General features: G+C 54.9%; 57 protein-coding genes and 1 pseudogene (1 of these 58 running past the window's edge). 33 read left to right on the top strand and 25 right to left on the bottom strand.

The annotated features are described in order from the left end of the window. The 3 genes from ACOTX3_RS09850 to ACOTX3_RS09860 form a co-directional block, all read left to right on the top strand. Positions 1 to 562 (top strand): hypothetical protein (locus tag ACOTX3_RS09850; protein WP_421634975.1); only part of this gene is annotated, 562 nt, incomplete at its 5' end. A gap of 353 nt (positions 563 to 915) precedes the next feature. After that, positions 916 to 1,143 carry a hypothetical protein gene (locus ACOTX3_RS09855; protein WP_058678528.1) on the top strand — a complete coding sequence of 76 codons (228 nt, stop codon included), beginning with the start codon at positions 916 to 918 and terminating at the stop codon, positions 1,141 to 1,143. 3 nt (positions 1,144 to 1,146) lie between these two features. Further along, positions 1,147 to 1,593 (top strand): hypothetical protein, encoded by a 447-nt coding sequence (locus ACOTX3_RS09860; RefSeq protein WP_058678527.1) that lies wholly within the window; start codon positions 1,147 to 1,149, stop codon positions 1,591 to 1,593. A gap of 184 nt (positions 1,594 to 1,777) precedes the next feature. On the opposite strand, the gene ACOTX3_RS09865 is transcribed toward ACOTX3_RS09860, so the two are convergent. Further along, complete coding sequence (locus ACOTX3_RS09865) at positions 1,778 to 2,572, bottom strand: hypothetical protein (protein ID WP_058678526.1); 795 nt, start codon at positions 2,570 to 2,572, stop codon at positions 1,778 to 1,780. A 612-nt stretch (positions 2,573 to 3,184) separates the two neighbouring features. Between ACOTX3_RS09865 and ACOTX3_RS09870 the strand changes: the two genes are divergently transcribed. From ACOTX3_RS09870 to ACOTX3_RS09880, 3 genes are all read left to right on the top strand, one after another. Beyond that, positions 3,185 to 3,460: a metal/formaldehyde-sensitive transcriptional repressor gene (locus ACOTX3_RS09870; RefSeq protein WP_013096678.1), complete on the top strand. Its 276-nt coding sequence runs from the start codon at positions 3,185 to 3,187 to the stop codon at positions 3,458 to 3,460. Between the two features lie 31 nt (positions 3,461 to 3,491). Then, positions 3,492 to 4,610 carry an S-(hydroxymethyl)glutathione dehydrogenase/class III alcohol dehydrogenase gene (locus tag ACOTX3_RS09875; RefSeq protein ID WP_058678525.1) on the top strand — a complete coding sequence of 373 codons (1,119 nt, stop codon included), beginning with the start codon at positions 3,492 to 3,494 and terminating at the stop codon, positions 4,608 to 4,610. Positions 4,611 to 4,770: 160 nt separating this feature from the next. Further along, a complete protein-coding gene (locus ACOTX3_RS09880; protein WP_038419375.1) occupies positions 4,771 to 6,462 on the top strand; it encodes a methyl-accepting chemotaxis protein in 1,692 nt (563 codons plus the stop codon). Between the two features lie 81 nt (positions 6,463 to 6,543). On the opposite strand, the gene ACOTX3_RS09885 is transcribed toward ACOTX3_RS09880, so the two are convergent. The 4 genes from ACOTX3_RS09885 to ACOTX3_RS09900 all read right to left on the bottom strand — a co-directional run bounded on the left by ACOTX3_RS09885 (position 6,544) and on the right by ACOTX3_RS09900 (position 11,620). Continuing rightward, positions 6,544 to 8,928 carry a glucose/quinate/shikimate family membrane-bound PQQ-dependent dehydrogenase gene (locus ACOTX3_RS09885; protein WP_127869254.1) on the bottom strand — a complete coding sequence of 795 codons (2,385 nt, stop codon included), beginning with the start codon at positions 8,926 to 8,928 and terminating at the stop codon, positions 6,544 to 6,546. Positions 8,929 to 9,194: 266 nt separating this feature from the next. Then, entirely contained in the window at positions 9,195 to 10,118 is a 924-nt protein-coding gene (locus tag ACOTX3_RS09890) for a LysR substrate-binding domain-containing protein (protein ID WP_014831860.1), read from the bottom strand. Between the two features lie 165 nt (positions 10,119 to 10,283). Then, entirely contained in the window at positions 10,284 to 11,168 is an 885-nt protein-coding gene (locus ACOTX3_RS09895; protein WP_013096673.1) for an SDR family oxidoreductase, read from the bottom strand. Positions 11,169 to 11,230: 62 nt separating this feature from the next. Further along, a complete protein-coding gene (locus tag ACOTX3_RS09900) occupies positions 11,231 to 11,620 on the bottom strand; it encodes a YdeI family stress tolerance OB fold protein (RefSeq protein WP_127869255.1) in 390 nt (129 codons plus the stop codon). 138 nt (positions 11,621 to 11,758) lie between these two features. Between ACOTX3_RS09900 and ACOTX3_RS09905 the strand changes: the two genes are divergently transcribed. The 4 genes and pseudogenes from ACOTX3_RS09905 to ACOTX3_RS09920 all read left to right on the top strand — a co-directional run bounded on the left by ACOTX3_RS09905 (position 11,759) and on the right by ACOTX3_RS09920 (position 14,239). Continuing rightward, positions 11,759 to 12,262, top strand: coding sequence for a hypothetical protein (locus tag ACOTX3_RS09905; protein ID WP_058678523.1), 504 nt, complete (start codon positions 11,759 to 11,761; stop codon positions 12,260 to 12,262). 9 nt (positions 12,263 to 12,271) lie between these two features. Then, complete coding sequence (locus ACOTX3_RS09910) at positions 12,272 to 12,718, top strand: DUF421 domain-containing protein (protein ID WP_013096670.1); 447 nt, start codon at positions 12,272 to 12,274, stop codon at positions 12,716 to 12,718. An 11-nt stretch (positions 12,719 to 12,729) separates the two neighbouring features. Then, positions 12,730 to 13,236 carry a 2-oxo-tetronate isomerase gene (locus ACOTX3_RS09915; RefSeq protein WP_028027876.1) on the top strand — a complete coding sequence of 169 codons (507 nt, stop codon included), beginning with the start codon at positions 12,730 to 12,732 and terminating at the stop codon, positions 13,234 to 13,236. Positions 13,237 to 13,253: 17 nt separating this feature from the next. Further along, positions 13,254 to 14,239 (top strand): annotated as a pseudogene (locus ACOTX3_RS09920) (SDR family oxidoreductase). On the opposite strand, the gene ACOTX3_RS09925 reads toward ACOTX3_RS09920, so the two are convergent. From ACOTX3_RS09925 to ACOTX3_RS09960, 8 genes are all read right to left on the bottom strand, one after another. Then, entirely contained in the window at positions 14,240 to 15,865 is a 1,626-nt protein-coding gene (locus tag ACOTX3_RS09925) for an alpha-amylase family protein (protein ID WP_058678522.1), read from the bottom strand. Between the two features lie 8 nt (positions 15,866 to 15,873). Further along, positions 15,874 to 16,884 carry a cytochrome d ubiquinol oxidase subunit II gene (gene cydB, locus ACOTX3_RS09930; protein WP_127869256.1) on the bottom strand — a complete coding sequence of 337 codons (1,011 nt, stop codon included), beginning with the start codon at positions 16,882 to 16,884 and terminating at the stop codon, positions 15,874 to 15,876. Next, entirely contained in the window at positions 16,884 to 18,287 is a 1,404-nt protein-coding gene (locus ACOTX3_RS09935; RefSeq protein WP_013096665.1) for a cytochrome ubiquinol oxidase subunit I, read from the bottom strand. The genes cydB and ACOTX3_RS09935 overlap by 1 nt, the downstream gene beginning before the upstream one ends. A gap of 67 nt (positions 18,288 to 18,354) precedes the next feature. Continuing rightward, positions 18,355 to 19,227, bottom strand: a complete 873-nt coding sequence (locus ACOTX3_RS09940) for a manganese catalase family protein (RefSeq protein WP_058678521.1) — start codon at positions 19,225 to 19,227, stop codon at positions 18,355 to 18,357. A gap of 15 nt (positions 19,228 to 19,242) precedes the next feature. Then, positions 19,243 to 19,749 (bottom strand): ferritin-like domain-containing protein, encoded by a 507-nt coding sequence (locus ACOTX3_RS09945; RefSeq protein ID WP_013096663.1) that lies wholly within the window; start codon positions 19,747 to 19,749, stop codon positions 19,243 to 19,245. 25 nt (positions 19,750 to 19,774) lie between these two features. After that, positions 19,775 to 19,978 (bottom strand): hypothetical protein, encoded by a 204-nt coding sequence (locus ACOTX3_RS09950; protein ID WP_013096662.1) that lies wholly within the window; start codon positions 19,976 to 19,978, stop codon positions 19,775 to 19,777. Positions 19,979 to 20,001: 23 nt separating this feature from the next. Beyond that, entirely contained in the window at positions 20,002 to 20,496 is a 495-nt protein-coding gene (locus ACOTX3_RS09955) for a ferritin-like domain-containing protein (protein WP_014831873.1), read from the bottom strand. 89 nt (positions 20,497 to 20,585) lie between these two features. After that, positions 20,586 to 20,771: a general stress protein gene (locus ACOTX3_RS09960; protein ID WP_004150795.1), complete on the bottom strand. Its 186-nt coding sequence runs from the start codon at positions 20,769 to 20,771 to the stop codon at positions 20,586 to 20,588. Between the two features lie 527 nt (positions 20,772 to 21,298). Here ACOTX3_RS09960 and hglS point away from each other — a divergent pair. Together hglS and ACOTX3_RS09970 are read left to right on the top strand one after the other, a co-directional pair. Further along, complete coding sequence (gene hglS, locus ACOTX3_RS09965) at positions 21,299 to 22,642, top strand: 2-oxoadipate dioxygenase/decarboxylase HglS (RefSeq protein ID WP_058678520.1); 1,344 nt, start codon at positions 21,299 to 21,301, stop codon at positions 22,640 to 22,642. Between the two features lie 42 nt (positions 22,643 to 22,684). Beyond that, positions 22,685 to 24,190, top strand: a complete 1,506-nt coding sequence (locus ACOTX3_RS09970) for a carboxylesterase/lipase family protein (protein WP_421631608.1) — start codon at positions 22,685 to 22,687, stop codon at positions 24,188 to 24,190. On the opposite strand, the gene ACOTX3_RS09975 is transcribed toward ACOTX3_RS09970, so the two are convergent. Continuing rightward, on the bottom strand, positions 24,177 to 25,019 hold the full coding sequence (locus ACOTX3_RS09975; RefSeq protein ID WP_058678518.1) for a LysR family transcriptional regulator: 843 nt from the start codon (positions 25,017 to 25,019) through the stop codon (positions 24,177 to 24,179). The genes ACOTX3_RS09970 and ACOTX3_RS09975 overlap by 14 nt on opposite strands. Before the next feature lie 113 nt (positions 25,020 to 25,132). On the opposite strand from ACOTX3_RS09975, the gene ACOTX3_RS09980 reads away from it, so the two are divergent. The 3 genes from ACOTX3_RS09980 (at position 25,133) to ACOTX3_RS09990 (ending at position 28,985) form a co-directional block, all read left to right on the top strand. Further along, positions 25,133 to 26,302 (top strand): pyridoxal phosphate-dependent aminotransferase, encoded by a 1,170-nt coding sequence (locus ACOTX3_RS09980; protein ID WP_058678517.1) that lies wholly within the window; start codon positions 25,133 to 25,135, stop codon positions 26,300 to 26,302. A gap of 10 nt (positions 26,303 to 26,312) precedes the next feature. Next, entirely contained in the window at positions 26,313 to 27,086 is a 774-nt protein-coding gene (locus tag ACOTX3_RS09985; RefSeq protein ID WP_014831878.1) for an ABC transporter substrate-binding protein, read from the top strand. A 243-nt stretch (positions 27,087 to 27,329) separates the two neighbouring features. Then, on the top strand, positions 27,330 to 28,985 hold the full coding sequence (locus ACOTX3_RS09990) for a glucan biosynthesis protein D (RefSeq protein ID WP_013096654.1): 1,656 nt from the start codon (positions 27,330 to 27,332) through the stop codon (positions 28,983 to 28,985). 139 nt (positions 28,986 to 29,124) lie between these two features. Here ACOTX3_RS09990 and ydcK read toward each other — a convergent pair whose 3' ends face one another. Beyond that, on the bottom strand, positions 29,125 to 30,105 hold the full coding sequence (gene ydcK / locus ACOTX3_RS09995) for a YdcK family protein (RefSeq protein ID WP_127869257.1): 981 nt from the start codon (positions 30,103 to 30,105) through the stop codon (positions 29,125 to 29,127). A gap of 122 nt (positions 30,106 to 30,227) precedes the next feature. Between ydcK and tehA the strand changes: the two genes are divergently transcribed. Continuing rightward, positions 30,228 to 31,229: a dicarboxylate transporter/tellurite-resistance protein TehA gene (gene tehA, locus ACOTX3_RS10000; protein ID WP_013096651.1), complete on the top strand. Its 1,002-nt coding sequence runs from the start codon at positions 30,228 to 30,230 to the stop codon at positions 31,227 to 31,229. Beyond that, entirely contained in the window at positions 31,229 to 31,822 is a 594-nt protein-coding gene (tehB, locus tag ACOTX3_RS10005; RefSeq protein ID WP_038419393.1) for a tellurite resistance methyltransferase TehB, read from the top strand. The genes tehA and tehB overlap by 1 nt, the downstream gene beginning before the upstream one ends. Here tehB and pepT read toward each other — a convergent pair. Then, positions 31,819 to 33,048, bottom strand: a complete 1,230-nt coding sequence (gene pepT / locus ACOTX3_RS10010) for a peptidase T (RefSeq protein WP_058678516.1) — start codon at positions 33,046 to 33,048, stop codon at positions 31,819 to 31,821. The two genes, tehB and pepT, sit on opposite strands and share 4 nt — an antisense overlap. 110 nt (positions 33,049 to 33,158) lie before the next feature. Here pepT and ACOTX3_RS10015 point away from each other — a divergent pair, with 110 nt between their 5' ends. Both ACOTX3_RS10015 and ACOTX3_RS10020 read left to right on the top strand, forming a co-directional pair. Then, entirely contained in the window at positions 33,159 to 34,754 is a 1,596-nt protein-coding gene (locus tag ACOTX3_RS10015) for an ABC transporter substrate-binding protein (RefSeq protein WP_058678515.1), read from the top strand. 134 nt (positions 34,755 to 34,888) lie between these two features. Then, positions 34,889 to 35,563 carry a DUF3313 domain-containing protein gene (locus ACOTX3_RS10020; RefSeq protein WP_013096647.1) on the top strand — a complete coding sequence of 225 codons (675 nt, stop codon included), beginning with the start codon at positions 34,889 to 34,891 and terminating at the stop codon, positions 35,561 to 35,563. Between the two features lie 32 nt (positions 35,564 to 35,595). Here the strand turns inward: ACOTX3_RS10020 and ACOTX3_RS10025 are convergent, their stop codons facing one another. Beyond that, positions 35,596 to 36,492: a DMT family transporter gene (locus tag ACOTX3_RS10025; RefSeq protein WP_020688599.1), complete on the bottom strand. Its 897-nt coding sequence runs from the start codon at positions 36,490 to 36,492 to the stop codon at positions 35,596 to 35,598. A gap of 175 nt (positions 36,493 to 36,667) precedes the next feature. Here ACOTX3_RS10025 and ACOTX3_RS10030 point away from each other — a divergent pair, with 175 nt between their 5' ends. Beyond that, a complete protein-coding gene (locus tag ACOTX3_RS10030; protein ID WP_013096645.1) occupies positions 36,668 to 37,540 on the top strand; it encodes a helix-turn-helix domain-containing protein in 873 nt (290 codons plus the stop codon). Here ACOTX3_RS10030 and ACOTX3_RS10035 read toward each other — a convergent pair. Next, positions 37,520 to 38,881, bottom strand: coding sequence for a benzoate/H(+) symporter BenE family transporter (locus ACOTX3_RS10035; protein ID WP_308937182.1), 1,362 nt, complete (start codon positions 38,879 to 38,881; stop codon positions 37,520 to 37,522). The genes ACOTX3_RS10030 and ACOTX3_RS10035 overlap by 21 nt on opposite strands. On the opposite strand from ACOTX3_RS10035, the gene ACOTX3_RS10040 reads away from it, so the two are divergent. Together ACOTX3_RS10040 and ACOTX3_RS10045 are read left to right on the top strand one after the other, a co-directional pair. After that, a complete protein-coding gene (locus ACOTX3_RS10040) occupies positions 38,778 to 39,305 on the top strand; it encodes a helix-turn-helix domain-containing protein (protein ID WP_013096643.1) in 528 nt (175 codons plus the stop codon). The two genes, ACOTX3_RS10035 and ACOTX3_RS10040, sit on opposite strands and share 104 nt — an antisense overlap. 80 nt (positions 39,306 to 39,385) lie before the next feature. Next, positions 39,386 to 41,350 carry a peptidase U32 family protein gene (locus tag ACOTX3_RS10045; protein WP_038419401.1) on the top strand — a complete coding sequence of 655 codons (1,965 nt, stop codon included), beginning with the start codon at positions 39,386 to 39,388 and terminating at the stop codon, positions 41,348 to 41,350. Here ACOTX3_RS10045 and ACOTX3_RS10050 read toward each other — a convergent pair whose 3' ends face one another. Next, a complete protein-coding gene (locus ACOTX3_RS10050; protein ID WP_013096641.1) occupies positions 41,351 to 41,581 on the bottom strand; it encodes a DUF2554 family protein in 231 nt (76 codons plus the stop codon). It lies immediately after the preceding gene. Between the two features lie 250 nt (positions 41,582 to 41,831). Here ACOTX3_RS10050 and ACOTX3_RS10055 point away from each other — a divergent pair, with 250 nt between their 5' ends. Continuing rightward, a complete protein-coding gene (locus ACOTX3_RS10055) occupies positions 41,832 to 42,194 on the top strand; it encodes a hypothetical protein (protein WP_023619540.1) in 363 nt (120 codons plus the stop codon). A 157-nt stretch (positions 42,195 to 42,351) separates the two neighbouring features. Here the strand turns inward: ACOTX3_RS10055 and ftrA are convergent, their stop codons facing one another. Beyond that, positions 42,352 to 43,353 carry a transcriptional regulator FtrA gene (gene ftrA / locus ACOTX3_RS10060; protein ID WP_029883790.1) on the bottom strand — a complete coding sequence of 334 codons (1,002 nt, stop codon included), beginning with the start codon at positions 43,351 to 43,353 and terminating at the stop codon, positions 42,352 to 42,354. 73 nt (positions 43,354 to 43,426) lie between these two features. Here ftrA and ACOTX3_RS10065 point away from each other — a divergent pair, with 73 nt between their 5' ends. The 8 genes from ACOTX3_RS10065 (at position 43,427) to zinT (ending at position 51,441) form a co-directional block, all read left to right on the top strand. Next, a complete protein-coding gene (locus tag ACOTX3_RS10065; RefSeq protein WP_020688607.1) occupies positions 43,427 to 43,840 on the top strand; it encodes a rhodanese-like domain-containing protein in 414 nt (137 codons plus the stop codon). Between the two features lie 156 nt (positions 43,841 to 43,996). Then, positions 43,997 to 45,100 (top strand): cobalamin-independent methionine synthase II family protein, encoded by a 1,104-nt coding sequence (locus tag ACOTX3_RS10070; protein WP_013096637.1) that lies wholly within the window; start codon positions 43,997 to 43,999, stop codon positions 45,098 to 45,100. Between the two features lie 200 nt (positions 45,101 to 45,300). Then, entirely contained in the window at positions 45,301 to 46,572 is a 1,272-nt protein-coding gene (gene urtA, locus ACOTX3_RS10075; protein ID WP_013096636.1) for an urea ABC transporter substrate-binding protein, read from the top strand. A 24-nt stretch (positions 46,573 to 46,596) separates the two neighbouring features. Continuing rightward, complete coding sequence (gene urtB / locus ACOTX3_RS10080; protein WP_013096635.1) at positions 46,597 to 48,171, top strand: urea ABC transporter permease subunit UrtB; 1,575 nt, start codon at positions 46,597 to 46,599, stop codon at positions 48,169 to 48,171. Beyond that, positions 48,171 to 49,244, top strand: a complete 1,074-nt coding sequence (urtC, locus tag ACOTX3_RS10085; protein ID WP_058678513.1) for an urea ABC transporter permease subunit UrtC — start codon at positions 48,171 to 48,173, stop codon at positions 49,242 to 49,244. The genes urtB and urtC overlap by 1 nt, the downstream gene beginning before the upstream one ends. Continuing rightward, positions 49,244 to 50,041, top strand: a complete 798-nt coding sequence (gene urtD / locus ACOTX3_RS10090) for an urea ABC transporter ATP-binding protein UrtD (protein ID WP_013096633.1) — start codon at positions 49,244 to 49,246, stop codon at positions 50,039 to 50,041. The genes urtC and urtD overlap by 1 nt, the downstream gene beginning before the upstream one ends. 9 nt (positions 50,042 to 50,050) lie before the next feature. Next, a complete protein-coding gene (gene urtE, locus ACOTX3_RS10095) occupies positions 50,051 to 50,749 on the top strand; it encodes an urea ABC transporter ATP-binding subunit UrtE (protein WP_020688612.1) in 699 nt (232 codons plus the stop codon). 53 nt (positions 50,750 to 50,802) lie between these two features. After that, on the top strand, positions 50,803 to 51,441 hold the full coding sequence (gene zinT / locus ACOTX3_RS10100) for a metal-binding protein ZinT (protein WP_127869258.1): 639 nt from the start codon (positions 50,803 to 50,805) through the stop codon (positions 51,439 to 51,441). A 46-nt stretch (positions 51,442 to 51,487) separates the two neighbouring features. Here the strand turns inward: zinT and ydeE are convergent, their stop codons facing one another. After that, complete coding sequence (gene ydeE / locus ACOTX3_RS10105) at positions 51,488 to 52,705, bottom strand: efflux MFS transporter YdeE (protein ID WP_038419405.1); 1,218 nt, start codon at positions 52,703 to 52,705, stop codon at positions 51,488 to 51,490. Positions 52,706 to 52,899: 194 nt separating this feature from the next. Between ydeE and eamA the strand changes: the two genes are divergently transcribed. Further along, positions 52,900 to 53,799: an O-acetylserine/cysteine exporter gene (gene eamA / locus ACOTX3_RS10110; protein WP_013096629.1), complete on the top strand. Its 900-nt coding sequence runs from the start codon at positions 52,900 to 52,902 to the stop codon at positions 53,797 to 53,799. A gap of 37 nt (positions 53,800 to 53,836) precedes the next feature. On the opposite strand, the gene marB is transcribed toward eamA, so the two are convergent. Genes marB through marR form a run of 3 tightly spaced genes read right to left on the bottom strand, consistent with a single transcriptional unit; the run spans position 53,837 to position 54,923 of the window. After that, positions 53,837 to 54,055, bottom strand: a complete 219-nt coding sequence (marB, locus tag ACOTX3_RS10115) for a multiple antibiotic resistance protein MarB (RefSeq protein WP_013096628.1) — start codon at positions 54,053 to 54,055, stop codon at positions 53,837 to 53,839. A 32-nt stretch (positions 54,056 to 54,087) separates the two neighbouring features. Then, the gene (marA, locus tag ACOTX3_RS10120; protein ID WP_008502237.1) at positions 54,088 to 54,468 is read right to left on the bottom strand and encodes an MDR efflux pump AcrAB transcriptional activator MarA; all 381 of its coding nucleotides are present in this window, start codon (positions 54,466 to 54,468) and stop codon (positions 54,088 to 54,090) included. A 20-nt stretch (positions 54,469 to 54,488) separates the two neighbouring features. Continuing rightward, complete coding sequence (marR, locus tag ACOTX3_RS10125) at positions 54,489 to 54,923, bottom strand: multiple antibiotic resistance transcriptional regulator MarR (protein WP_013096627.1); 435 nt, start codon at positions 54,921 to 54,923, stop codon at positions 54,489 to 54,491. 256 nt (positions 54,924 to 55,179) lie between these two features. Between marR and ACOTX3_RS10130 the strand changes: the two genes are divergently transcribed. Then, positions 55,180 to 55,845, top strand: coding sequence for a MarC family NAAT transporter (locus tag ACOTX3_RS10130; RefSeq protein WP_013096626.1), 666 nt, complete (start codon positions 55,180 to 55,182; stop codon positions 55,843 to 55,845). Between the two features lie 82 nt (positions 55,846 to 55,927). On the opposite strand, the gene ACOTX3_RS10135 is transcribed toward ACOTX3_RS10130, so the two are convergent. Continuing rightward, positions 55,928 to 56,273 carry the final stretch of a sugar transporter gene (locus tag ACOTX3_RS10135; RefSeq protein WP_029883786.1) on the bottom strand. It continues 851 nt past the right edge of the window, so only the last 346 of its 1,197 coding nucleotides appear in the window; its start codon lies beyond the right edge, outside the window; it ends in the stop codon at positions 55,928 to 55,930.

Here is a 56,273-nt window from a genome sequence, read left to right on the forward strand (position 1 = left end):
TGATGATCTGTTCGTCGGAAAAACGCTTCTTCATGGGGATGTCCTCATGTGGCTTATGAAGACATTACTAACATCGGGGTGTACTAATCAACGGGGAGCAGGTCATCATAATGCATCCTACATAAATAATCCTTGGTGGGATTGTTGGTCCATTCATCATAATACGCTCCTTGATTCTTTCTTTGATGTTTACGAGGTAACTGGCGCTGCTGGCAAAATAATTCAGCATAAATTGCGGCGCGAGATATATGATCAAATAAAAAGAATGGAGACTTTTCCAAACTTTCAAGGGGCAAGAATACTAGGTTTTTGCTTGTTTGCTATGGGATTTAAAGCTAGCAAGGAACTTTCCGGCAAGAATACATATGCTTTACATAAAGTAATTCTCAATTGGGTAAGGATTAATTTCAAAACATTACATGAGCGCAATGCAAAGGTAAGTTCAGCATGTTTGTTTACATCTATTTCATACAATGTGGAAACTAATTCGCTTGTTCGTGTTCATGAAGCAAGAGGACTTAGTGATAAAGATCAATATGAGTATTTTGTATTAGATGATTAAACATAAATTATTAAGCTAAGCTGCCTAACGGCGGTTTTTTTATGCCTGTAATTTGGGAGGAATCATGCAGAACTACATCCAGCCAGGGACTGTGGTCCGGTAATTAATTTTTTACACGAGAACAGTATGGCGATACAGGGCGCATTAACGGCGTTCTTCATCGCTTTGCCGTTCTCTTTGTAAGTTGGAGTGGTCTTTTGTCATTGGAGCTACTGTTGACCGTTACAGTGATTCTAACCTGATGATGAGAAGCTTTAACGTTGTCAAAGCTTGCTTAAGCTTCATCGTAAATGTTTGTACTAGATTGGCCTTGAGCGGTACTGATATGATAACTACTTCACTAAGGAGTAGTTATGGATTGGCTGGGAATTCCTTTTCAATTAAACGGTAATGACGTGTTTTACCATGGCGATTTCGTTCTTAAGCAGATACCCAAGATCGTGGTTGAAAGCGATAGTGGCTGGATCATCTTTGCCAGCCTAGTGTCCGCACTTTTGGCTGGCGGTTTACCAGCAATTATGGCGTGGGAGGCATTAAGATCTACTGCAGAATCACTGCAAAAGCAAATGGCTCATCAATAGCAGATGACAAAGCTTGCTTTGAAAACAGAAATTGAATCCAAAAATCAGACTGATTATATCGAAGAGTTGGTTAATGTAGCTGCGGAATGTGTCGCTGCCGCTGAAACTGTGAAATTCATTATGCAGGATGCTACAAAGTCTTTTCGTAGAAATGATAGCCAAGAACGTCAAAATCATTTGTTGGATTTACAAAAAGAAAAAAGACATGTTTTCTCTGTAGCTTCTTGGAAGATGCTTTTGCATCTTGAAAAAAGAGGGGTTGACTATTTCTTGCTCAAGAAAGGGATGGTTTCGATTTATAAAGTTCTAAATGATTTCGAATCGACAGATATTGAAATCGATCATGATACTTTTAATAGTGGTCTCAATACAGTAAGAGATGCTATGAAAGAAATCATAGCTGGCGAGTTTAGAAAGGTTCAAGAGCTAACAAATTATAAAGAAATATGATTTTAAGTAATTCATAAACCGCCTTATGGCGGATTTAATTGTCACCCCTAAACCACCTCCTAGGGGTGACAATTAAAGTAAAATCCGCGTGAGCAAATTTTACTTTAAACTATTAATCAAGTTGGATTGATAGCTCAATCTCTGTTACAACTTCTTAACCATTAAGTTGTTAATATATAGTTTTTTATAACAAAGTTGATAGCGCAGAAATGAATGGCGCGAAAACAGTAATGTGCGCAGATACATTTTGCATGAAATCTTTGTAAGCTTCCTTGAAACCACCGCTCTGATGACTCGAAGCAAGAGCTTGTACGTTATCTATTAATGTTCTTTCAGTTTCTTCGTCCAGTTGATTCGATTTGATGGCCTCTATCATGTCAGCGAAAATTGTTGGTTCGTTATAATTTGTTGCCACTGAAGCTGTAGCGCCTGCAGAATTGATATTTATACTAGATCCAGAAATGCCGCTTACGTTAATGGATGATTCTTGTTTCATAATAGGGATGCCGTTTTCCATTTTATAGAGGTCACTTTGTTCGAGCATATTAACGGTTACACGAATTGCAGCGAGAATTTGCTCTTGTTTTTTAAAAAGTGCAATCATTTGATTTACAGACCACAGATCGACATTGCATTCTTCACAAACTGCTTTTGCAACATCCGGAACGTTCGGGTCATATCTACCAAAGGCCCATGAATTCTTCAAAACATTAATGATTGAAGTTAGGGTGGGGTATGAGCTGAAGTCACTATTGATATTACATAAAACTCCTGCTATGAACATAGCCATGCTGCGTCCATCGCTATAAAGGGCTTCGACTTTGCCTCTTTTTGTATGGGGAATTTTAGCAATATAACGGAAGTCTTCTTTATTTTTTAGATGGCTCCAATCTTTATCAAAGGAATGAAATTCTTCTCCAATAGAGACGAGTCTGGATATTTCTGCAGTTACTTGTGCGAGATCTTTTCTAATTTCCAAGCTATTACTCCTTGTGTTGTGATTTTATTCATGCTGGTTTTCAATCAATAGTAAATGTATTGTTGAGCTAGAGAATAATTCCGAGCGTGAAATATCACGTAGTAAAATCAATGTGTTGAACGAGAGTATACCGCGTAAGCCTTTGTTTTTAAATAATTAAATAATGAGAGATAAATCATTAAATTACAATGGGTTAACTCCTTTTTTTCTGCTCTCTTAAAGAACATAATTTTTCCGATAAGCAAGCTTGCGGGGGATTTTCATATTCGGAGATTCAGGACTAACCCATATAAGCATCTGAAAAGCCTGGGCGGTGACTGCCGAAAGGAACGTATAAACACTGATGATGACGGGATTTTGGGCGTGATTATGCACGCGGTTAACGACATGCGAACGATGGAATTTGATGATAATCCGGTGATGTGTGGGATAGGATCGAGGGTACATTTTTGGGGCGGTTTGGGGAAAATTTTGGGGCAGTAAAAAGTCCTTTAATGTCCGATAGTGCCTTTTGACTACGTCGGGTAAATGCATGATAACCATAGAAAACATAATGTTTACATAAGATTGCTAAAAAAGGTACCATACCCCCCTATAGTATCAGGAGGCCGTATGCCGCACTCACCCGAAGATAAAAAACGTATCCTCACTCGCGTTCGTCGCATTCGGGGCCAGGTTGATGCCCTTGAACGCGCGCTGGAGTCGGGCGACCCCTGTCTGGCCATCCTGCAGCAAATTGCCGCCGTGCGCGGTGCTGCCAATGGCCTGATGGGCGAAATGGTCGAAATTCACCTCAAAGATGAGCTGGTAACGGGGGAAACCACGCCGGATCAGCGAGCCGTGCGCATGGCAGAAGTCGGCCATTTGCTGCGCGCTTATCTAAAATAAACCCACACACCACACAATAAGGGAAGACACTATGAAATCTCGCGCAGCCGTCGCATTTGGCCCTGGCCAGCCGCTCAAAATCGTTGAAATCGACGTTGCACCGCCGAAGAAGGGCGAAGTGCTGATCAAAATTACCCATACCGGGGTGTGCCATACCGATGCCTTTACGCTGTCGGGCGACGATCCGGAAGGCGTTTTCCCAGCGGTGCTCGGCCATGAAGGGGGCGGTGTGGTGGTGGAAGTGGGCGAAGGCGTGACCAGCCTGAAGCCGGGCGACCACGTGATCCCGCTCTACACCGCAGAATGCGGCGAGTGTAAGTTCTGTAAATCCGGTAAGACCAACCTCTGCCAGGCGGTTCGCGCCACCCAGGGCAAGGGGCTGATGCCGGACGGTACCACCCGTTTCTCCTACAACGGCGAGCCGGTTCACCACTACATGGGCACCAGCACCTTCAGTGAATACACCGTTTGCGCGGAGATCTCACTGGCGAAGGTGAACCCGCAGGCGCCGCTGGATAAAGTCTGTCTGCTGGGCTGCGGCGTCACCACCGGGATTGGGGCAGTACACAACACGGCGAAAGTGAAAGAGGGCGACACCGTGGCGGTGTTCGGTCTTGGCGGGATTGGTCTGGCGGTGATTCAGGGCGCGGTCCAGGCGAAGGCCGGGCGGATCATCGCGGTCGACACCAACCCGGAGAAATTCAAACTGGCGGGTGAAATGGGCGCGACCGATTTCGTGAACCCGAAAGATCACGAAAAACCGATTCAGGAGGTCATTGTTGAGATGACCGACGGCGGCGTGGACTTTAGCTTCGAATGTATCGGCAACGTGAACGTGATGCGTTCCGCGCTTGAATGCTGCCACAAAGGCTGGGGCGAGAGCATTATCATCGGCGTGGCCGGTGCGGGCCAGGAGATCAAAACCCGTCCGTTCCAGCTGGTAACCGGGCGCGTATGGCGTGGCTCAGCGTTCGGCGGCGTGAAAGGGCGCACGCAGCTGCCGGGGATGGTTGAAGATGCGATGGCCGGGAAAATCCAGCTTGATCCATTCATTACCCACCGTTTACCGCTGGAGCAGATCAACGAGGCGTTCGATCTGATGCATGAAGGTAAATCCATTCGTACTGTTATTCATTTCGGCGACAAGTAACTCTTCTGCCAGCGGTTTTTCGCCGCTGGCGTTTCTTTAATAATCTTCTCTAAAGTGTGACCAGTGCGGCGTTTTTAGCCGTAATCTAAATCTCAGCCGTGCCGATGACTATTTAACAGGCGTGTTTTTACGCATCTTACCTACAAGAGAGTCGACGGTCATGGACAACACTACTTCGATGCCAGCGCAGCGCAAGCTGGGCTTCTTGCATCACATCAGGCTGGTTCCGCTGTTTTCCTCCATTCTCGGTGGCATTATTCTGCTATTTGCCTTGAGCGCAGGTCTGGCGGGGTATTTCCTTTTACAGGCCGACACCGATCAGCAGGATGTCACGTCTGAAATTCAGGTGCGTATGGGGCTGTCGAATAGCTCAAACCATCTGCGAACCGCGCGTATCAATATGATCCACGCCGGGGCGGCGAGCCGTATCGCGGAAATGGATGCGATGAAGCAAAACATCGCTGAGGCGGAAAAACGGATCAAACAGTCTCAGGAAGGGTTTAATGCCTACATCAATCGCGCGGTTCGTACGCCTGAGGATGAAGCGCTGGATGCCGATCTGAAAACACGCTATGACGCCTATATCGCAGGCCTGCAGCCGATGCTTAAGTTTGCTAAAAACGGCATGTTTGAAGCCATCATTAACCATGAAAACGAAAGCGCCCGCCCGCTGGATGACGCCTACAACGCCGTGCTGCTGAAGGCGATTAAGATCCGCACCGAGCGCGCGAACGCCCTGACGGTTAAGGCACACAGCCGCACCCAACTGGGCCTGATGTTTATGGTGGGCGCGTTTGCCCTGGCGCTGGTGCTGACGGCCATGACCTTTGTCGTGCTGCGACGCACGGTGATCACCCCGCTGCAGCGCGCCGCGAAACGCATTGAAAATATCGCCAAAGGCGATCTGACCATGCCGGACGATGTGGCCGGACGCAGCGAAATTGGCCGCCTGACGCGCGACCTGCAAACCATGCAGCACTCGCTGGAGAACACCGTCGGTACCGTGCGTCAGGGGGCGGAAGAGATCTATCGTGGCACCAGCGAAATCTCCGCAGGCAACACCGACCTCTCTTCCCGTACCGAGCAGCAGGCGGCTGCCATTGAGCAGACGGCAGCCAGCATGGAGCAGCTCACCGCAACGGTGAAACAGAACGCCGATAACGCGCACCATGCCAGCAAGCTGGCGGAAGATGCCTCCGGTAAAGCCAGCCGTGGCGGCCAGATGGTCTCCGGGGTGGTTAAAACCATGGGCAATATCTCTACCAGTTCGAAGAAGATCTCTGAAATTACCGCCGTGATTAACAGTATCGCCTTCCAGACCAATATTCTGGCGCTCAACGCGGCGGTAGAAGCGGCGCGTGCGGGTGAGCAGGGGCGCGGGTTTGCCGTAGTGGCAAGCGAAGTTCGTACTCTGGCAAGCCGCAGTGCGAATGCCGCCAAAGAGATCGAAAGCCTGATCAACGAATCCGTTTCGCTGATTGACCAGGGCTCGGGCGAAGTCGTCGCCGCCGGTAATACCATGAATGAAATCGTCGAAGCGGTTAAACGCGTGACGGACATTATGCTGGAGATCGCTGCCGCGTCTGATGAACAGAGCCGTGGTATTGAGCAGGTGAGCCAGGCGATTTCTGAGATGGATAAAGTGACCCAGCAGAACGCCTCGCTGGTGGAAGAGGCTTCCGCCGCGGCGGCGTCGCTGGAAGAACAGGGCGCGCGTCTGACCGAGGCGGTGGGTGCGTTTCGACTGAGCGGCGCGAAGCAAGGCCGGGCGGCAACGTCTGCGCCAGTGGCGAAGAATGCGCCGCTGCGTCCGGCGGCAGCGGTTTCCGGGGATAACTGGGAGACGTTCTGAGTGGCGTGTTGTGTCGGGTGGCGGCTTCGCCTTACCCGACCTACAAATAAAAAGGGACCTTTCGGTCCCTTTTTTCATCGCTTACTTTTTATCGGGTAACGCATACGCGATAACGTAATCACCGCGATCCGGTGACTGGCGGGCGCCGCCAGCGTTAATAATGATGTACTGTTTACCGGTTTTCGGTGAAACGTAGGTCATCGGCCCGGACTGGCTGCCGACCGGCAGACGGTCTTTCCAGATCTCTTTTCCGGTGGCGGTATCGAACGCGCGCAGGTAGAAATCCTGAGTGCCGGCAAAGAACAGCAGGCCAGACTGGGTGGAGAGCGACGCGCCAAGGGTTGGCATCCCGATAGGGATCGGCATATGCATGCGAATACCCAGCGGGCCGGTATCTTCCACGGTGCCCACCGGCACCTGCCACACCAGCTTGCCGGATTTCAGGTCAACCGCGGACATCGTGCCAAACGGCGGTTTCTGGCATGGAATACCCAGCGGTGACAGGAAACGCTCGCGCATGGCGCCGAACGGCGTGCCGTCCATGGGCACAATACCCATCTCAATCCCGCTGGCGTCTTTCGCCACGCTGGCACGCGGTACCATGTAGTTGGCCAGACCCAGGCGCATATCGTTGACGAACATCAGCCCGTTGTTCGGATCGACCGAGACGCTGCCCCAGTTCATCCCGCCCAGTGAGCCAGGGAACTGCAGGGAACGATCGAGACCCGGCGGGGTAAAGACCCCCTGATGGCGCATCTCTTTAAACTGGATGCGGCACAGCAGCAGGTCGACAGGCGTCGCGCCCCACATGTCGGATTCGGTCAGGGTCTGGTTGCCAATCATCGGCATACCGACGGAATACGGCTGCGTCGGGGAGTAGCGTTCGCCCTGCACGTTACCCGCCGGGACCGGACGTTCTTCCACTTTCGCCACCGGTTTGCCGGTTTCGCGGTTGAGCATAAAGATCATGCCCTGTTTACTGGTCTGCACCAGTACCGGCGTGGTTCCGCCTTTACCGTCTGGCAGATCGTACAGCAGCGGTTGAGAAGGCAGATCGAAGTCCCACAGGTCGTGATGGGTGGTCTGGAAATGCCAGCGGACCTGGCCGGTGGTGGCATCAACGGCAACGATGGAGGAGCTGTATTTATCATCCAGCGCGGTGCGTTCTCCGGCCCAGAAATCTGGCGTGGCGTTACCGGTTGGCAGGTAAATCAGGTTCAGTTTTGCGTCATAGGACATTGCAGACCAGACGTTCGGTGTACCGCGCGTGTAGGTCTGGCCTTCCGGCGGCAGGCCGGTCAGGTCCGGATTACCCGGATCCCACGCCCAGGCCAGTTTACCGGTATGAACGTCATAGGCGCGCACCACGCCCGGCGGTTCGCCGGTGGAGAAGTTATCCGCCACGCGTCCGCCGACTACCACCACGTTTCCTGCCACCAGCGGCGTGGAGGTTTGCTGATAGTAGCCCGGTTTAATCTCACCCATACCCACGCTCAGATCCACGGTACCTTTGTCACCAAAGTCTTCGCAGGCTTTACCGTTATCGGCGTTGATGGCAATCAGGCGGGCATCGGTGGTGGGCAGGAACAGACGGCGCGGACAGGCGGCGGGCTGCGCATCTGTCTGTGACGTTGTCACGTTTTGTGAATCTTCAAAATAGCCCAGCCCACGGCAGCGCTGCCAGTTCGGGGCCGTGGCTTTGGCGTCGTAACGCCACTTCTCTTTCCCGGAATCTACATCCAGCGCCAGCACTTTGCTGTACGGCGTACAGACGTAGAGCGTATCGCCAATCTGCAGCGGCGTGTTCTGGTCTTCCGCACCGGAGCCATTGCTCTGGGGGATATCCCCGGTATGGGCAACCCACGCGACTTTCAGCTCGTTAACGTTCTGCTTGTTGATCTGGTCGAGGGCCGCAAAACGATCCCCGTGGGTGGTGTTACCCCAGTGTTCCCAGTTCTTCTGCTGTTCGCCAGCCGCGACCGGTTTCACCGGCACCGGCTCATTCGCCGCCACCAGCGTTTGGGGTTTAAACATCCAGCCCAGGCTGACAAGCATTGCCACGGCGAGCAGCGCCGCCACGCCAAAGGCCGGGCCTTTTTTCACCGGCGTCGCACGGTTTGCCGCACGCAGGAACGGCCAGACGAGGGCACACAGGAATGCCAGAACCGCAAAAGTGAAGAGGCGTGAGAAGAGCGGCCAGAAATCCCAGCCGGCATCGCTTACCGCCCAGAACAGCGACGCGATAAACGCGATGCCATACAACACAATCCCGCTGCTGCGGTTGATGAAAATCAGGATCGCGGCAATCACCATTACCACGCCCATGTTCAGGAAGTATCCACTTCCGCCTACGGTGACGAGTTTAAAACCCAACCCGCCAACGGCCAGACCGACGATCGCCATCAGTCCGGCAAGGAGCCACTGCAGGATACGGGGTATCCCACGTGGCGCGCTGCCAAATGCCATCTCTTTCTCCTTAAGAACCCCCGCTGCACAGCACGACAACGTGCCGGAAGTGTACCAGGTGGGTAATAAATGCAGTGGGAATAATGATTAATACGCTTGAATTCGGGGTTGATAAAATATTTACGAACCATTTGGTGAATTCGTCGCTATGATAAAACTGTTAAATTGTTTTGCGCAATTGTTAATAAATGATTTCGCATTAAATGATTAGAACGCAGGAATGACCCTCGCCCCGGGGGGAGAGGGTCAGGGCAAGGGGAAAGGAATCAGGCAGGCATCGATTTACGTATCGCGCTCAGTAGCGTCTGTGCACCTGAGGAGAGCGGCGTATCAACGCGGGTTAAAATGCCAATCGGTTCGCCGGCGCCGGGCGAGGTCACCGGCAGTGCGGTGAGCGTGCCCTGGCGTAAATCATCTTTGACCGCACCGGAGGGGACGAACCAGACGTAGTCATAATCCACGGTAAGCTGGCGTGACAGGGAGGCGGACAGGGTTTCAATACAGCCTGTCGGCAGCGTACAGCCCTGCATCTGCAGTAACGTTTCGGCATTTTGCCGTGGAACCGTACCTTTTGGTGACACGACCACCGGCCACTCCATCACCCGGCTTAGGGTAACCGTATCCTGCAACAGAGGATGGTTGGGGCGTACCACCAGCTTCAGGGATTCCAGGAACAGCAGCTCATAATTCAGACCCACCATCAGTTCAGGATCTGACATCCGTCCGATACCCAGATCCAGCTCGCCGGATTTCAGCCCCGCAAGCAGCATGGTGTTATTCATGGTGGCGACCTGCAGGGTCGTATGTTTTTGCTGTTTGTGAAACTGACCGATCACCGGCGGTAGAATGCCCAGCGCCGCCGTGGGCAGGGCACCCACACGGACAATCTCGTGCGTCTGCTCTTCTTTACGGTTTAGCGCCTGTCCGGCGGTATTGAGCGCATCAAGCACTTTTACTGCATGGGTCAGAAACTGCTCGCCGACCAGGGTCAGTTGTGCGCCCAGACGGCCGCGATCGAACAGACGGGCACCGGTCAGTTGTTCCAGCTCGTTAAGCGTTTTTGAGAGAGCAGGCTGGCTCAGGTTAAGGGTTTCAGCCGCACGCCCCAGCGTTCCCTGTTGAGCGACGGCCACAAATGTATGCAAATGGCGCAAGCGTATGCGCTGACTGAACAGACCATTTTTTTCCATAGGCGATGTTAAAAACAGAGCGATGCGGGTGACAAGCTAAGTTGTTTAATTTTGATAACTTGATAGCAAAATATTTTTAACATTTGATCTGTTTGAGTTACAACATGTTTTTGGCGGGAGGCTGAACGTCCTTGTTCATTTATTGCACATTCGGGCAGGGAAACGTTAAATCACGCCATCACCGCCGTCGGAACACCATACCTGGCCGGTCGTAAAGGAACACTCATCTGACGCCAGCGTGACGTATAAAGGTGCAATCTCCACCGGCTGGCCCGGACGGCCCAGCGGTGTGTCACCCCCAAACTGCTTCACTTTTTCCATCGGCTGGCCGCCGCTGGATTGCAGCACCGTCCAGTAAGGCCCGGGAGCCACGGCATTAACGCGAATGCCCTTCGGCCCAAGCTGTTTGGCAAGGGATTTGGTAAACACCGCCAGACAGGCTTTGGTCTGGGCATAGTCCAGCAGGACAGGGCTGGGTTTTACCGCCTGCACTGAGGAGGTGTTAATAATTGCCGCAGGGGCTTTCAGATGGCGAAGCGCCGCTTTGGTGATCCAGAACGGGGCATAAACGTTGGTTTTAAACGTGGCATCGAAATCTTCGGTAGTGAGTTCTTCCAGCGATTCCCGATACTGCTGGCGACCGGCGTTATTCACCAGAATGTCCAGCCCGCCAAGTTTAGCCACCGCTTCTTCCACCAGGTTCTGGCAGAAGGTTTCATCCCGGACATCCCCCGGCAGCGCGACGGCGTTGCGTCCTTCGGCCTTGATCAGGTCGATGACCTCTGCGGCGTCTTTCTCTTCTTCAGGCAGATAATTAATGGCGACATCGGCGCCTTCACGGGCGTAGGCAATGGCCACCGCGCGGCCGATACCGGAGTCACCGCCGGTAATCAGCGCTTTTTTGCCCGCCAGGCGGCCGTGGCCTTTATAGCTCGTTTCCCCGTGATCGGGAACAGGTTGCATCTCAGAAGCCAGTCCTGGTGGCGTCTGCGGCTGTTCCGGGAAAGGGGGTTGCGGATAAGCGTTCGTACGTTGTTGAGTATCACTCATAGCTGACTCCTTAAGCCAATAGGTGAGTTAGGATGAAAATACAGCGTTAACGCTTCGCTGAGTTATTTCTGCAGATGATCGACACGTACAACGGAAGGCGATGACTTTTTATCAAGCGAACCGTTAATGCTGATCATCTGGTCTGGTTTGACTGTTCTGCCGTCAAAAACTGCTTTTGGGATAATAACGTCGATTTTTCCGGATTTATCCTGAAATACATACTTATCGCCGCTACCGTCAATAAGGTTGCCGCGCAGTGAAATGGTCGCGCCATCATGCATTTGTTTCGCCTGGTCGATGGTCATAATACGGACATCATCCGTGCCGCGATAACCGCTATCCAGTGCATGCGGAGGAGGCGGTGCTTCACCCTTTTGTAACCCGCCGTTATTATCAGCCCATGCGGTTGGCACCATAAATATTAAAAAAGCGGAAATAAGTGATAATTTCATCTGATATCCTTCATTTAAGGTGTCTTGACTTATTAAGTATTGTTGCTATTCCTTTATGTGGCAAATGTGATAAGTCTTAAAAACATTCGCCATACAAAAAAGAACGTTTGGTAAATAAGCGAAACGGTGATAGCTACCATGAATGATAAAAATGAAAAGTTACCCGGGATAAATGAGAGTTATCGCTTGCTGAGGTTTGAATATGCATTTCGCCAGGTCGGATTTATTGTGTTACTGAGTATTATCATCGCGGCGATTGCTGGTCTGTTTTCAAGTGGGATAGTGAGTGACACGGAGAAAACCAATTCTGCAAAATCCCTGACCCTCAACTATGAGCGCTTTGCGCGTCGGCAAACGGAGTCGCGACTTCAGCTGACCTTTCCGGTCAACAACGAGGGCAAATACACCGTGAGCATGACCAGCGAGAGCAGCGACGCCTACGAGCCGGGCAGCGTCTGGCCGCAGCCAGACAGCATGTACAGCCGCGGGAACACGCTCTATTTTGTCTATAATCATCTTGAAAAATCGCCACATTTTGCGGTCTGGCTGTTCATTACCCCGACCAGAGGCGGTAAATGGCACAACGTCATTCGTGTAAACAACCTGCCGGATATTCCTTTCTGGCAATTTATTTACCCTTAGGAGGCTGCCATGGATATGGTTTTTAGGGCGTTGGCGATTTACCTGTTTCTGGTGGTGGTCTTCAAAGTTGCCGGACGACGTGCGTTGCTGCAGATGACCAGCTTTGACCTTATTCTCCTGTTAATTATCAGCGAAGCAACCCAGCAGGCCCTGCTGGGGGAGGATTTTTCGGTCACGGGTGCAATGATAACCATCACCACGCTGGTGGTTGTGGATATTATTTTTGGACTGATGAAAAAGTATTTTTCGCCGGTGGAGAATATTCTGGATGGCACGCCGGTAATTCTGGTTGAGAACGGCGTGCCCTTAGCAGATAAACTCAAAAAGGTCGATGTTTCATGTGATGATATTCTGGTTTCGGCCCGGCAGAATAATGGTATTACAAAGTTAAGCGAAATCAAATATGCCATTCTGGAACGTAATGGCCATATTTCCATTATTCCTGAGAAAAAATGAGAGGCCTGATGATGAGCAATCTATACCACGACAACACCATTACCGTGGCTGAACTGACCAAAAAACTGGCGAGCAGGTTAATCGATGCCGGGCTTCGCTTAACAACCGCAGAATCCTGCACCGGCGGGAAGCTTTCGGTAGCGCTCTGCGCGGAAGAGAACACTGCCGATTTTTATGACGTGGGGCTGGTCGTCTTCAGCGATAGCGCGAAGGAGAGGATCCTGGGCGTAAGCCCGGAAACCCTCGCGCGGTTTACCGCCGTCAGTGAACAGACCGTCACCGAGATGGCGGCCAGCATCCGCGACATTGCCCAGGCCGATGTCAGTATCGCCATCAGCGGCTATGCCGGGCCGGAAGGGGGAGAAGACGGCACGGCGGCGGGGACCGTGTGCTTCGCCTGGAATATCGGCGGAAAGACGGAAACGAGCAGGGTGCTCTTTTCCGGCGACTGCCAGGACGTGGTGGAAAAAGCGGTGCATTACTCGCTGGCTGAATTAGTGACGAAATTATCGGGCTGAAATAACGCGGAGGTTTTATGGCTGTGATGGTCATTACTGGCGGGACGGCGGGCGTGGGGAAAGCCACGGCGCTGCACTTTGCAAAAGCGGGCTACGATGTGGGCATTATTGCGCGCGAGGAGACAAGCCTGCACTCGACCCAGGAAGAGCTACGCCGTTTTGGCGTCAATGCATTGGCCGTGCAGGCGGATGTGGCCGACAGTCAGGCGGTGGTGGATGCCGCCAACGAAATTGAGTATCGCCTTGGGGCGATAGATGTGTGGGTCAATAATGCCATGGGAGCGGTGCTGGCGCCGTTTCGGACCATGACGCCGGATGAATTTCGCCGCGTCACAGAAGTCACCTACCTTGGCTACGTGAACGGTACCCGTGCCGCGCTGGAACTGATGGTGCCGCGCGATCGGGGCGTGATTATTCAGGTTGGCTCCGCGCTGGCCTACCGCTCCATTCCTCTGCAGTCCGCCTACTGCGGCGCCAAAGCCGCGATCCGGGGCTTTACCGATGCGGTGCGTACCGAGCTGATGCATGAGAACAGCCGGGTGCAGCTCGCCATGGTCCAGATGCCGGGGCTGAATACGCCGCAGTTTGAATGGGCACGGAATAAGTTGCCTGGGCGATGCGCCCGGTTCCGCCGGTGTTTGAGCCGGAAGTGGCCGCGAGTGCCATTTTCAGGGTGGCGCAAAAACCGGTGCGCGAGCTGTGGGTGGGCAGCAGTACCATCCAGTCGATTGTCGGCCAGTTCCTCTTCCCCGGCTTTCTTGACCGCCTGATGGTGAAAAAGGCCTGGGAAGGGCAGATGACCGACACCCTGAACGCAGAAGACCGGCGGGATTACCTCGACCAGCCGGTCAACGACCTGCACAAAATCCACGGCCATTTCTCCGCTGAGGCGAAAACGCGCGCCAGCGCTGTCTCCTCTGGCGCGCCCGGGAAAGTGCTGCTGGGCTCCCTGGCCGTCGCAGGGATTGTGCTCACACGCCTGATGCGCGGCCGCAAAAAGTAGTCAGCGCAGCGCGCTACGGTTTGTCCAGAACCAGCGATAGCCGTAGCCGCCTATATCCAGCTCAACGGTTTTGCCGCAGACCAACGCATCCTCGTAGCGTTTGTCTGCCAGACAGGCGGTCCAGGTGGCGTGGCGGATCCCTCTGGCGGTGAAGGTCACCGGTTTATCGCTGAAATTAACAAAGGTAAGAATGCTGCGATCTTCAGCCTCGTAGTAAATCCCCAGCACTGCATCATTATCGATGGCGATAAGATGAAACGGCGCCACGGCAATCTCCGGGAATTCAGACCGCGTGTTGGCGATATCGATAATCCGGTGCAGCAGCGAGTTGCGGTGCAACAGCGAATCCGCCACGTTAATTTTCTGATAACGATAGGGCCCGTGGTCAATGATGGGCGCGATAAAGCTCTGCGGGTCTGCATCAGAGAAGCCACCGCCCTGAGAGGGCGCCCACTGCATGGGCGTACGCACGGCGTAACGCTCTTCTAAATCCAGATCATCACCCATGCCGATTTCATCCCCGTAGCGCATAACGGGCACCCCGGGCAGGGAGAACAGCACGGCGTGGCAGAGTGCCAGCCGCTTCTGGTCGCCATTCAGCATCGGCGCCAGGCGACGGCGGATCCCACGCTGGTACACGTTCATCTCTTCATCCGGGGCGAACGTGTCGAGGACGAACTGTTTATCTTTTTTACCGATCCCCTCCAGATCCAGCTCGTCGTGGTTACGCAGCCAGTTGGCAAAGCAGCAGGAGTCCGGCGGGACGATCATTTTCTTCACCGCATTGCGCAGCGGGCGGGCGCTTTTCCTGGCCAGGCTCACGTAGAAATATTTATTAAGCCAGAAGTTAAGCACCAGATGCAGGCGGTCGTTATTGCCGAAATAGTCCTTGTAGGCTTCCACTTCTACGTCAACTTCACCGAGCAGGATCGCCTGCGGGTTATGTTGGGTAATCAGGCGGCGCAAGTGCTCCAGGATCCACAGCCCCTTTTCCTCGTCACCGCCTCCGGCCTGGGTGGTGAGATGCGACGCGGCGTCCAGACGGAATCCCGATACGCCGAGCTTAAGCCAGAAGAGGATAATGTTCTCTATCTCTTTAATTACCGCAGGTGAGGTGAGGTTGAGATCAGGCTCGTGGCGATAAAACATATGCCGGTAGTATTGACCCGCCTCGTCATCCCATGTCCAGATGCTCTTTTCCACGCCGGGGAACATCGGAGGCGTATCGTCATCGTCATTATCTGACCACAGATAATAGTCGCGAAAGGGGGATTTCGGGTTGCGCCGGGCCTCCTGAAACCAGGGGTGGGCGTCCGACGTATGCTGGATCAACAGCTCGATAATGACCTGCATCCCCAGCTCACGTGCCTGCTCAATAAAAGCGATAATATCCGCCAGTTTGCCGAACCGGGGGTCGACCTGCAGGTGGTCGCTGACGTCATACCCTTCGTCCAGAAAAGGGGTAAGGTAAAACGGAGTGATCCAGATTACTGTCGCCCCCATGCGGCGTATATATCGCAATTTGGCCGTTATTCCGGCGATGTCTCCGCAGCCATCGCCGTTTAAATCGTAAAACAGTGCCGTATCAATTTGATAAATAATGGCCCGTGTATGCCATCCTGCCATCCTGCACCTCAGTGGTAACCTTCTGTATCAGAAACTTTTCCCCGAAAGACGTAGTAACTCCAGGCGGTGTACACCAGGATCACCGGAATAATCAGTAACGTCCCCACCAGCATAAAGAGCTGGCTGGCGGGCGGGGCCGCGGCATCCCACAGGCTAATGCGCGGCGGAATAATGTTCGGCCACAGGCTGATGCCCAGTCCGCTAAAACCGAGGAAGATAAGCCCAAGCGTCAACAGGAACCGACGCGCGTGGCTGGCCGGGTTGCGGGTCAAGCGCCAGATCCACAGGCTAAATACGCCTACCAGCAGAGGCACCGGCAGGAACCAGAAGAAGTTAGGCAGGGTAAACCAGCGCTCGGCCACGTACTGCCAGCCGAGTGGCGTCCAGATGCTCACCACCGCGATGACGACAATCAGCGCCAGCAGCACGTGGCGGGTCAGTTCGCGCATGCGGTTTTGCAGTGCACCTTCGCTTTTCATGATAAGCCACGTGGTGCCCAGCAGCGTGTAGGCCACCACCAGCCCGATACCGCAGAACAGGTTGAAGGGGGTCAGCCAGTCGAGGGCAGACCCCACGTAGCGTCGGCCTTCTACTTCAAAACCGTTGATCACCGCGCCGACCACCACGCCCTGGCTGAAGGTGGCGAGTAGCGAGCCTCCCGCAAAGGCATAGTCCCAGAACTGGCGGTGAGAGGGCGTCGCTTTGAAGCGGAACTCAAAGGCGACACCGCGAAAGATAAGACCGATCAGCATGGCGGTAAGCGGAATGGTGAGCGCATCGATGATCACCGCATAGGCCAGCGGAAAGGCGCCAAACAGCCCTGCGCCGCCCAGCACCAGCCAGGTTTCGTTGCCGTCCCAGACGGGGGCCACGCTGTTCACCATCACGTCGCGCTCTTTAGCATCGCCCACGAAGTTAAACAGCAGACCGATCCCCAAATCAAAGCCATCCATAATGATGTACATCAGGGTGGCGAAGACGATGATGGCAAACCAGATAACCGAGATATCGACGCCCATCAGATTCTCTCCTCTTCCGGAACAGACTCAGCGGCAGACAGCGGACGGGCGGGAGTGCCCGAGGTGTTCGAGGTTAGCGTGTCCACCGGCTGTGGTCCTTTCTTAATCAGACGCACAAGGTAGACATAGCCCACGCCAAACACCGAGCAATAAACGACGATGAAGGCCAGCAGGCTGATGCTCATTTGCAGCGTACTGTGCAGAGAGACCGCGTCGATGGTGCGCAGATAGCCGTAGACCACCCACGGCTGGCGACCCACTTCGGTGGTCACCCAGCCAGCGAGCAGCGCCAGCAGACCGGCAGGCCCCATACAGAGGGCAAACCAGTGGAACGGGCGCGAGTGATACAACCGGTGGCGATAGCGTAGCCACAGGCTCAGGACGCCGAGGGCGATCATCAATAGCCCCATGCCAACCATGATGCGGAACGACCAGAAGACGATGGTGGAGTTCGGGCGATCTTCTTTCGGGAAATCTTTCAGCGCGGGGACCTGTTTATCCAGACTGTGGGTGAGGATCAGGCTGCCGAGGGCCGGGATCTCAAGCCCGTATTTGGTGCGCTCCTCTTCCATATCCGGCAGACCAAACAGCAGCAGCGGGGTGGCTTCCCCTGGCGGATTTTCCCAGTGCCCCTCGATGGCGGCGATTTTGGCAGGCTGATGTTCAAGCGTGTTCAGGCCATGCATATCCCCGACTACGGCCTGAATGGGGGCGACCAGCAGGGCCATCCACATAGCCATCGAGAACATTTTGCGAATGGCGGGCGTGTCGTTGCCGCGCAGCAGGTGCCAGGCTCCCGACGCGCCCACAAACAGCGCGCTGCACAGGAACGCGGCAATGGACATATGGATCAGCCGGTACGGGAAAGAGGGGTTGAAGATGACGGCCAGCCAGTCTTCAGGGATCACCTGACCGTTCTCAATGGTGAAGCCCTGCGGGGTGTGCATCCAGCTGTTAGAGGCGAGGATCCAGAAGGTGGACATTAGCGTACCCAGCGCCACCATGCAGGTTGCGAAGAAGTGCAGTCCCGGTCCAACCTTGTTCCAGCCGAACAGCATTACGCCGAGAAAACCGGCCTCCAGGAAGAAAGCGGTTAATACCTCGTAGGTCAGCAATGGCCCGGTGATGCTACCTGCAAACTGAGAGAACCCGCTCCAGTTGGTGCCGAACTGATAGGCCATGACCAGCCCGGACACAACGCCCATACCAAAGTTGACGGCAAATATTTTGAGCCAGAAATGGTACAGGGAGCGCCAGACGTCGTTTTTGGTACGCAGCCACATCCCTTCGAGCACCACCAGATAGCTGGCAAGCCCGATGGTGATCGCCGGGAAGAGAATATGAAACGAGACGGTAAAAGCGAACTGAATTCTCGCCAGATGAAACGCGTCGAGTTCGAACATGGTCCGTACCTCTGGAACGATGGGGCACGAGAATTACCAGGCAGCGGGAGCTGCCTGGCAAAACCGGTTACGGTTTTTTCTTACCGGCGCCTAGCTCGGCACCTGTTAACGGGTCGGCGTTCGGATCGGATTTTGTGCGAGCAGACATCGCCTTGACGAGCGTAGCCTGTTCGGTCGAGAGCGTCACGCTTGCACTCCCGTCTCCACCGTCAACCGCAGGTTGGGGGGCCTCAACGTAGTCGAAATGCTTATCGCTGTTCCAGCTTCCGCGGACCTCGCCACCTTCAGACATATTGTAGTACTTGTTGGTGAATTCCTCGATTGGCGGCAATTTCCCCGGCGGGAAATTATTGCGAATAGACAGAAGCGCCTTCTCGAAGGAGAGCTGGTGCGCCGCCTCTCGCGTCATCAGAAACGCCAGTGCATCTTTCACCCCGGGATCGTCTGTCACGTTGATCAGACGCTCATAGATGATTTTTGCCCGCGCCTCTGCGGCCACGTTCGAGCGCAGATCCGCCGTAGGTTCACCAATGGTATCAACATAGGCCGCCGTCCAAGGCACACCCGCGGAGTTAGTGAGCGGGGTACCGCCGCCGTAGAGCAGGGAGGTGATATGGCTGTCGTTGCCGTTTTCGGTCATGGACCGGTACAGCTCGGCTTCGTTCTCTACCCCTTCCGCCAGCGCGCCTTTGGCCCCTTTATTCAGCATGCCGACCAGCGTCCCGATGATTTCGAGGTGGCTCAACTCTTCGGTCGCGATATCCATCAGCATATCTTTACGGCCAGGATCGTCATCACTCAGGCCCTGGGTGAAGTAGCGACAGGCGGCCGCCAGTTCACCCTGCGGCCCGCCAAATTGTTCCAGCAGAAGATTGGCGAGGCCGGGATTCGGTTCAGCAACGCGAACCGTGTATTGCAGTTGTTTGACGTGTCGAAACATACACTCTCCTGTGGTTTATTTTTTCGCTTCGACACCTGATGCATCAGAACGCAGCAGGAACTGTTCCGTCGTTTGCGGAATATGACGAATTAGCCAGTCGGCCATCTCGCGCTCTTCGGCGAGAATGGTTTCAATGGCGGGTACAGAGGCGGTGTCGCCCGCTTTTTTGGCCGCGGCCAGCAGGGAGGTGTAGCAGGCAATTTCGAACTGTTCGAAAACATAGCCGCTGATGGAGCCTTTAACAATCTCATCGGACGGGAACATGCCGCCGATGGACTGGCCGAGCGCAGCCATTTTGCTCATCGAGTCTTTTAAAACCGAACGAGAAATATCATTACGATCGAGGATTTCCTCCAGCAATGTGATTTGCCGTTTTGTCTCATTAAGGTGCTGCTCAATACGGGCGCGAACATCAGGATAATTTTCAATACGGCTGGCCATCGATTCCAGCATTGATTCGGCTTGCTTTTCCATTGCATGGGCATCGCGTAGCCAGTCATGGTAGTGTTCTACGTGATTCATATTTCGTTCCTCATTATAGGTTCGCTTATTTGGTCTCACTTTCAGCAGCCTGATCGGCACGTGCGGCACTGTAGCCAGATAAATGGCCGACAATATTGGCGTAAATACTGATGATAATGACCCATAGTACGCTATTCTTCCACCATATTACGGAAGGGATAGCAAGGATGAACCATATTATAGCTGCCGTTAAATGGCACCGTTTAATTGTCCTGGGACTGATGCTCATTATATTTAACCTGTGTTATAGCGTCATTTTTGCGCTTTTTGGTTAATATTTCCTACGGCCAGGTCGGTGAGTTTAAGATCGGTTTCTTTTTCTTCTTCCAGTGTTTCGGCAAGAAGTTTAACGGCTTTTTTATAGCCAAGTTGTTCTGCTAATGTGGCAAGGGTACCGTAACTGGCAATTTCGTAATGTTCCACTTTTTGCGCAGCAGCAATTAATGCAGCATCACGGACTTCATTCTTTTCTGTGCTTTCGATGACCTCATTGGCCTCTTCAATTAAGCCTTCCATTGCCACACATTTCATTCGCTTAAGCTTAATACCGTCTTCCTGTTCGATGATCTGGTCGATACGCTCAATCTGACCCTGCGTCTCCTCAAGGTGGGCGGTGAAGGCCGCACTGAGCTTTTCACTGGAGGCGGCACGGGCGAGTTTGCTCAGGGCTCGGGTAAGCTGTTTTTCCGCGCTGTAGGTATCGGACAGTAGATGAATAAAAACATCCTCGATACTTTTCATATTCATATATTTTGCTCCGGTTAAAACGTTAAGGGAACTGCGAGCCTTTCGGCCCGCAGCATGCTCTCTGATATTACTGAGACAGCTTAATAAAATCAGGAGTTATCAGATTTACGGCCTCCGCCGTGACTATTCTGACCCCCTTTCTTACCTGCTTCAGATGCGCGTTGCGGATCGTTTTTGAAATTACCGCCGCTGTGCTGGCCGCCTTTACGTCCAGCTTCTGATGCTTTTTCACGGTCTTCAGCGAAATTACCGGAACCACCACGATGCTCTGCCATATTAAACCTCATAGTCATATATTGGTTATGTCAGTACGATACAGAAATATTCCGTATCACTCGTCGTTCGAGTAATAACTTTAGACGCTGTGCGGCATGCGTCAAATGCGTTTCGCCATTCACGGTTGCGTTATTTAAAAATATTGGTGGGTTTACGCTTCGTTTGGCGAAAAAATATGGATGAGTGGGAAGGACTTGTAAAAAAATGCTCGGATTAATCCTAAGTTGCCGCTAAAAACCTGAAAGGTGAAGATAAAAATTGTAGCGCCACAATTTCGTTCAATTTTTAGCCGGGATGGCCTCCAAAATTACTCCTTTATAGCTAGAAAACAGAATAATCATTAATTATAAGGAAACTCCTGGACGACGGGCCGGGGGAAAGGAAGGGGGCCTGGTACGGCCGCGACAGGTTCGGGCAGCACACGGTTTGACCACTGTCGTCGTAAGATCACAAATCGTAAATTCTTCCCCCCGGAAGGAACGGGTTTCTCTACACTCCAGGTAATATTCACTGGAGGCATGACACCATGGCGAACACCATCACGGCTGATGATATTCGGGAACATTTTTCGCAGGCTATGTCGGCGATGTACCAGCAGGAAGTTCCGCAGTACGGCACCTTGCTTGAGCTGGTCGCGGACGTAAACCTGGCGGTTCTGGAAAACAATCCACTCTTACATGAACAACTGGCGAATGCAGATGAGCTGGCGCGCCTGAATGTGGAGCGTCACGGGGCTATCCGCGTTGGCACCGCAAAAGAGCTTTCTACCCTGCGTCGTATGTTTGCCATCATGGGCATGTACCCGGTCAGCTACTATGATCTCTCTCAGGCGGGCGTTCCGGTTCACTCGACGGCATTTCGCCCGGTGGATGATGCGGCGCTGTGCCGTAACCCGTTTCGTATCTTTACCTCACTGCTGCGCCTTGAGTTGATTGAGAACGTTGCCCTGCGCGAGCGGGCGGCGGAGATCCTTTCTCACCGCAACATCTTTACGCCGCGCTGCCTGGCGCTCATCGAACTGCACGAAAAAGAAGGGGCGTTCACCGAGGCGCAGGCGCGGGAGTTTGTTCAGGAAGCGTTAGAAACCTTCCGCTGGCACCGTCATGCGACGGTCGATCAGGAGACCTATCTGGCGCTGCATAATGAGCATCGCCTGATTGCGGATGTGGTCTGTTTCCCGGGATGCCACATCAACCACCTTACGCCACGCACGCTGGATATTGACCGGGTGCAGGAGCTGATGCCGAAGTACGGCATTGAACCCAAAATTCTGATTGAAGGGCCGCCGCGCCGCGAGGTGCCGGTGTTATTGCGTCAGACCAGCTTCAAGGCGCTGGAAGAGCCGGTGCTGTTTGCCGGGGAACATAAAGGCACCCATACCGCGCGCTTTGGTGAAATTGAACAGCGCGGGGTGGCGTTGACGCCGAAAGGTCGCGAGCTTTATGACAGTTTGCTCGCCGAGTCCGGCACCGGCAAAGACAACCTGACCCATCAGCTTCATCTGCGTGAAGTGTTCAGCGCCTTCCCGGACAGCGAGCTGATGATGCGCCGACAGGAGCTGGCGTATTTCCGCTATCGCCTGACGCCAGCGGGTGAAGCGCATCGTCATGCGTTTCGTCCGGGCGACGATCCGCAGCCGTTAATTGAACGCGGGTGGGTGGTTGCCCAGCCGATCACCTATGAAGATTTCCTGCCGGTCAGCGCCGCAGGGATTTTCCAGTCCAATCTCGGGAATGAAACCCAGGCGCGCAGCCACGGTAACGCCAGCCGGGATGCCTTCGAAGCGGCGCTGGGCTGCCCGGTTTATGACGAGTTCGCACTGTACGAGGAGGCGGAAATCCGCAGCAAACAGCGTTGCGGTTTGCTCTGAAATCGTTACTCTTCAGGGGTGTGATGTAAAAAGAAGGTAGTTATGCAATATCCCTCCGCCCCTGTGGTTGAAACGCGCTACGGCGCACTGGCTGGTTTTACGGATAATACTGTTCAGGCGTGGTACGGCATTCCCTACGCCGCACCGCCCGTTGGCAACTGGCGGTGGCGCTCGCCGCGACCGCCCGAACGCTGGGATGGGGTTCGCACGGCAACGGCGTTTTCCGCCTCAAGCTGGCAAAGCAGCGAATATTGCCAGGAGCTGGGCGGCGGGGATCCCGGACAGTTTTCAGAGGATTGTCTTTATCTTAACGTGTGGTCGCCCGTTGACCGCGTTGAGCCGCTGCCGGTGATGGTCTGGCTGCACGGTGGTGGGTTCACGCTCGGCGCGGGTGGGTTACCGCCCTATAACGGCAGGGCGCTGGCGGAACGCGGCGTGGTGGTGGTCACCCTCAATTACCGTCTTGGTCATCTCGGCTTTTTCGCCCATCCTGCGCTGGAGGGGGAAGAAGATCGCGTGGTGCATAATTTTGCCCTGCTGGATCAGATCGCCGCCCTCGAGTGGGTGCGGGACAATATCGCCGCCTTTGGCGGCAATCCCGAAAACGTCACGCTGTTTGGTGAATCAGCTGGCGCACGCAGCGTGTTGTCGCTGCTGGCCTCGCCGCTGGCGAAAGGGTTATTTCATAAAGCGATTGTGCAAAGTGGCTATACCTTGCCGGATACCCCGCGCGAGCAGGCCCTGCGAAAAGGGGAAGCGCTGGCCGCGCATTTTGGGCTGGAGAACGCGACAGCGGAGCAGCTGCGCGCTATTCCACCTGAGTCGTTCTGGCCGTTGACGGCACCGCTGAATATCGCCCCGGCGCCTGTCACCGGAGATTGTGTGCTGCCGGAGCCGATGCTGGACGTCTTCTTTGCCGCCCGTCAGCAGCCTGTCCCCATCATGATTGGCTCCAACAGCGACGAGGCGAGCGTAATGGCGGTGTTTGGCATCGATCTCGCCGGACAAATTCAGAAGCTCCGCCGGGAGCGGCGCTTTGGTCTGGGGCTGATCAAGCTGCTCTATCCGGGCGTGAAAGGCGATGAAGAGCTGGGAAGGCAGGTGTGCCGGGATATGGCGTTCACCACCATGGGCTATGTGGTGATGCAGGCCCAGCAGCGCGTCGGCGAGCCGTGCTGGCGCTACTGGTTTGACTATGTGGCCGAAGCGGAGCACGCCACCTATATCAACGGTGCCTGGCACGGCAACGAGGTGCCGTATGTGTTTGATACGCTCGGAGAGGTGGAACCTTCACGGCAGTATGTGAACGCGCGTGATTTACAGTTCGCCGCCCACGTGGCCGACTACTGGGTAAGTTTTGCCCGCGATGCCGGACATCGTGACAGCCTGCCTGGGCCGACGCACTGGCCAGCCTGCCGTAAAGGGCGTGACGTCCTGTTACGCATTGGTGTGAATAAGCATGCAGTTTTTAAGCTTGAAAACCGCTTTATGCGCGCCCGCATGAGCCTCTTTAAACGGGTGATGAAGCACCACGTTAACCTCGATTAAGCAAACAGGCACGAAATGCGGCCAGGCCGTTTTCCGTGCCTGGCGCTTCGCGCAGCACCAGCCGGTAGCTCGCACCGGTTTTGATACTGGTCGCAAAAGGCCGCACCAGCCTTCCTGCGCGGATGTCCTCTTCCACCAGCGTTTCATCGGCGATGGCGACGCCCAGCCCCTGAATGGCCGCCGTAATGGCGAGATCCATCGTGTCGAAGTGTTGATTTTTGTGCATAACAACGCCCGGCTCATCCTGTTTCGCCAGCCACAGTGACCAGTCGGTTTTATCCCGTGTCGGGTGAAGAAAGGTCAATGAACCCAGTCCGGTCCCCGCCCGCAGCGGGCTGAGCACCGGAGTTAACGCCTCTTCGAACAGCAGATCGCCCGCGCTCATGTGCGTGCCAAACACGATGGCGGCGTCGTAGGATTCGGTTTTAAAGTTGACGTTATGATCGGTGGTGGTGGTCAACGCGATTTGCAGATCGGGCTGTTCGCGCTCTACCTCTAGCAGGCGCGGCACCAGCCAGCGCATGGCGCAGGTGGGCGCTTTCAGCCGGATCACCGTATGGTGGGTGCGGGCCCGATCGGCCACGTTCAGCATCTGTTCGAAAGCGGATTGTAGCTCCGGCAGCAGGGCGCTACCCTGGGAAGAGAGGCGCAACCCGCGCGCGTGGCGCTCAAACAGCGGAAAGCCAAACCACGCTTCCAGAGCGGCGATTTTACGGCTCACGGCCCCCTGAGTCAGACAAAGCTCTCTGGCGGCATGGGTGAGATTCAGGTGACGCGCGGTCACCAGGAAGGCGTCGATGGCATTGAGCGGGAGCGAACGGCGCGACATAAAAACACCTCAGCTATGCATTTTTCTCATGGCTATTATGACAACAATTCGATTGTCCCGGCAACGGTGTTGTTGTTTGAATAGTTATGCAATCCCCATGAGAAGGATAAATGATGACCCTGAAGACCGCGGTACAAACCCGTTCCAAATTACCGGATGTGGGTACCACCATTTTTACCGTAATCGGCCAGCTTTCTACTCAGCACAACGCCATCAATCTTTCTCAGGGCGCACCGAATTTTTCCTGCGACCCGAAACTGATTGCGGGCGTAACCCGTGCGATGGAGGCAGGGCATAACCAGTATGCCGCGATGACCGGCCTGCAGCCTTTGAAAGAGCGTATCGCGGAGAAAATTGCCACCCTTTACGGCACCACGTATGACCCGGGGCGCGAGGTGCTGGTTACCGCCAGTGCCAGCCAGGGGCTCTATTCCGCCATCAGCGGGCTGGTGCATCCGGGCGATGAGGTGATCTACTTCGAACCGTCATTTGATAGCTACGCGCCGATTGTTCGCCTTCAGGGCGCCACCCCGGTCGCCATTAAACTCACGGTACCGGATTTTGCCGTGAACTGGGATGAGGTCCGCGCAGCCATCACCCCCAAAACGCGCATGATTATCATCAACACGCCACATAATCCAAGCGGGCAGGTGTTCTCCGCGAATGACCTGCAGCAGCTGGTGGCCGTGACGCGCAATACCGATATCATTATTTTGTCTGACGAAGTGTACGAGCACGTCGTTTTTGACGATGAGCCGCACCACGGTATGGCCACACACCCGCAGCTGGCGGAGCGTAGCGTCATTATCTCTTCCTTCGGAAAAACCTATCACGTTACCGGATGGCGCGTGGGGTACTGTGTTGCGCCGGCGGCACTGATGGAAGAGATTTGTAAAGTGCATCAATTTTTGATGTTTTCTGCCGATACGCCAATGCAGCATGCGTTTGCCGAACATATGACCGATCCGCAAACCTGGCTGTCGCTGGCGCCGTTTTATCAGCGCAAGCGCGATCTGCTGCAAACTCTGCTGGCTGAGTCGCCGTTTAAACTGCTGCCGAGCGCGGGCTCGTTCTTCCTGCTGGCAGATTACAGCCCATTCAGCGACGAGCCCGACAGCGAGATGGTGAAACGGCTGATCGTTGAGTGCGGTGTCGCGACCATTCCGCTGTCCGCTTTCTATACGGATGGTACGGACAATAAATTGATTCGTCTCTCTTTTGCCAAAGATGAGGCGACGTTACGGGCAGGTGCCCAGGCCCTGTGTCGGGTTGAACCACGCTAAGGAGTTTGAGATGAAATTACGCGCGTTAGTTGTCGGCATGGGACTGCTGTGTACGTTTTCGTCATTCGCGGCCACCGAACTGCGGTACGGACTGGAAGCGGAATATCCACCGTTTGAAAGCCGCAATGCCTCCGGCGAGCTGGAAGGGTTTGACGTTGAATTGGGGAATGCCATTTGCAAAGCCGCAGCGCTGAAATGCACCTGGGTGGAAACGTCCTTTGATGCGTTGATTCCGGGGCTGGTGGCCAAGAAATTTGATGCCATCAACTCGGCGATGAACATCACCGAACAGCGGCGCAAAAGTATTGATTTTACCCAACCTATCTACCGCATCCCCTCGCAGTTAGTGGGCAAGGCCGGAACCGCAGTAGAGGCGACACCTGAAGGGCTGAAGGGCAAAACCATTGGCGTGTTGCAGGGTTCCATTCAGGAAACCTATGCCAAAGAGCACTGGGAAAAGCAGGGTGTCACGGTAGTGTCGTATAAAGATCAGAATATGGCGTGGGGCGATTTGCTGAATGGCCGCATCGACGCCTCGCTGGTGATGTCCGCGGCTGGGCAGGCAGGGTTCCTGAGCAAGCCGCAGGGGAAAGGGTTTGGCTTTATCGGCAAACCGGTTTCTGACGACACCATCCTCGGCAGCGGGATCGGCTTTGGGCTGCGCAAAGGGGATGAGGCCACCAAAAAGCAGCTTGATGCCGCGATTGATAAAGTTCGTGCCGACGGCACGATCGCAAAACTCGCTGATAAGTACTTCCCGGGTATCGATGTCAGCGTAAAATAACCACCTCATTTCGCCCCGGTTGTCGATGTCGCACCGGGGCATTTTTCTTCACACTTTCCAGGCTTTCTTTACACCACTTTCGGGCCGTTCTGGTCGACAGAAAATATTTCTCACTTTGCTCATATAATCACCGGCCAACAATTGGATTCTTAACCGTTTTTGTTTAGGCTGTGCGTTCTTTCTTGCCGTCATTTCGCCGAGCGCGAAACACATTCACACGACCATAAGGACGTTTTTCCAGGCATGAATCGCAGACGTTTTTTACAAGGTTCGCTGGCAATGGCAGCCCTGAGCGGCACTTCTGGCCTTGCTTCACTGTTCTCCAGAGCGGCCTATGCCGCTGACTCTGACATCGCCGATGGCCAGAGCCGTCGTTTTGACTTCTCCGTACTGCAATCCATGGCCCATGACCTGGCGAAAACCCCGTGGGGTGGTGCGCCGCGTCCGCTGCCGGAAACGCTGGCAACCATGACGCCGCAGGCCTATAACGCCATCCGGTACGATGAAAAGCAGTCCCTGTGGAATAACATTGAAGGCCGTCAGCTTGACGTGCAGTTCTTCCACATGGGGATGGGCTTCCGCCGCCGCGTGCGGATGTTCTCCCTGGACCAGTCGACCTCTCAGGCGCGTGAGATCCACTTCCGCCCGGAGCTGTTCAGCTACGGGGATACCGGGGTAGATACCAAACAGCTGGAAGGGCAGAGCGACCTCGGTTTTGCCGGCTTTCGCGCCTTCAAAGCGCCTGAGCTGGCGCGTCGCGATATTGTCTCTTTCCTCGGCGCGAGCTATTTCCGTGCGGTAGATGACACTTACCAGTACGGCCTGTCGGCGCGTGGTCTGGCGGTGGACACCTTTACCGACACGCCGGAAGAGTTTCCTGATTTTACGGCCTTCTGGTTTGAAACCGTCAAACCGGGCGACACCACCTTTACCGTCTATACGCTGCTGGACAGCCCAAGCATTACCGGTGCCTATAAGTTCGTGATCCACTGCGAGAAGAGCCAGGTGATCATGGAGGTGGAAAACCATCTCTATGCGCGTAAAGACATCAAACAGCTCGGTATCGCGCCGATGACCAGTATGTTCAGCTGCGGCAATAACGAGCGCCGTATGTGCGATACCATTCATCCGCAGATCCATGACTCCGACCGACTGGCCATGTGGCGCGGTAACGGCGAGTGGATCTGCCGTCCGCTGAATAACCCGCAGAAATTGCAGTTCAATGCCTTTGTCGATAAAAACCCGAAAGGGTTTGGTTTGCTGCAGCTTGACCGGGATTTCTCCCACTATCAAGACGTGATGGGCTGGTATAACAAACGCCCAAGCCTGTGGGTGGAGCCGCGTAACGACTGGGGTAAAGGTGCGGTTGGCCTGATGGAGATCCCGACCACGGGTGAAACGCTGGATAACGTGGTTTGCTTCTGGCAGCCGGAAAAAGCGGTCAAAGCGGGCGATGAGCTGGACTTCAAATATCGCCTGTACTGGAGCGCCATGCCGCCGGTACGTTCCCCGCTGGCCAACGTCTTCGCGACGCGTACCGGTATGGGCGGCTTCCCGGAAGGCTGGGCGCCAGGTGAACACTACCCGAAAGTGTGGGCCCGCCGCTTCGCCATCGACTTTGTCGGCGGCGATCTGAAAGCGGCCGCGCCGAAGGGGATTGAGCCGGTGATTACGCTCTCCAGCGGTGAAGCGAAGCAGGTGGAAATCCTCTACGTTGAGCCGTTTGACGGATACCGCATTCTGTTTGACTGGTACCCGACGTCCGATTCGACTGAGCCGGTGGATATGCGCCTGTTCCTGCGTTGTCAGGGCGATGCCATCAGTGAAACTTGGCTGTATCAGTATTTCCCGCCAGCGCCGGACAAACGTAATTACGTTGACGACCGGGTCATGCGTTAACGATCGATTCCCTCTCCCTTCGGGTTGAGGGATCCCCATAAATAATGCATGCACAGACGGCCCCCTCTCCCTTTGGGAGAGGGCTGGGGTGAGGGGGAATGACAGCAGCAAAATCCGAAATTATCCCGGTATCTTCCCCCTATAGCGCGCCCAGCAGGGGCGTGCGGGTGATTCGACTCTCGCCGTTAACTACTTTTTCGCCGCACAGATGAATGCTGTCGCCGTCGAAAGCCTCAATGACGGCATCGTCGGTGATTTCAACGTGGTGCTCAATCAGTACGTCGCCGCTGATCCGCGCCCGCCCCTGAATCACGACCTTATCATCAATCATGATCGGCCCCCCGCGTAGCCACGCCTGACCGCCAATCAGCACGTGGTGCTTAATCACGCAGTTGCCTTCCACCACCGCATTCTCAGCCACCTGAGAGCTGTAGCGCACGGTAGGAATGGCATCGTCGTCGAATCCGGCAATCAGGCGCGCGTTGCCGTACACTTTTGCGCAGTCGCAGACCCAGACGTTATTGATATCGTTCCCTTCAAGAATGGCCTTGTCGAACACCTCGGCACGGTGCTCGATAAAGGCATAATTGACGATGGCCTCGCCGTAGATTTGCGCCTGATGCACCACGCGCGACTGGCTGACGGTCGCGTTGTCGTAGATTTTAAGGATCTGCTCCTGGTCTGGGGTTAAGCCTTTGGCGGCGATAATCATGCTGTTATGCAGCACCCGGGCATCACCAAAAATATGGCATTCCCCCCGTACGGTGGAGTTTTGAATGGTGACGTTGTCACTTATTCGCGCCCCATGGCTCACGTTTGCCCCGTCCAGCCAGCTGTTGCCGCTAATATGGGCATGGTCGCTGACGACGCACGGCAGGGTCAGACGCGCATTGCCCGAGACGGTCGCACCGGCGAAAACTACGCTGTTTTCGTCGTAGATCCAGCAGTTCCCCTCCTGAGACAAGGCGCGTTCATCCTCAATCCAGCCGCCTTTCGTCCCGGCGGCGACGTCATTAAAATCTGTCGTGGCGATAATCTGCTTTAACGTAGCCGAGTGGGGCGTTTCGCCATTTTTCCAGTGCCAGAGCCGGGTTTCATCGCTGAGCCGATATTTTTTCATCGTGTTATCCCTGGTGAGCGTCTTCACTAAACGTAGCAAACTTTCAGCTTTGCGTTGTGCTGGCATCCGAGGCGGAAACACCTTAAAATGGCATTTCAAATACATTTTAAATTTTAAAATTAATGAATAAAAATGACGAAACCCGGCAGGTACTTAACCTGCCCGCAGGTTATTTTGGCATGGTCCTTGGCATCATCGGCATGGGGTTCGCCTGGCGATACGCCAGCACCCTCTGGCCGGTTACGCGCTGGCCGGGTGAGGGGTTGGTTGCCCTTGCGGTGGTATGTTGGTTTTTACTGACGGTGGCGTTTATTACGCGCGCGGTGCGTTTCCCGCGTAGCGTGCTGGCGGAAATGCGACACCCGGTGATGAGCAGCTTTGTCAGCCTTTTTCCGGCCACCACGATGCTGGTTGCCATTGGGTTTGTCCCCTGGTACCGCCCGGTTTCGCTGGTGTTGTTTGCCGTGGGCGTGGTGGTGCAGCTTGCCTATGCCGCCTGGCAAAGCGCCGGGCTATGGCGCGGTAACCATCCTCAGGAGGCGACAACGCCGGGGTTATATCTGCCTACGGTGGCAAACAATTTTATCAGCGCGATGGCGTGTGGTGCGCTGGGGTTTAACGATGCAGGGTTAGTCTTCCTCGGCGCAGGCGTCTTTTCCTGGCTCAGCCTGGAACCGGTTATTCTCCAGCGCCTTCGCAGCGCGGGTGAACTGCCCACCGCACTGCGTACGTCGCTGGGTATTCAACTGGCCCCGGCGCTGGTGGCCTGCAGCGCCTGGATTAGCGTCAACGGCGGGGAAGCCGATACCTTTGCCAAAATGCTGTTCGGTTATGGCCTGTTGCAACTGCTGTTTATGTTGCGTCTATTGCCGTGGTACATGTCTCAGCCGTTTAACGCATCGTTCTGGAGCTTCTCGTTTGGCGTGTCGGCACTGGCAACCACCGGCCTGCATCTGGGGCACAGCAGCGCGTCAGGCTTTTTCCACGCCATTGCTGTGCCGCTCTTTATCTTCACTAACTTCATCATTGGGATGCTGTTGGTTCGTACATTCATCCTGCTGATACAGGGCAAACTTCTGGTGCGCACTGAGAAAGCACGGCTTATGCAATCTGAGGAACAATAATGGCTGTCGACGAAAACTACTTCACCGAGAAATATGGACTCACCCGTACCCATTCAGAGGTGCTGTACAGCGCAGAGATCGTTAAGCCCGGTAAAACGCTCGATCTCGGCTGCGGCAATGGCCGCAACAGCCTCTACCTGGCCGCTAACGGTTACGATGTGATGGCGTGGGATAAAAATCCCATGAGCATCGATAACATCGAACGCATTAAAGCGGCGGAAGGGATAGCGAATCTGCAGACGGCGATCAAAGACCTGAACAGCCTGAGCTTTGACGGGGAATACGATTTCATTCTCTCCACCGTGGTGCTGATGTTCCTTGAAGCGAAAACCATCCCTGGTTTGATCGCCAATATGCAGCGCTGCACGAAACCGGGCGGTTACAACCTGATTGTGGCCGCCATGGATACTGCGGATTATCCTTGTACCGTCGGCTTCCCGTTTGCATTCAAAACCGGCGAACTGAGCCACTATTACGAAGGCTGGGATCTGCTTAAGTACAACGAAGATCCCGGCGAACTGCATCGCACCGACGAGAACGGCAACCGCATCAAATTGCGCTTCGCGACCCTGCTGGCACGTAAACCCGCTTAACGGGCGGCCAGCAGACAGAGTTGCAGGGCTGTGTGGTAAGAGGCCTCGAACGACGACAGCGGCAGAAACTCAAACCGTGAGTGGAAATTGTGCGCGCCGGTGAAGAAGTTCGGGGTTAACAACCCTTTGGCTGAAAGCGCCGCGCCGTCTGTTCCGCCGCGCATCGGGGTGGGTTTGGGGGTGATCCCAAGGGATTCCATTGCCGCAAACATCAGGTCAATGGCCCGGCGATCTTCCCCAATCGCATTGCTGATATTGCTGTAGGTATCCTCAATCTGGTACTCCACCTTTGCGGTGGGGTGTCGGGCGGCAATCAGCGCCGCGACGTCGGCAATCTGCTGCTTACGGGCGGCAAAGCTTGCCTGATCGAAGTCGCGGATATTCGCTCTCAGTATGGCCTCGTTTTGCCCGGCCTGAATGCCGTTAAACCAGATATAGCCCTCACGCCCCTCGGTGCACTCCGGGGTTTGCTGTCGGTCAAAATGGTTAATGAAATCCGTCGCCATCAGCAGCGGGTTCACCAGCACGCCTTTGGCAGACATGGGGTGCGCGGTGACGCCGGTAAAACGGATTTCTGCCGCCGCCGCGTTAAAGTTTTCATAGACAATTTCGCCCAGCTCACAGCAGTCAATCGTCCAGGCAAAATCAACGTCGAAGCGCTTCAGATCCAGCGCTTTTGCCCCCTTCAGGCCAATCTCCTCATCCGGTACAAACGCAACCACGATATCCCCATGCTGATGCGCCGACGTCAGGTTTTCCAGCAGGGTCATCACCACAGTCACGGCGGCTTTATTATCTGCGCCTAATACGCTGGTTCCATCGCTGAAAATAATCTCTTCGCCGGGATAGGCCAGAATTTCCGGATGCTCATTGACGCGAAGCCAGATCTCTTTCTCTTTATTCAGACAGAGGTCTTCACCATTAAAGGTTAATATTTGTGGATGAATATCCGGTGATAATCCCACGTCAACGGTATCAATATGGGTAATAAATCCAATCCGCGGCGCGCCGGGCACATTGCCTTTTTTTACCGCGGTGACCGTGGCAAATTCATCGATGGCAATGTCGTCTAAGCCCAGCTGTGTCAACTCTTTGGCCAGTTCTCGCGCCATCTCATGCTGGCCCGGAGTGGAAGGGAGAGTGCTGACTTTTGCATCGCTCTGGCTGGTGATGGCGAGATAACGGAAAAAGCGTTGCGTTAATTGTCTGGAAAGCGGCGAGCCCATAGTGTTTTCTTCCTTATTTATTTTTCGGGTGTTTGCTCCTTCACTTTAATGTTATTTATGAAATGGCAAAAGAATTAATTAGCCGTCGAATTAAAAGACAGGAATAAATGATGAAAAGCAAACTCACAACATTAACCCTGGCACTCGCCGCGCTCACGGTCAGTTCCACCGTAGCCGCGAAAACGCTGGTGTATTGCTCCGAAGGGTCTCCGGAAAATTTTAATCCTCAGTTATATACCTCGGGTACCAGCGTGGACGCCAGCGCGGTGCCGGTCTATAACCGGCTGGTCGATTTCAAACCTGGCACCACGGAGCTGGTGCCGAGCCTCGCGGAGCGCTGGGAGGTGAGCGAAGACGGCAAGGTCTATACCTTCCATCTGCGCAAAGGGGTGAAATTCCAGAGCAATAAGTCCTTTACGCCAACGCGCGACTTTAATGCCGATGATGTGATTTTCTCGTTTATGCGCCAGAAGGATGTTAATCATCCGTACCATAACGTCTCTAACGGCAGCTATTCCAACTTTGAAAGTCTGGAGTTTGGCAGTTTAATCACCGCGATTGATAAAGTGGATGACCATACCGTGCGCTTTACTCTGGCGCACCCGGAAGCGCCATTTGTCGCCGATCTGGCGTGGTATTTTGCCTCCATTCTTTCGGCGGAATATGCCGACGCGATGCTCAAGGCGGGCACGCCGGAGAAGGTGGACATGGAGCCCATCGGCACCGGCCCCTTTAAGCTGGCGCAATACCAGAAAGACTCCCGCATCCTGTTCACCGCCTTCCCGGACTACTGGCAGGGGAAATCGAAGCTGGATCGGCTGGTGTTTACCATTACGCCGGATGCGTCGGTCCGTTTTGCCAAAATCGAGAAAAACGAATGTCAGGTGATGCCGTTCCCGAACCCGGCCGATCTGCCACGGATGAAGGCGAACAAGGATATCAATCTCATGAGCAAGGCGGGGCTGAATACCGGCTTCCTGGCGTTCAATACCCAGAAGCCTCCGCTGGATAATGTGAAAGTGCGCCAGGCGCTGGCGATGGCCATCAACAAACCGGCCATTATTGACGCCGTGTTCCACGGCACTGGCACGGCGGCGAAGAACCTGCTGCCGCCGGGGGTATGGGGGGCCGACAGCGAGCTGAAGGATTACGAATACGATCCCGAAAAAGCCAAAGCGCTGTTAAAAGAGGCCGGTTTTGCCAACGGTATCAGCATCGATTTATGGGCGATGCCGGTGCAGCGCCCCTATAACCCGAATGCGAAACGCATGGCGGAGATGATTCAGGCGGACTGGGCGAAGGTGGGCGTACAGACCAAAATCGTCACCTACGAATGGGGCGAGTACCTGAAGCGAGTGAAGGGCGGCGAACATCAGGCCGCGCTGATGGGCTGGACCACGGCGACCGGCGATCCGGACAACTTCTTTGGTCCACTCTTTACCTGCACCTCGGCGAACGGCGGTTCAAACTCGGCCAAATGGTGCTACAAGCCGTTTGATGACATCATCGCCGAGGCAAAATCGATAACCGATCATGACAAACGCGTGGCGCTGTATAAGCAGGCTCAGCAGATGATGCACGATCAGATGCCCGCGGTGATGATCGCCCATTCCACGATTTTTGAACCGGTTCGTAAGGAAGTCACGGGGTACGAAATCGACCCGTTTGGCAAACATATCTTCTGGCAGGTTGATATCAAACCATGATTTTTCACTGCCCGTCGCATGGCGGGCAGACTTTTCGCAAATTGTGCTCCCGGCATCATTTTTTGTCACAACAAACCCGCCTGACTTTTGCTATAACTTCAAATGCATACTTGCAGATAACATGGAAAACCATCATGCGTACTCACACTTTTTTTAAAGTTGCAGTGCTTTCTGGTCTGTTGGCGCTGGCGGGGTGTTCATCCAAGGTCGCCGCGCCTGAACAATACTCCGGCTTTTTGAAAGATTACTCAGGCTTGCAGCAAACGACATCCGCAACGGGTAAACCAACCCTGCGTTGGGTGGATCCTTCTTATAACGAAGCAAATTACGACAGTATCATCTGGACGCCGATTACCTATTATCCGGCACCTAAACCGACCACTCAGATTGGTCAACGTACGCTTGATGAGCTGTTAAATTACACCAATAACAAAATGAAAACCGCGATTGGCCAACGCAAGCCAATTGTGACGACGCCGGGCAAACACAGCCTGATTTTCCGCGGGGCGATCACCGGGGTGAGCTCGCAGAAAGAAGGTCTGCAGTTCTATGAAGTGGTGCCTGTTGCGCTGGTGGTGGCAGGTACGCAGATGGCAACCGGCCATCGCACCATGGATACCCATCTCTTTTTCGAGGGTGAGTTGATTGATGCGGCGACGAACAAACCGGTAATCAAGGTAGTTCGTAAAGGTGAAGGTAAAGAGCTGAACAACGAAAATTCACCAATGACCTTCGCGACGCTGAAGCAGGTTGTTGATGACATGGCGACGGACGCCACCATGTTTGATGTGCATAAAACAGCGAAATAATCATATACGGCCTGCAAGCGCAGGCCGTTTTTTTATGCCGTACGCAGGCGTCTGAACCAGGTTTCCGGTCTGGTAAACATCACCATATTCCCGCCCAGAATCAGCAGTAACCCGATAATGCCGTTAATGTGCCAGACGTAGCCTTCATACACCGTGGAGATGGACAGCGCCACCAGCGGGAAGAGCAGGGTACTGTAGGCCGCTTTGCCCGGACCAATGCGTCCGACCAGGGTGAAGTAAGCGCCAAAGGCAATCACCGAACCAAACAGGGCCAGATAGACCAGCGCCCCCATGTAGCTCATCGTCCATTGCGGCGCGAAGCTGTCGCCTCTGAACAGCGCGATGCAGCCCATCACCAGCGTGCCGTAAAGCATCGCCCATGCGTTGGTGGTCATCGTCTCTAGCCCTCTGCGCTGATGCCGCATGCTGATCATGTTGCCCAGCGAGAAGCCGTAGGTGCCGAGTGCGGAAAGGCCAATGCCCGTCAGCAGCGATACGCTCCAGCCGCTGGCCAGCAGATCGTCCCAGAAGAGGGTGATGATCCCCACCAGACCCAGGGCGGCGGCTGTCCAGAAACGCGCGGGTGGACGCTGTCCGAAGAAAATAAAACTGTTGATGGCGTTATAGAGCACCGCCATGGAAAATATCACCGACTCCAGGCCAGTGTTAATATGCGCCGCTGCCGTGTAAAAGCACCAGAAGTTGAAGCAAAACACGCAGCATCCTTGCAGCACGCAGAACAGATGATCCCGCAGCGCCAGTTTACGCAGGCGGCCAAGCGCCAGGAGCACCACCATCATCGTGGCGCTGGCCAGCGCAAAACGCCAGAAAATGGACACCGGGGCCGCCACAGGACCCTGCTGCAGGAAAATTGCAATCCAGGTGGTTCCCCAGATAACCACCACCAGTCCGTATAACAATGCGTTCATGTTGTCTCTCTTCTCAAACCACGGAAACCCACAGTATGGCGACGAGGGCGTTGGCAGGCTTTCACCGTCCTGCGGCGGACTTGCAAAATCTTGCGCTTTTTTCTGTTCCGGGGTCTGGCAACGTGAAGCAACAATTCTTAGACTGACATTCTGATTCACAGACGCGCTAACGGTTATGTCACACGCTTACGATACCTTTGAAACGCTACGCCAACAGAACGCCGTGCTGCGGGAAACCGTTGCGCTCAATTCCGGTATCCAGCTGGCGGCGTGGTACAACAAGCGCGACACGATCACTGTAAAAAGTAATCATCACACCCTGAGCCTGTACGTGGCGGACGGTTATGAGAGCTATCAAAAAACGCCGGGCGGCTGGAAAAACGGCGGCGGGCCGGATCGTTTTTGTCTGATGCCGAAAGAGAGTGAGTCGACGTGGGATATTCGCGATGACCTGTCGTTTGTCCACCTCTACTGCACCGATGACCATCTGCGCGATGTGGGTGAAAAAATCTGGGACAAACGCCCGCTGTCGTTGACGCTGGATGAAAAAATCTTTGGCAGCGATGCAAAAATCACTGCGCTCTATCGTCAGTTTTTGCTCGGCTGTGACTGGCAGCAAAAAGCCAACCAGCTGACGCTCAGCACGGCCTCGACGCTGCTGCTGACCCATCTGCTGCAGAACTATTCGAATGTGCAGTGGAAGCTGCCGGTGGTCACCGGCGGGCTATCGCCGTTTGTACTGCGCAACGTGCTGGCCTTTATCGAAGAGAACCTTGCTCAACCGCTCACGCTGGCTGAACTGGCGGCGCAGGCCGCGCTCAGTGAGTACCATTTTGCCCGCATGTTCCGTCAGTCGACGGGGCTGGCACCGCACCAGTACGTGATGCAGCGCCGCATGGAGAAAGCCAAAACGCTGGTGCAGCATACGGCGACGCCGCTGACGGATATTGCACTCGCCTGTGGATTCAACTCCGCCAGCCACTTCAGCAACCGCTTTCGCAGCGTGATGGGGATGACGCCTTCACAGCTACGCGCGGCGAAAGCGTGATAAAACGGCGAAGCACACGCCTCCCAGCACCAGCCCCCAGAATGCAGAGCCAATCCCGAGCAGCGTCACGCCGCTGGCGGTCATCAGAAACGTGACAATCGCCGCGTCACGCTCCGTTTCGTTATGCAATGCCTGATACAAACTCCCGCTGATGGTGCCCAGCAGCGCCAGGCCTGCCAGCGTCTGGATCCAACTCGGCGGCAGGGCCGCCATCAGCCCGGTAAGGGATCCCCCGAATACGCCCGCCAGCAGATAAAAACCGCCTGCCGCCATCGCTGCCAGCCAGCGTTTACTGGCATCCGGATGCGCATCCGGGCTCTGGCAAATGGCTGCGGTAATGGCTGCAATGCAGATGGAGTAGACGCCGAAGGGCGAAAGCAGCAGCGCCAGCCCGCCGGTCGCGATCATCAGTGGAGATACCGCTAGTGGATAGCCCGACGCTTTCATCGTGGCGACACCGGGCGCATTTTGCGACGCCATGGTCACGAGGAAAAAGGGCAAGCCGATACTGACCAGGCTGGTGAGGTTAAACGCAGGTGCAATGAACTGGGGCATGACGAGGGAAAGGGTGAGTCGGTTTGTGACAACGTCACCGCCCGCCCAGGCCACCACGCTCCCTGTTATCAGAGTCGCCACAATGGCGTAGCGTGGCGCCAGCGCTTTGGCGACCAGCCATGCCGCAATCATGCTGCCGCACAGCAGAAAATGGCCGTCGAGGTGACTGAACGTCTGCAGGCCAAAGCGCAGCAATACGCCTGCCAGCATCGCGGCGGCAAGCGAATGGGGAATAAGCTTCATCAGGCGGGCGAAGAGTCCGGTCAGGCCGCACAGTAAGATCAGCCCATTGGCGAAAATGAAAATGCCGATGGTTTCTGCAAGCGTTATCCCGTGCAGACTGGTAGCCAGCAGCGCCGCGCCGGGGGTTGACCAGGCGGTGAGCACCGGGGCTTTATACCACCATGACAGGGCGAGCGTACTGATCCCCATGCCGAACCCCAGTGCGGTCATCCAGCCGGCGATCTGCTGTGCGCTGGCACCTGCGGCAGCAGCAGCCTGCCAGATGATGGCGGCCGAGCTGGCATAACCGACCAGAACGGCAACAAATCCGGCAAGAATGGCGGGAAAAAGAGGGGCTGACTGGCGCATAATATCTCCGTTGTGCGTTATAACGTCCGCAATAAGGTAGCACTGTGCGTTATAGCGTACAAGTGGTATGCTTACCCCCTCGGGAGGAAACATGGAAATCACACAACATCTTGCTACAACACTCAAGACGCAGCGCCAGGCGCGCGGCTGGAGCCTGTCAAAGCTGGCAGAAGAGACGGGGGTGTCAAAAGCCATGCTGGGACAGATCGAGCGTAATGAATCCAGCCCAACGGTGTCGACGCTGTGGAAAATTGCCACGGGGCTAAACGTCCCGTTCTCGGCGTTTATCACGCCGGAGGCAGACCGGCAGGCGGTGTTCGACCCGCAGCAGCAGGCGATGGTGGTGAAACCGCTGTTCCCGTGGGATGAGACGCTGAAGTTCGATCATTTCTCCATCATCCTGGCGCCCGGCGCACTGAGTGAATCCACGCCGCACGAGGCGGGAGTGATTGAACACGTGGTGGTAATAAGCGGTGAACTGGAGATGAAAATTGACGGCGAATGGCGAACCCTTTACCCCGATCAGGGCGTGCGTTTTGCCGGGGATAAACCGCATGCCTACCGCAACAGCAGCAGCCGACCGGTGCATTTTCACTCCCTGATTCATTATCCCCGCTAAAGGCTCGCAAAACTGTTTCGCTGATGCATACTTCTGACTACAATAGCCGCCATTTTGACCATAACGGATAACGACGAAGTATGCGCCTGCAATCCCATCATCTTGAACTTTTAAGCCCGGCCCGCGATGCCGCCATCGCCCGTGAAGCGATCCTTCATGGGGCTGATGCCGTCTACATTGGCGGTCCTGGCTTCGGTGCCCGCCATAACGCCAGCAACAGCCTGAGCGATATTGCCGAGCTGGTGCCGTTCGCCCACCGTTTTGGGGCGAAAGTGTTCGTGACCCTGAACACCATACTGCATGATGATGAACTGGAGCCTGCGCAACGTCTGATCACCGATCTCTACCAGACCGGCGTGGATGCCCTGATTGTTCAGGACATGGGCGTACTGGAGCTGGATATTCCGCCAATTGAACTGCACGCCAGTACCCAGTGCGATATTCGCACCGTCGAGAAGGCGAAGTTTCTCTCCGATGCGGGCTTTTCCCAGATCGTGCTGGCGCGCGAGCTGAACCTGAATCAAATCCGCGATATTCACCAGGCGACGGATGCCACCATTGAGTTCTTTATCCACGGTGCGCTGTGCGTGGCGTATTCCGGGCAGTGCAATATCTCCCACGCGCAGACTGGCCGCAGCGCCAACCGCGGAGACTGCTCTCAGGCATGCCGTCTGCCGTATACCCTGAAAGACGATCAGGGCCGCGTGGTCGCCTTCGAAAAACACCTGCTGTCCATGAAGGACAACGATCAAACCGCCAACCTGGGCGCACTGATTGATGCCGGTGTGCGTTCCTTCAAGATTGAAGGGCGCTACAAAGACATGAGCTACGTGAAGAACATTACCGCCCATTATCGTCAGATGCTGGACGCCATTATTGAAGATCGCGGTGACCTGGCGCGCGCGTCTGCCGGTCGCACCGAGCATTTCTTTATTCCGTCGACGGATAAAACCTTCCACCGCGGCAGCACGGACTACTTCGTCAATGCCCGTAAAGGCGATATTGGCGCGTTTGATTCACCGAAGTTTATCGGTTTACCGGTGGGTGAAGTGCTGAAGGTCGCCAAAGATTATCTCGACGTGTCGGTGACCGAACCGCTGGCGAACGGGGATGGTCTGAACGTGATGATCAAACGTGAAGTCGTGGGCTTCCGTGCTAATACGGTGGAAAAGACTGGTGAAAACCGCTATCGCGTCTGGCCAAACGAGATGCCTGCCGATCTCTATAAAGCACGTCCTAACGCCGCGCTGAACCGTAACCTTGACCACAACTGGCAGCAGGCGCTGCTGAAAACCTCCAGCGAGCGTCGCATTGCGGTGGATATCGAGTTAGGTGGCTGGGAAGAGCAGTTGATCCTGACCATGACCTGTGAAGACGGCATCAGCGTCACGCATACTCTCGACGGTCTGTTTGAGGTGGCGAACAATGCAGAAAAAGCCCTCAACAGCCTGAAGGATGGCGTGGCGAAGCTGGGACAGACCATTTACTATGCGCGCAACATTGCGGTAAATCTGCCGGATGCGCTGTTCGTGCCAAATAGTCTGCTGAACCAGTTCCGCCGGGAAACGGCAGAGATGCTGGATGACGCGCGACTGGCGAATTATCCCCGCGGCAGCCGTAAGGCGGAAACCGTGCCAGCGCCCGTTTACCCCGAGTCGCATTTATCGTTCCTGGCGAACGTGTATAACCATAAAGCGCGCGAGTTTTATCATCGCCACGGCGTGCAGTTAATTGATGCTGCCTATGAGGCGCACGAAGAGAAGGGTGATGTGCCGGTGATGATCACCAAACATTGTCTGCGTTTTGCCTTTAATCTTTGCCCGAAACAGGCGAAAGGCAATATTAAGAGCTGGAAAGCTACGCCAATGCAGCTGGTGAATGGCGACGAGGTGCTGACCCTCAAATTTGATTGTCGTCCGTGTGAAATGCACGTTATTGGCAAAATGAAAAACCATATTTTCAAAATGCCGCCACCGGGCAGTATTGTTGCCTCCGTGAGCCCCGACGAACTGATGAAAACCCTGCCGAAACGTAAGGGTAATTAATTAACGAAAGTGAGTACCCGGTTTGCGCGATTTTTGCCACAGGTGATGTTCGCGCAAACCCTCTGCTGATTCCTCCGCTGCGCTGCGTAATTCATCACTGTCTGCCTCGTGCCGGAGTTGATGATCAACATTCTTAACCCACAAATATTCATGGCCTTTGTGTCCTGCCATCAGCTGGCCGGAAAACAGGGCGCAGACCAGCATCATAAGCGTTAACCCCTTTTTGAACATGGACTTCCCCTTCAATAAAAATGCCACGCTAGCATGAACGTAGTTTCGTAGGGTTATTATTGGCATTTTCAAATTAGCGCAAAGAATACGTCATGTTGCGCGAACAGGATATATTTTGCGCGTAGTGAGATTTTTCTTAAAAAAGAATTATCTTTGTCATACCCTAAAATTTGGTATCAAAATATGGCAGAGGTTTAAGGATTAATCTTATATAATAAGATTTCTCTGACAAAGGAATGGATCTGATTCAATGAAAAAAGTCATGTCAATAGCGCTTCTGGTGGTTGCCGTTGGGGCTGTTGTAGGTATGAACGTTAACTGGAGTGGCGAACCGGATTATATTCAGTCAGCGGAAGCTCGGGTCGGTTCTTATTTAACCAGCGACTACGGACGCGTGGCGTGTAATAGCAAGCAAATTGATGACGAGCGTTGGGAATTAGGGTGTACCAATCCGTCGAAAAGTAAAACATTTCAGTTTGCTGTTTTTTCAGCAGATAAAGCACCGTATGGCGTCTCGCGTCCATTCTATCTGGAAGCGATTAACGATGATGCAAAACAGAGCGCGGAACAGGGCCTGATGCGCTATCTGCAAATTAATACCAAAGCGGGTTAATGGCTCTGTTTAGCTTTTGTTGAGTTCAGGCATGTTAGGTTGTTATTGATCCGCTGCCCGGCATGGAGTGTCGGGACGTAGACATGAAAATACAAATCTATCCATGCAAGCATTTACCGCCAGATTATGGCGGTTTTTTTTGCCTGCGAACCGGCCATCAGCGTGGCGGGCGGGCAAACTGTTTACGGTACTGCGCAGGGGAAAGCGCGAACTGCTGGCGGAAATGGTGACGCAGGGTCGCTGCCTGTCCAAATCCGGTTTGTTCAGCAATGCTGTCGATGCTGAGACGGCTGCTCTCAAGATAATCTTTTGCCCGCAGGAGTCGTTCATTTAGCAGCCAGCGCGCAGGCGTGGTGCCTGTGGCAGCCTGAAAGCGGCGCAGAAAGGTGCGCTGGCTCATGCCGACGCGACGCGCCAGCGAATCCACGCTGTGAGAAACGCTCAGGTGGTTGTGCAGGAAGTCGAACAACTGTCCCAGACGCTGGCTCTCCCGCAGCTGTGCCACCGGGCGACTCAACTGCTGCGGCTGGGAGCCATCCCGGTGGGGAGGGATCACCAGACGGCGCGCGACGCTGTTGGCGGTTTCCATACCGTAATCCCGCCGCACCACGTGCAAACAGAGATCGATGCCTGCCGCGCTTCCTGCAGAGGTCAGAATATCGCCTTCATCCTGATACAACACATCCTCGACCACGCCGATCGCCGGATAACGGGCTTTCAGCGCCTCAATATAGCGCCAGTGGGTGGTGGCTTTACGCCCGTTCAGCAGACCTGACGCGGCCAGAACAAACACCCCGGAACAGATAGAAAGCAGCTGGCAACCGCGCGCATTGGCCCGGCGTAAGGCCTCGCAGAGCGCCGCGGGAACAGGCGCATCCATCCCTCGCCAGCCCGGCACAACGATCAGGTCTGCCGATTCCAGCAGATCAAGCCCCCCGTCGGTCAGGATGCGGATCCCACCGGTTGCCCGAAGCTCACCGTCATCAATGCCCGCCACCGCAAAACGATACCATTCGTCGCCCAGCTCGGGACGTGGCAAACCGAAGATTTCCACCGCCACGCCAAATTCAAAGGTACACAAACCGTCATAGGCCAGTACCACCACCTGCGGGCGGGAAACCTGTCTTAAGTTTGTCATCTTTTTGCTGTTTTCTGGCATAAGCGGACGCATTCACGTGATCAATTTCTGGATAGAGTAGTGTTAACACAAACGCCAAAGATGAGGAAGGATCATGAGTTATGTTACTGAATTTCCGGCTGCCGAGCCGCAGGAAGCCGTTACCCATTTTCTGCGTCGCCTGAGCGTCGAAACAGACTGTGCCGATGTGCACCATGCGCTGACGAATAACGAGCAGGACTTTGTGTTGCTGCATGTTGTCGGGAAACCTGAGCAGTTTGCCCGTCGTCATGTGCCCGGCGCGATACATATGCCCTGGAGCCAGATTACTGAGGCGCGCATGGCGCAGTGGCCGGCCGATACGCTGTTTGTGGTGTACTGCGCGGGGCCGCACTGTAACGGCGCGGACAGAGCCGCGCTGAAGCTGGCGCGTCTCGGACTGCCGGTGAAAATCATGATTGGCGGCATCACCGGCTGGGAGGACGAACAGTACGCGTTCGCCAGTAGCGAAACCGCTGCCGTGCTGTGAACATGAATAAATTTCAACTGTCGTGAAATTTTCTCGTTTGCCGGGATACAGCAGGTATGTCATCTTTTTTGGACATTTAGACATCCAGAAGTCTAAAGCTTCAAGAGATGAATTATCACTGCTGGCAATTATCGCCGGCAGACAGAGGAGATTTCCATGCAGCGACAGCACGCCCCATACCGCGCCGATGTAGTCGGCAGTTTTTTACGCCCGGATGCCATCAAACAGGCTCGCCAGCAGTTTGCCCGCGGTGAGATTGATGCCGGGCAGCTTCGCGCGGTGGAAGATGACGCGATCCGCCAGGTGGTCGAACAGCAGTGCGCCTGCGGCCTGCACGTGGTCACCGACGGTGAGTTCCGTCGCGCCTGGTGGCACTTCGATTTCTTCGATGGTCTGCAGGGGGTTGAGCGTTACGATTCACAGCAGGGCATTCAGTTCAACGGCGTGCAGACCAAAGCGCACGGCGTGCGCGTCACCGGCAAGCTGGGCTTTGGCGATCATCCGATGCTGGAAGACTTCCGCTATCTGAAAAGCATCAGCGGCAACGCGCAGCCAAAAATGACCATTCCCAGCCCGAGCGTGCTGCACTTCCGTGGCGGTCGCAAAGACATCGATGCGACGGTCTATCCTGATCTGAATGACTATTTTGACGATCTGGCCACCACCTGGCGCGACGCCATCCGGGCATTTTATGATGCAGGCTGTCGCTATCTGCAACTGGATGATACCGTCTGGGCCTACCTCTGTTCGGATGACCAGCGTCGTCAGATCCGCGAGCGCGGGGAAGATGCCGATGAGCTGGCGCGTACCTATGCCCGCGTGCTGAACAAGGCGCTGGAAGGAAAACCAGACGATTTGACCATCGGTCTGCATGTCTGTCGCGGTAACTTCCGCTCCACCTGGATTTCCGAAGGCGGCTATGAGCCGGTGGCCCAGGTGCTGTTCGGCACGGTGAACGTCGATGCCTTCTTCCTGGAGTACGACAATGACCGTAGCGGTGATTTCGCACCGCTGCGCTTTGTCCGCCCGGGCAAGCAGCAGGTGGTACTTGGGCTGATCACCACCAAAAATGGCGAGCTGGAAAACCCTGAAGGGGTGAAGGCGCGCCTGGAGGAGGCGGCCAGATACGTGGCAAAAGAGCAGATCTGCCTCAGCCCGCAGTGTGGTTTTGCCTCCACCGAAGAGGGCAACACCCTGAGTGAAGCCCAGCAGTGGGACAAAGTGCGTCTGGTCACACAGATCGCCAGCGAAGTCTGGTAATCCCGTCGTCACAGCGCTGCATTATAAAAGTGCAGCGCTGTACCATTCTGAGTCGTTCTCTTTACATCCCGCGTTACACATCCTGCAATAGCACGTTATTCATCCTGGCATCCTTTTTGCTCCTGTTTCGCTGAGACATTTTTCCGCGTCCATGCCGTAACGGACGTCTTCGCACAGCGTTCTTTTTCAGGAGTGAAAATATGCATCGTCGTACATTATTAAAAGCCTTCGCGTTGTCTGCGTCAGTCGTTGCTATGGGGATGAGTTTTGGCGCACAGGCGGCCGATACCATCAAAGTGGGGATTATGCATTCGCTCTCCGGCACGATGGCGATCTCAGAAACGCCGCTGAAAGATGTCGCCCTGATGACGATTGACGAGATCAACGCCAAAGGCGGGGTGCTGGGTAAAAAACTGGAGCCAGTGGTGGTTGACCCGGCCTCTAACTGGCCGCTGTTTGCCGAAAAAGCGCGTCAGCTGCTGAGCCAGGATAAAGTGGCCGTGGTGTTTGGCTGCTGGACCTCGGTGTCACGTAAATCCGTACTGCCGGTATTTGAGGAACTGAACGGTCTGCTGTTCTATCCGGTGCAATACGAAGGCGAAGAGATGTCGCCGAACGTCTTCTATACCGGTGCGGCGCCAAACCAGCAGGCCATTCCGGCGGTGGAATACCTGATGAGCGAAGACGGCGGTAGCGCTAAACGCTTCTTCCTGTTGGGCACGGATTACGTCTACCCGCGAACCACCAACAAGATCCTGCGCGCCTTCCTGCACTCCAAAGGCGTGGAAGACAAAGATATCGAAGAGGTCTACACCCCGTTCGGGCACAGTGACTACCAGACCATCGTTGCCAACATCAAGAAATTCTCCGCAGGCGGTAAAACCGCGGTGGTCTCCACCATCAACGGTGATTCTAACGTCCCGTTCTATAAAGAACTGGCTAACCAGGGGCTGAAAGCAACCGATGTCCCGGTGGTGGCGTTCTCCGTTGGCGAAGAGGAGCTGCGCGGGATTGACACCAAACCGCTGGTCGGCAACCTGGCCGCGTGGAACTACTTCGAGTCCGTCGATAACCCGACCAACCAGGCCTTTGTGGCGGACTATAAAGCCTATGCCAAAGCCCATAAGCTGCCTAACGCCGATACCGTAGTCACCAACGACCCGATGGAAGCCACCTATGTTGGGATCCACATGTGGGCGCAGGCGGTAGAGAAAGCAGGCACCACCGACGTGGATAAAGTGCGTGCGGCCATGGCCGGACAGTCCTTTAAGGCACCCTCCGGCTTTACGCTCACCATGGATGCCACCAACCATCACCTGCATAAGCCGGTCATGATCGGTGAAATCGAAGGTAACGGCCAGTTTAACGTGGTCTGGCAGACGGAAGAGCCGGTACGCGCCCAGCCGTGGAGCCCGTTCATCGCCGGGAATGATAAAAAGCCCGATCAGCCGATGAAGACCGCCAGCAACTAAGCCATTACTGCAGGGAGAAAAGTCATGAACGCCATGCGCATGATGATCGCTATTGTATGGCTTACCGGACTGCTGCCAGGGATGGCGCAGGCATCGGATGCCGATCAATTTGTTGCCGCCAGCCGCAGCCAGCAGGCGGATATGCTGACCCGCTGGGCTCTCGCGCCGGATGCCGCAAGACTGCCGTTACTGCAGGCGCTGCAAAACGAAAATCTGTTTGCCGACAGCCAGAAACATGCCTTTGCGCGACGCAATGGCGAGATGGTGGCGCTGGGAGATTCCCCTGCTGCAGAAGGGCAAACCAAAGCCGTACGCCTGACCAACCGTCTGCGGGTGCTGGCCGCCACGGCCAACGCTACGCATCAGCTTATCAGTGACAACGTCACGCAGCGGCGTGCCGCCGCGCGCCAGTTACAGCGGGATGCGCAGCCGGAAATGATCGGCCTACTGCAAACGCGGGTAAGCAGTGAAACGGACGATGTGGCGCGCCAGTCGCTGCTGCTGGCGCTGGCTAATCTCCAGCTCGCCAGCCCACAGGCTGACGTGCGTCTTCAGGCTATTGAACGGCTCGGGCAATCTGACGACCCGGACGTGCCATCCCGACTCATGCCATATACCCAGACGCAAACCGAACCGGATGCCCGCGTACGTGCCGCCGCCGGGGAGAGCCTGAGCCAAATTCAGCACCGTCTGATGTGGGGCGATCTCCTCGGGCAGGCGTTTATGGGGCTGTCGCTGGGCTCGGTCCTGCTGCTGGCGGCGCTGGGGCTGGCAATTACCTATGGGCTGCTGGGTGTCATCAACATGGCGCACGGCGAGATGCTGATGCTGGGGGCGTACGCCACGTGGATGGTTCAGCAGATCATGGCCAGCGTCACGCCTCAGTGGCTGGCGCTGTATCCGGTCGTCGCGCTGCCTGTCGCCTTCTGCCTGACCGCAGGCATCGGGATGATCCTTGAACGCACCGTGATCCGCCATCTCTACGGTCGTCCGCTGGAGACATTACTCGCCACCTGGGGTATCAGCCTGATGCTGATTCAGCTGGTACGCATGACGTTTGGCGCACAAAACCTGGAGGTGGCAAACCCGGCCTGGCTGTCAGGCGGGGTGCAGGTGTTTGCCAACCTGACGCTACCGTGGAACCGCATTGTGGTATTGGGCTTTGTGCTGATGGTGCTGTTCTTCACCTGGCTGGTCCTGAATAAAACCCGTCTCGGCCTGAACGTGCGTGCGGTAACGCAAAACCGCAGCATGGCGGCCTGTTGCGGGGTGCCGACCGGACGTGTCGATATGCTGGCGTTTGGTCTGGGCTCCGGCATTGCCGGTTTAGGCGGCGTGGCGCTCTCCCAGTTGGGCAACGTCGGGCCGGAACTGGGCCAGGGTTACATTATCGACTCCTTCCTGGTGGTGGTTCTTGGCGGCGTTGGACAATTGGCAGGGAGCGTGGCGGCAGCGTTTGGCCTTGGGATCTTCAACAAAATTCTTGAGCCGCAGATGGGGGCCGTGCTGGGCAAAATCGTCATTCTGGTGGCCATTATTCTGTTTATTCAGAAACGTCCGCAGGGATTGTTTGCGCTGAAAGGGAGGGTCACTGACTGATGAGCCAGCCACTTACCTTAAAACTGGCGCGAAAAGCGCCACGCACAACGCAGATTGCAGGCAGCCTGCTGGTGGCGTGTTTGCTGATATTGCCGTTCTTTGCGATGTTGCCCGCCACCCATCCGCTGGCGTTGTCGACCTGGATGCTGACGCTGCTCGGCAAAATCCTGTGCTACGCCATCGTTGCGGTGGCGCTCGATCTGGTATGGGGATATGCCGGTATGCTCTCGCTGGGCCACGGGATCTTCTTCGCGCTAGGCGGATACGCCATGGGGATGTACCTGATGCGCGAGGCCGCGGGCGATGGGCTGCCCGCATTTATGTCGTTTCTCTCCTGGAGCGAACTGCCGTGGTTCTGGTGGGGAACCCAGCACTTTGCCTGGGCGCTGGTACTGATTGTGATGGTGCCGGGGCTGCTGGCGCTGGTGTTTGGCTGGTTTGCCTTTCGCTCAAAAATCAAAGGGGTTTATTTCTCGATCATGACGCAGGCCCTGACGTACGCGGGAATGTTGCTGTTCTTTCGCAACGAAACCGGGTTTGGTGGCAATAACGGTTTTACCGGTTTTACCACGTTGCTGGGGTTCTCCATCACCGCGACCACGACACGTATCGCGCTGTTTCTGGCGACCGTCATGTTGCTGCTCCTCACGCTTGGCATCGGCATTGCCCTCGCCAGAAGCAAGTTCGGGCGTATTCTGACTGCCGTGCGCGACGCTGAAAACCGCCTGACGTTTTGCGGCTACGATCCGAAGGGATTTAAGCTGCTGGTATGGACGCTTTCCGCCATGCTGTGTGGCCTGGCGGGAGCGCTCTATGTGCCGCAGGTCGGGATTATTAACCCCGGTGAAATGTCGCCGACCAACTCCATTGAGGCCGCCATCTGGGTGGCGCTGGGCGGCCGCGGCACGCTGGTTGGCCCGGTCATTGGCGCGGCGCTGGTGAACGGCGCGAAGAGTTTCTTCACCGTCGCAATGCCGGAGTACTGGCAGCTGTTTCTCGGGCTGATTTTTATCGCGGTTACGCTGTTTTTACCGCGCGGCGTCTACGGCCTGTTTCGTAAGGGAGAGAAATAATGCAGCCAGCAGAAGGATTATTCACTCGCCAGCTGCCCGGGGATCGCTATCGCGAGCAGACGGACCCGGTGCTGCAGCTGGATAAGATCAACGTTAACTTCGATGGGTTTCAGGCGCTGACGGATCTCACGCTGAACATCGGCGTGGGCGAGTTGCGCTGCGTGATTGGCCCAAACGGCGCGGGAAAAACCACGCTGATGGACGTGATCACCGGCAAAACGCGGCCAAAAAGCGGTAAAGCCGTTTATGACCAGTCGGTAGATCTGACCCAGCTTGAGCCAGCCGCCATTGCGCGCCAGGGGATTGGCCGCAAGTTTCAGAAACCGACGGTATTTGAGGCGCTGACGGTATGGGAAAACCTTGAGATCGCCATGAAAACCGACAAGTCCGTCTGGGCAAGCCTGCGGGCCAAACTCAACGGCGAACAGCGCGATCGTATTGATGAGATGCTGGTCCTGCTGCGGCTCGCCGGTGAACGCGACCGCCGCGCCGGACTGCTTTCGCACGGACAAAAACAGTTCCTCGAGATCGGAATGCTGCTGGTCCAGGATCCGCATCTGCTGTTGCTTGACGAACCCGCCGCCGGGATGACGGACGCGGAGACCGAGTACACCGCCGAGCTTTTCCGGACCCTGGCAGGCAAGCACTCGTTGATGGTGGTTGAACATGACATGGGGTTTGTTGAAACCATTGCCGATCGCGTGACCGTACTGCATCAGGGACAGGTGCTGGCAGAAGGCTCGCTGCGCGAGGTACAGGCCAACGAGCAGGTAATTGAAGTCTATCTTGGACGCTAAGGAGCCTTGATGTTACAGGTTAACGAACTGAATCAATACTACGGTGGAAGTCATATTCTGCGCGGCGTGAGCTTTGAGGCCATCACCGGCGAAGTGACCTGCCTGCTGGGGCGCAATGGCGTGGGTAAAACCACGCTGCTGAAGTGTCTGATGGGGCTGATCCCTGCGAAAACGGGTGAGGTTATCTGGCAGGGGAAAAAGATCACCCACAGCAAGCCGCACCAGCGGGTGCAGTCTGGCGTGGCGTATGTACCGCAGGGACGTGAGATTTTTCCGCGCTTAACCGTGGAAGAGAATCTGCTCATGGGGCTCTCGCGCTTCTCAGCCCGCGAAGCAAAACATGTACCGGAGGAAATCTGGCAGCTTTTCCCGGTATTAAAAGAGATGAAGCATCGACGCGGAGGCGATCTCTCTGGCGGACAGCAGCAGCAGCTGGCGATAGGTCGCGCCCTGGCGAGCCGTCCGCAGTTGCTGATCCTCGATGAACCTACCGAAGGCATTCAGCCCTCGGTAATCAAAGAGATTGGCCACGTGATCCGCCAGCTTGCAGACCGGGGGGACATGGCGATCCTGCTTGTGGAGCAGTTTTATGACTTTGCGGCAGCGCTGGCAGACAGCTATCTGCTCATGTCTCGCGGCACCATTATCCAGCGAGGACGGGGAGAAAACATGGAGCAGGAGGGCGTTCGCGGACAGGTTGCGATCTGAAATGTTATAATATAACATCCTCATTCTTATAAAAACGGAGTGAGGATACTGTTGTGGCTGCACATATTGGAAAATTTGCGATGACTCTGGGGGCGCTGCTGGTCAGCGGCCAGCTGTTTGCCCACTCACACGGTCACCAGATGACCGAAGCGGAGCAAAAGGCGGCAAACGGCGTGTTTGCGGACAAAGACGTTAAGGACCGGAAACTGTCCGACTGGGACGGCACCTGGCAGTCCGTTTATCCCTTCCTGCTGGATGGCTCGCTGGATCCGGTCTTCAGAAAGAAGGCACAGAAGGACAATAAAACGTTCGACGAGATCAAAGCCTATTACCGCACGGGATACGCCACCGATGTGGAAGCTATCGGCATCGAAAATAACGTCATGGAATTCCATAAAGGTAAAGAGGTCAGCCGCTGTCAGTATGATTACAGCGGCTACAAAATTCTGACCTACGCGTCAGGCAAAAAAGGTGTTCGCTATCTGTTTGAGTGTAAGGACGCGGGCAGCAAGGCAGCGAAGTTTGTTCAGTTCAGCGACCACACCATTGCGCCAAAAGCCTCATCCCACTTCCACATCTTTATGGGCAATACCTCCCACGAGGCACTGCTGAAAGAGATGGATAACTGGCCGACCTATTATCCAAACGAGATGTACAAAGAGCAGGTGGTGGAGGAGATGCTGCACCACTAGACTGTTGCTGTTGCCGGGTGGCGGCTACGCCTTACCCGGCCTGCGATCAGGGTTTTGTAGGTCGGGTTAGCGCAGCGCTACCCGACACGCAATCTTCACGCTTCACGCTCATTCCACGCAGGATCATCAGCCAGGCAATGACGATAGCCGCCATCATAATCATAAACAGCGACCAGTGCGGCAAATGGGTCAGGATGATGCCGGTGATCATCGGGTTGGCCGCCGCGCCGAGCCAGCCCAGCGCCTGAGCGGAGAAGTAGCTTGCTTTCATACCCGGCGGGGCGATGTTGTCGATCAACATATATTCACCCGGTGCATAAATAATCTCACCCAGCGTAAAGATGGCGGCGGCGATGCCCCAGTAAATCAGGTTTTCTCCGGAGATCATAAAGCCACCCAACCCCACGATAAAAAACAGGGTGGCGGCCGTCATCAACGGGCGAATATTGCTGGCAGAGATTTTGCGTCCGAGTGCGTACTGCAGCGTCACCACCACGGCGGCATTGACGGGCAGAACCACGGCGACCACCTTTTCGGCGAAATCACTGTCTGCATGTGCGGCCAGAACATACTGCGAAATACAGCTCGCGAACGACCCGCCGACGTATGACGCGAGCAGGCCAGAGAGCGTATACCAGAACAGCGCGCGGTCTTTCAGCAAAACCGACGGCTGCCACGTTGTCTTCTGCTCCGCGGTATCTAACGCAATGCTTTTTTGCACAAAGAAGTGGATAAACCCCAGCGGCAGAGCGGCACAGAACGCGGCCAGCCAGAACGGCAGCTGCAGGCTGTACATCACCAGAAACGTGCCAAGAGGCGGCCCGATCGTCCAGCCGATGTTCAAAAAACTGTAGTTCAGCGAAAAAACGCGGGCTTTTTCACTGGAGGTCAGCACGTCGGAGAACCAGGCTTTCAGCACCGTCGAGAAAACAGAATAGGCACAGTTGATTAACGAAAAGAACAGCACCACCAGCGTGACGTTATTGACCAGCGGGATCGCCACAAAACCGGCGATAAACGCCACAATCGCGATCAGCATGTAGCGCTTTTTATCGAACTTATCGGCCAGAATGCCAAACCCCAGGCTGAATACCACGCCGATGGTCAAGGCGATGGTCAGGGCATAACCAATATTCTCGACGCTCATGTTAAACACGCGCGTGAGATAAATAGTCATAAACGGCAGCGTAGCGCCACGACCGATGGTTAATAACAATGACGATGCCAGCAGCGCTGCGGTTGAGCGTCTGAGAGATGGTTTCATATTCCTGCCCGACAAATGCTTATACTTTTTTATAGTGTGTCCTAAAAGGAGTATCACGACATAAGAAGCTTGTATAGCGCCCAATTTATCCGTAAGTGCTTCAACTGCCTGCCAGAATTAATGATCTTCTCGCGACGCACTTTTTTCTGTTACCTTGAAGTGTTAACAAATTATTAATAAATCAGGGGCAGGGTATGACGCGTAAAGACGGATTGCTGGCACTGCTGGTGGTCATCGTATGGGGACTTAATTTTGTGGTCATCAAAGTGGGATTGCATAACATGCCCCCGCTGATGTTGGCCGGTTTGCGCTTTATGTTGGTCGCCTTCCCGGCACTGTTTTTTGTTGCCCGCCCGAAAATCCCGCTAACGCTCCTGCTGGGTTATGGCCTGACCATCAGCTTTGGCCAGTTTGCATTTCTGTTCTGCGCCATTAAGTTCGGTATGCCTGCCGGTCTTGCCTCGCTGGTGCTGCAGGCGCAGGCGTTCTTCACCATCATTCTTGGTGCGTTTGTTTTTGGCGAGCGTTTACAGGGCAAACAGCTGGCGGGGATCACTCTGGCCGTGTTTGGCGTGCTGGTGCTGATTGAGGCCAGCCTGAACGGCCAGCACGTGGCGTTGCTGGGCTTTATGCTGACGCTGGCAGCGGGGCTGAGCTGGGCCTGCGGCAATATTTTCAACAAGCTGATTATGCAGCATGAAACACGCCCGCAGGTCATGTCGCTGGTGGTCTGGAGCGCGCTGATCCCGATTGTGCCGTTTATGGTGGCCTCGCTGATTTTTGATGGCCCGGCGGTGATGCTGACGAGTCTGGTTGAAATCGATCTCACCACTATTCTTTCACTGGTCTACCTGGCGTTTGTCGCCACCATTATCGGGTACGGGATCTGGGGTTCTCTGCTGGGGCGCTACGAAACCTGGCGCGTGGCGCCGTTATCGCTGCTGGTGCCGGTTGTCGGGCTGGCGAGCGCTGCGATTTTGCTGGACGAAAAGCTGAGTGCATTACAGCTGCTCGGCGCGGTGCTGATCATGGCCGGGCTGTATATCAACGTGTTTGGCTTACGCGTGCGTCGGGCGGCGCGAGTGCGGAATTAGGGCAGAAAAAAGCCCCGCATCGGCGGGGCAAAACGAATCAGAAGCCGTGCTGATTATAATAAGGCACGCCTAATTCGTCGGATTTGTCGCTACCAGACCCCATGTGGTTGAAATCATAAGGGGACTGGCTATGTGCTGACGGCAAAATCATCGTGTCATGATTATTTTGCTGCGTTGCACGAGGGGGTTGCTCCGCGAAGGTCTGGCTGGAAAAAAGCACCAGCAAGGCGAGGGCGGCGGAGGCGGTAACGTTCATGATTTCCTCGGTTACGTCTTTACAGGCGATGATTAACTACAATGTTTTAGCGGATAAAGGTATCGGGATTCACCCGGCACGCTGGTGATACGATACTTATGAGGCGGCACGTCGAAGTAGTTCTTAAACGTACGCGTCAGGGTCTGTTGCGATTCAAACCCGTATCGCTCCGCCAGATAAAGGATCGGTTCATTGCTTTCTTTCAGTTTTTGGGCAATTTCCGTCAGCTTGCGGCTGCGAATATATTGACCTAATGAATGACCGGTCTCTTTTTTAAACATCCGTTGCAGGTGCCATTTGGAGTAACCTGAACGCTCTGACACTTTTTCAAGGGAGAGCGGCGATTCCAGGTTATCTTCGATCCAGTCCAAAATGCTATGAATAGTGATAGCGTCAGTATTGCGTCTGGACATCGTCATACCTCTTTTTCTGTTTACGGCAGTATTTTCTTAAGCAAAAGCTCAAGCGTTGCCACTTCCTCTGCCGTTAAGTTTTTTGTTAGTTCCTGATGCAGTGTTTGTCCTACTAATTGATGACATTGTTCACACATATCCGCACCGTCGCTGGTGAGTGTCACCAGGACGCCGCGCTTGTCATTCGGGTTAGGGCTTCGTTCTATCCATCCTTTACAGACGAGACGATCCAGCATGCGGGTCAGCGCGCCCAGATCGACAGAGAGCACCTTTTTTAACTCAACCGGGGTGATACACACCTGACAGCGAATGGAGCACAGCACTTTGAACTGCGTTGCGGTGATATCCAGCGGCGACAGGTAGTCATTCAGCAGGCGGTCTTTTTTCTGATTAACCAGATGAATAAGACGACCCAGCGGAACAACGTCGTTGAAGATATCACTGGTGCTTTTCACAATGGTTGCCCTGGCAAGTAGTTTAATCACGGCAGATATTATTGCTCAGGCAAGTATAAGTCAACTGAATGGATCTGCGGATGCCACGAATTGCTAAAACGTTTCATGAACTTTTGTTGAGGTCTTTCAAATCATACAGATAACGCAGGGTTATCGTTCCTTTATGAAAATAATCGTTACGTTGCGTGAATGGCTCAATGTCACACTTTCACCCTATAATTGCGGTGATAAACATGGATAAGGACAACGACGCACTATGTTGGATTTGATAAAAGCAATTGGTCTTGGGCTGGTGGTATTGCTGCCGTTGGCCAACCCGTTAACGACGGTAGCGCTTTTCCTCGGGCTGGCAGGGAATATGAACAGCGCAGAGCGCAATCATCAGTCGATGATGGCCTCAGTGTATGTGTTCGCCATTATGATGGTGGCTTACTACGCCGGTCAGCTGGTGATGAATACCTTCGGGATCTCCATCCCTGGCCTGCGTATCGCCGGGGGGCTGATTGTGGCCTTTATCGGTTTCCGCATGCTGTTTCCGGCGCAAAAAGCGCATGAATCGCCTGAAGCGAAGAGCAAATCCGAAGAGCTGGAGACCGAACCGAGTGCGAATATCGCCTTTGTACCGCTAGCCATGCCGAGCACGGCAGGGCCAGGGACCATTGCGATGATCATCAGTTCTGCCTCAACGGTACGTGACGGCACTACGTTTCCGGACTGGGTCGTGACCGTAGCGCCACCGCTGATATTTGCACTGATCGGCATTATTGTGTGGGCATCGTTGCGCAGTTCCGGGGCAATTATGCGCTGGGTCGGCAAAGGCGGTATCGAGGCGATTTCCCGTCTGATGGGGTTCTTGCTGGTATGTATGGGCGTGCAGTTTATTATTAACGGCGTGCTGGAGATTATTAAGACTTACCACTGAGGTCATTGCCGGGTGGCGGGGCTGACGTTATTACGGGTTTGTAGGCCGGGTAAGGCGCAGCGCCACCCGGCACAAACAGACGTCACCCGTGCTGCCCCTGTTCCTCCAGCGCCACCGGCCATTTACGGAAGATCAGCACCGACCAGATAAGCGCCACCAGTGCCGGAATGGCCCCCAGATAGCCAATCGCCGACATGGATACGTGCAGAATCACCTGATTGCCCACCAGCGCACCCGCGCCAATGCCCAGGTTAAAAATGCCCGAGAACAGCGACATCGCCACGTCTGTGGCATCCGGTGCGAGGGCCAGCACTTTCACCTGCATCCCGAGACCGATAATCATGATCGCCACACCCCAGAACAGGCTGAGGATTGCCAGCTGGCTTTCACTGCCCGCGGCGGGCATCAGCAGCAGCAGACACGCCAGC

Origin of the sequence: Enterobacter cloacae complex sp. IR5384 (assembly GCF_049237265.1) — a bacterium.
Lineage (GTDB): Bacteria > Pseudomonadota > Gammaproteobacteria > Enterobacterales > Enterobacteriaceae > Enterobacter > Enterobacter cloacae.

Coding starts and splice junctions, on each gene's coding strand:
- ACOTX3_RS09855 (WP_058678528.1), top strand. CDS start 916: ATGGATTGGCTGGGAATTCCTTTTCAATTAAACGGTAATGACGTGTTT.
- ACOTX3_RS09860 (WP_058678527.1), top strand. CDS start 1,147: ATGACAAAGCTTGCTTTGAAAACAGAAATTGAATCCAAAAATCAGACT.
- ACOTX3_RS09870 (WP_013096678.1), top strand. CDS start 3,185: ATGCCGCACTCACCCGAAGATAAAAAACGTATCCTCACTCGCGTTCGT.
- ACOTX3_RS09875 (WP_058678525.1), top strand. CDS start 3,492: ATGAAATCTCGCGCAGCCGTCGCATTTGGCCCTGGCCAGCCGCTCAAA.
- ACOTX3_RS09880 (WP_038419375.1), top strand. CDS start 4,771: ATGGACAACACTACTTCGATGCCAGCGCAGCGCAAGCTGGGCTTCTTG.
- ACOTX3_RS09885 (WP_127869254.1), bottom strand. CDS start 8,928: ATGGCATTTGGCAGCGCGCCACGTGGGATACCCCGTATCCTGCAGTGG.
- ACOTX3_RS09890 (WP_014831860.1), bottom strand. CDS start 10,118: ATGGAAAAAAATGGTCTGTTCAGTCAGCGCATACGCTTGCGCCATTTG.
- ACOTX3_RS09895 (WP_013096673.1), bottom strand. CDS start 11,168: ATGAGTGATACTCAACAACGTACGAACGCTTATCCGCAACCCCCTTTC.
- ACOTX3_RS09900 (WP_127869255.1), bottom strand. CDS start 11,620: ATGAAATTATCACTTATTTCCGCTTTTTTAATATTTATGGTGCCAACC.
- ACOTX3_RS09905 (WP_058678523.1), top strand. CDS start 11,759: ATGAATGATAAAAATGAAAAGTTACCCGGGATAAATGAGAGTTATCGC.
- ACOTX3_RS09910 (WP_013096670.1), top strand. CDS start 12,272: ATGGATATGGTTTTTAGGGCGTTGGCGATTTACCTGTTTCTGGTGGTG.
- ACOTX3_RS09915 (WP_028027876.1), top strand. CDS start 12,730: ATGAGCAATCTATACCACGACAACACCATTACCGTGGCTGAACTGACC.
- ACOTX3_RS09925 (WP_058678522.1), bottom strand. CDS start 15,865: ATGGCAGGATGGCATACACGGGCCATTATTTATCAAATTGATACGGCA.
- cydB (WP_127869256.1), bottom strand. CDS start 16,884: ATGGGCGTCGATATCTCGGTTATCTGGTTTGCCATCATCGTCTTCGCC.
- ACOTX3_RS09935 (WP_013096665.1), bottom strand. CDS start 18,287: ATGTTCGAACTCGACGCGTTTCATCTGGCGAGAATTCAGTTCGCTTTT.
- ACOTX3_RS09940 (WP_058678521.1), bottom strand. CDS start 19,227: ATGTTTCGACACGTCAAACAACTGCAATACACGGTTCGCGTTGCTGAA.
- ACOTX3_RS09945 (WP_013096663.1), bottom strand. CDS start 19,749: ATGAATCACGTAGAACACTACCATGACTGGCTACGCGATGCCCATGCA.
- ACOTX3_RS09950 (WP_013096662.1), bottom strand. CDS start 19,978: ATGAGCATCAGTCCCAGGACAATTAAACGGTGCCATTTAACGGCAGCT.
- ACOTX3_RS09955 (WP_014831873.1), bottom strand. CDS start 20,496: ATGAATATGAAAAGTATCGAGGATGTTTTTATTCATCTACTGTCCGAT.
- ACOTX3_RS09960 (WP_004150795.1), bottom strand. CDS start 20,771: ATGGCAGAGCATCGTGGTGGTTCCGGTAATTTCGCTGAAGACCGTGAA.
- hglS (WP_058678520.1), top strand. CDS start 21,299: ATGGCGAACACCATCACGGCTGATGATATTCGGGAACATTTTTCGCAG.
- ACOTX3_RS09970 (WP_421631608.1), top strand. CDS start 22,685: ATGCAATATCCCTCCGCCCCTGTGGTTGAAACGCGCTACGGCGCACTG.
- ACOTX3_RS09975 (WP_058678518.1), bottom strand. CDS start 25,019: ATGTCGCGCCGTTCGCTCCCGCTCAATGCCATCGACGCCTTCCTGGTG.
- ACOTX3_RS09980 (WP_058678517.1), top strand. CDS start 25,133: ATGACCCTGAAGACCGCGGTACAAACCCGTTCCAAATTACCGGATGTG.
- ACOTX3_RS09985 (WP_014831878.1), top strand. CDS start 26,313: ATGAAATTACGCGCGTTAGTTGTCGGCATGGGACTGCTGTGTACGTTT.
- ACOTX3_RS09990 (WP_013096654.1), top strand. CDS start 27,330: ATGAATCGCAGACGTTTTTTACAAGGTTCGCTGGCAATGGCAGCCCTG.
- ydcK (WP_127869257.1), bottom strand. CDS start 30,105: ATGAAAAAATATCGGCTCAGCGATGAAACCCGGCTCTGGCACTGGAAA.
- tehA (WP_013096651.1), top strand. CDS start 30,228: ATGAATAAAAATGACGAAACCCGGCAGGTACTTAACCTGCCCGCAGGT.
- tehB (WP_038419393.1), top strand. CDS start 31,229: ATGGCTGTCGACGAAAACTACTTCACCGAGAAATATGGACTCACCCGT.
- pepT (WP_058678516.1), bottom strand. CDS start 33,048: ATGGGCTCGCCGCTTTCCAGACAATTAACGCAACGCTTTTTCCGTTAT.
- ACOTX3_RS10015 (WP_058678515.1), top strand. CDS start 33,159: ATGAAAAGCAAACTCACAACATTAACCCTGGCACTCGCCGCGCTCACG.
- ACOTX3_RS10020 (WP_013096647.1), top strand. CDS start 34,889: ATGCGTACTCACACTTTTTTTAAAGTTGCAGTGCTTTCTGGTCTGTTG.
- ACOTX3_RS10025 (WP_020688599.1), bottom strand. CDS start 36,492: ATGAACGCATTGTTATACGGACTGGTGGTGGTTATCTGGGGAACCACC.
- ACOTX3_RS10030 (WP_013096645.1), top strand. CDS start 36,668: ATGTCACACGCTTACGATACCTTTGAAACGCTACGCCAACAGAACGCC.
- ACOTX3_RS10040 (WP_013096643.1), top strand. CDS start 38,778: ATGGAAATCACACAACATCTTGCTACAACACTCAAGACGCAGCGCCAG.
- ACOTX3_RS10035 (WP_308937182.1), bottom strand. CDS start 38,881: ATGGCTTTTGACACCCCCGTCTCTTCTGCCAGCTTTGACAGGCTCCAG.
- ACOTX3_RS10045 (WP_038419401.1), top strand. CDS start 39,386: ATGCGCCTGCAATCCCATCATCTTGAACTTTTAAGCCCGGCCCGCGAT.
- ACOTX3_RS10050 (WP_013096641.1), bottom strand. CDS start 41,581: ATGTTCAAAAAGGGGTTAACGCTTATGATGCTGGTCTGCGCCCTGTTT.
- ACOTX3_RS10055 (WP_023619540.1), top strand. CDS start 41,832: ATGAAAAAAGTCATGTCAATAGCGCTTCTGGTGGTTGCCGTTGGGGCT.
- ftrA (WP_029883790.1), bottom strand. CDS start 43,353: ATGCCAGAAAACAGCAAAAAGATGACAAACTTAAGACAGGTTTCCCGC.
- ACOTX3_RS10065 (WP_020688607.1), top strand. CDS start 43,427: ATGAGTTATGTTACTGAATTTCCGGCTGCCGAGCCGCAGGAAGCCGTT.
- ACOTX3_RS10070 (WP_013096637.1), top strand. CDS start 43,997: ATGCAGCGACAGCACGCCCCATACCGCGCCGATGTAGTCGGCAGTTTT.
- urtA (WP_013096636.1), top strand. CDS start 45,301: ATGCATCGTCGTACATTATTAAAAGCCTTCGCGTTGTCTGCGTCAGTC.
- urtB (WP_013096635.1), top strand. CDS start 46,597: ATGAACGCCATGCGCATGATGATCGCTATTGTATGGCTTACCGGACTG.
- urtC (WP_058678513.1), top strand. CDS start 48,171: ATGAGCCAGCCACTTACCTTAAAACTGGCGCGAAAAGCGCCACGCACA.
- urtD (WP_013096633.1), top strand. CDS start 49,244: ATGCAGCCAGCAGAAGGATTATTCACTCGCCAGCTGCCCGGGGATCGC.
- urtE (WP_020688612.1), top strand. CDS start 50,051: ATGTTACAGGTTAACGAACTGAATCAATACTACGGTGGAAGTCATATT.
- ydeE (WP_038419405.1), bottom strand. CDS start 52,705: ATGAAACCATCTCTCAGACGCTCAACCGCAGCGCTGCTGGCATCGTCA.
- eamA (WP_013096629.1), top strand. CDS start 52,900: ATGACGCGTAAAGACGGATTGCTGGCACTGCTGGTGGTCATCGTATGG.
- marB (WP_013096628.1), bottom strand. CDS start 54,055: ATGAACGTTACCGCCTCCGCCGCCCTCGCCTTGCTGGTGCTTTTTTCC.
- marA (WP_008502237.1), bottom strand. CDS start 54,468: ATGTCCAGACGCAATACTGACGCTATCACTATTCATAGCATTTTGGAC.
- ACOTX3_RS10130 (WP_013096626.1), top strand. CDS start 55,180: ATGTTGGATTTGATAAAAGCAATTGGTCTTGGGCTGGTGGTATTGCTG.